Source organism: Sphingomonas sp. NY01, assembly GCF_038809135.1.
Lineage (GTDB): Bacteria > Pseudomonadota > Alphaproteobacteria > Sphingomonadales > Sphingomonadaceae > Sphingomonas > Sphingomonas carotinifaciens.
In genome coordinates this window covers 169703-224365 of record NZ_CP101722.1, presented here as the reverse complement: position 1 = coordinate 224365, position 54663 = coordinate 169703, and the positions used below count along the sequence as shown (strand labels likewise).

At 68.3% G+C, this 54663-nt stretch carries 59 protein-coding genes and 1 tRNA gene (2 of these 60 only partly in view); 24 read left to right on the top strand and 36 right to left on the bottom strand.

Translation table 11 applies throughout. From position 1 onward, the window contains the following. The 4 genes in view from purH to NPJ82_RS01140 are tightly spaced (at most 46 nt apart) and all read right to left on the bottom strand, a layout consistent with a single transcriptional unit that may run on beyond the window. On the bottom strand, positions 1-1108 hold the 5' portion of the coding sequence (gene purH, locus NPJ82_RS01155; protein WP_342658067.1) for a bifunctional phosphoribosylaminoimidazolecarboxamide formyltransferase/IMP cyclohydrolase. The gene continues 482 nt to the left of window position 1, outside the view; 1108 of the gene's 1590 nt are visible here — the first part of the coding sequence; its start codon is at positions 1106-1108; the stop codon falls past the left edge of the window. A 46-nt stretch (positions 1109-1154) separates the two neighbouring features. Beyond that, a complete protein-coding gene (locus NPJ82_RS01150) occupies positions 1155-2882 on the bottom strand; it encodes a heparinase II/III family protein (RefSeq protein WP_342658066.1) in 1728 nt (575 codons plus the stop codon). Further along, the gene (gene rpe / locus NPJ82_RS01145; RefSeq protein ID WP_267347941.1) at positions 2879-3535 is read right to left on the bottom strand and encodes a ribulose-phosphate 3-epimerase; all 657 of its coding nucleotides are present in this window, start codon (positions 3533-3535) and stop codon (positions 2879-2881) included. The genes NPJ82_RS01150 and rpe overlap by 4 nt, the downstream gene beginning before the upstream one ends. A 34-nt stretch (positions 3536-3569) precedes the next feature. Then, positions 3570-4811, bottom strand: a complete 1242-nt coding sequence (locus NPJ82_RS01140) for a transcription antitermination factor NusB (RefSeq protein ID WP_342659052.1) — start codon at positions 4809-4811, stop codon at positions 3570-3572. 112 nt (positions 4812-4923) lie between these two features. On the opposite strand from NPJ82_RS01140, the gene NPJ82_RS01135 reads away from it, so the two are divergent. After that, a complete protein-coding gene (locus NPJ82_RS01135; RefSeq protein ID WP_149682681.1) occupies positions 4924-5085 on the top strand; it encodes a DUF1674 domain-containing protein in 162 nt (53 codons plus the stop codon). A gap of 53 nt (positions 5086-5138) precedes the next feature. Next, positions 5139-6986, top strand: a complete 1848-nt coding sequence (locus NPJ82_RS01130) for an AsmA family protein (RefSeq protein ID WP_342658065.1) — start codon at positions 5139-5141, stop codon at positions 6984-6986. A gap of 93 nt (positions 6987-7079) precedes the next feature. On the opposite strand, the gene NPJ82_RS01125 is transcribed toward NPJ82_RS01130, so the two are convergent. Continuing rightward, entirely contained in the window at positions 7080-7694 is a 615-nt protein-coding gene (locus NPJ82_RS01125) for a methyltransferase (RefSeq protein WP_112383756.1), read from the bottom strand. 166 nt (positions 7695-7860) lie between these two features. Between NPJ82_RS01125 and NPJ82_RS01120 the strand changes: the two genes are divergently transcribed. Further along, positions 7861-8178: an antibiotic biosynthesis monooxygenase gene (locus NPJ82_RS01120; RefSeq protein ID WP_267347946.1), complete on the top strand. Its 318-nt coding sequence runs from the start codon at positions 7861-7863 to the stop codon at positions 8176-8178. Between the two features lie 32 nt (positions 8179-8210). Here NPJ82_RS01120 and NPJ82_RS01115 read toward each other — a convergent pair whose 3' ends face one another. Beyond that, positions 8211-10481 carry a CDC48 family AAA ATPase gene (locus tag NPJ82_RS01115; RefSeq protein ID WP_112383758.1) on the bottom strand — a complete coding sequence of 757 codons (2271 nt, stop codon included), beginning with the start codon at positions 10479-10481 and terminating at the stop codon, positions 8211-8213. A gap of 257 nt (positions 10482-10738) precedes the next feature. On the opposite strand from NPJ82_RS01115, the gene NPJ82_RS01110 reads away from it, so the two are divergent. Further along, a complete protein-coding gene (locus tag NPJ82_RS01110; RefSeq protein ID WP_112383798.1) occupies positions 10739-11629 on the top strand; it encodes a LysR substrate-binding domain-containing protein in 891 nt (296 codons plus the stop codon). 284 nt (positions 11630-11913) lie between these two features. On the opposite strand, the gene NPJ82_RS01105 is transcribed toward NPJ82_RS01110, so the two are convergent. Beyond that, positions 11914-12369: a peptidylprolyl isomerase gene (locus tag NPJ82_RS01105; protein ID WP_112383759.1), complete on the bottom strand. Its 456-nt coding sequence runs from the start codon at positions 12367-12369 to the stop codon at positions 11914-11916. A gap of 111 nt (positions 12370-12480) precedes the next feature. On the opposite strand from NPJ82_RS01105, the gene mgtE reads away from it, so the two are divergent. Both mgtE and NPJ82_RS01095 read left to right on the top strand, forming a co-directional pair. Beyond that, positions 12481-13878, top strand: coding sequence for a magnesium transporter (gene mgtE, locus NPJ82_RS01100; RefSeq protein ID WP_112383760.1), 1398 nt, complete (start codon positions 12481-12483; stop codon positions 13876-13878). A gap of 37 nt (positions 13879-13915) precedes the next feature. Then, on the top strand, positions 13916-14320 hold the full coding sequence (locus tag NPJ82_RS01095) for a DUF1489 domain-containing protein (RefSeq protein ID WP_240313643.1): 405 nt from the start codon (positions 13916-13918) through the stop codon (positions 14318-14320). Positions 14321-14498: 178 nt separating this feature from the next. Here the strand turns inward: NPJ82_RS01095 and NPJ82_RS01090 are convergent, their stop codons facing one another. Continuing rightward, positions 14499-15098 (bottom strand): ankyrin repeat domain-containing protein, encoded by a 600-nt coding sequence (locus NPJ82_RS01090; protein WP_112383799.1) that lies wholly within the window; start codon positions 15096-15098, stop codon positions 14499-14501. 63 nt (positions 15099-15161) lie between these two features. Here NPJ82_RS01090 and NPJ82_RS01085 point away from each other — a divergent pair, with 63 nt between their 5' ends. From NPJ82_RS01085 to NPJ82_RS01075, 3 genes are read left to right on the top strand one after another with little or no spacing between them, the layout of a single operon-like run. Beyond that, positions 15162-15749, top strand: a complete 588-nt coding sequence (locus NPJ82_RS01085; protein WP_342658064.1) for an SCO family protein — start codon at positions 15162-15164, stop codon at positions 15747-15749. Then, positions 15746-16177, top strand: coding sequence for a YcgN family cysteine cluster protein (locus NPJ82_RS01080; RefSeq protein WP_112383763.1), 432 nt, complete (start codon positions 15746-15748; stop codon positions 16175-16177). The genes NPJ82_RS01085 and NPJ82_RS01080 overlap by 4 nt, the downstream gene beginning before the upstream one ends. Positions 16178-16217: 40 nt before the next feature. Then, positions 16218-16886: a YgjP-like metallopeptidase domain-containing protein gene (locus NPJ82_RS01075; RefSeq protein ID WP_342658063.1), complete on the top strand. Its 669-nt coding sequence runs from the start codon at positions 16218-16220 to the stop codon at positions 16884-16886. Here NPJ82_RS01075 and NPJ82_RS01070 read toward each other — a convergent pair. The 5 genes from NPJ82_RS01070 to NPJ82_RS01050 form a co-directional block, all read right to left on the bottom strand. Continuing rightward, positions 16862-19000, bottom strand: coding sequence for a PBP1A family penicillin-binding protein (locus NPJ82_RS01070; protein WP_342658062.1), 2139 nt, complete (start codon positions 18998-19000; stop codon positions 16862-16864). The genes NPJ82_RS01075 and NPJ82_RS01070 overlap by 25 nt on opposite strands. A gap of 90 nt (positions 19001-19090) precedes the next feature. Further along, positions 19091-20155, bottom strand: coding sequence for an FAD-dependent monooxygenase (locus NPJ82_RS01065; protein ID WP_342658061.1), 1065 nt, complete (start codon positions 20153-20155; stop codon positions 19091-19093). Beyond that, the gene (locus NPJ82_RS01060; RefSeq protein ID WP_342658060.1) at positions 20134-20823 is read right to left on the bottom strand and encodes a methyltransferase domain-containing protein; all 690 of its coding nucleotides are present in this window, start codon (positions 20821-20823) and stop codon (positions 20134-20136) included. The genes NPJ82_RS01065 and NPJ82_RS01060 overlap by 22 nt, the downstream gene beginning before the upstream one ends. After that, the gene (locus tag NPJ82_RS01055; RefSeq protein ID WP_342659051.1) at positions 20820-21884 is read right to left on the bottom strand and encodes a type III polyketide synthase; all 1065 of its coding nucleotides are present in this window, start codon (positions 21882-21884) and stop codon (positions 20820-20822) included. The genes NPJ82_RS01060 and NPJ82_RS01055 overlap by 4 nt, the downstream gene beginning before the upstream one ends. Positions 21885-21933: 49 nt before the next feature. Next, a complete protein-coding gene (locus NPJ82_RS01050) occupies positions 21934-22128 on the bottom strand; it encodes a hypothetical protein (RefSeq protein WP_149682672.1) in 195 nt (64 codons plus the stop codon). A 228-nt stretch (positions 22129-22356) separates the two neighbouring features. Here NPJ82_RS01050 and NPJ82_RS01045 point away from each other — a divergent pair, with 228 nt between their 5' ends. Beyond that, entirely contained in the window at positions 22357-22821 is a 465-nt protein-coding gene (locus tag NPJ82_RS01045) for a MarR family winged helix-turn-helix transcriptional regulator (protein WP_112383801.1), read from the top strand. A gap of 57 nt (positions 22822-22878) precedes the next feature. Here the strand turns inward: NPJ82_RS01045 and NPJ82_RS01040 are convergent. Further along, positions 22879-22965 (bottom strand) — tRNA-Leu (locus NPJ82_RS01040). A 92-nt stretch (positions 22966-23057) separates the two neighbouring features. Next, the gene (locus NPJ82_RS01035; protein ID WP_342658059.1) at positions 23058-23804 is read right to left on the bottom strand and encodes a zinc-ribbon domain-containing protein; all 747 of its coding nucleotides are present in this window, start codon (positions 23802-23804) and stop codon (positions 23058-23060) included. Positions 23805-23965: 161 nt separating this feature from the next. Between NPJ82_RS01035 and ftsE the strand changes: the two genes are divergently transcribed. The 4 genes from ftsE to NPJ82_RS01015 are packed head-to-tail and all read left to right on the top strand — an operon-like array spanning position 23966 to position 26779. Continuing rightward, positions 23966-24685, top strand: a complete 720-nt coding sequence (ftsE, locus tag NPJ82_RS01030) for a cell division ATP-binding protein FtsE (protein ID WP_342658058.1) — start codon at positions 23966-23968, stop codon at positions 24683-24685. Continuing rightward, positions 24682-25566, top strand: coding sequence for an FtsX-like permease family protein (locus NPJ82_RS01025; protein WP_112383771.1), 885 nt, complete (start codon positions 24682-24684; stop codon positions 25564-25566). The genes ftsE and NPJ82_RS01025 overlap by 4 nt, the downstream gene beginning before the upstream one ends. Further along, positions 25563-26102 (top strand): YdcF family protein, encoded by a 540-nt coding sequence (locus NPJ82_RS01020; protein ID WP_112383772.1) that lies wholly within the window; start codon positions 25563-25565, stop codon positions 26100-26102. The genes NPJ82_RS01025 and NPJ82_RS01020 overlap by 4 nt, the downstream gene beginning before the upstream one ends. After that, positions 26099-26779 (top strand): lysophospholipid acyltransferase family protein, encoded by a 681-nt coding sequence (locus NPJ82_RS01015; protein ID WP_342658057.1) that lies wholly within the window; start codon positions 26099-26101, stop codon positions 26777-26779. The genes NPJ82_RS01020 and NPJ82_RS01015 overlap by 4 nt, the downstream gene beginning before the upstream one ends. A 603-nt stretch (positions 26780-27382) precedes the next feature. Here NPJ82_RS01015 and NPJ82_RS01010 read toward each other — a convergent pair. Together NPJ82_RS01010 and NPJ82_RS01005 are read right to left on the bottom strand one after the other, a co-directional pair. Then, on the bottom strand, positions 27383-28294 hold the full coding sequence (locus tag NPJ82_RS01010; protein ID WP_112383774.1) for a prephenate/arogenate dehydrogenase family protein: 912 nt from the start codon (positions 28292-28294) through the stop codon (positions 27383-27385). Continuing rightward, positions 28294-29388 carry a histidinol-phosphate transaminase gene (locus tag NPJ82_RS01005; RefSeq protein WP_267348031.1) on the bottom strand — a complete coding sequence of 365 codons (1095 nt, stop codon included), beginning with the start codon at positions 29386-29388 and terminating at the stop codon, positions 28294-28296. Before NPJ82_RS01005 ends, NPJ82_RS01010 begins: the two co-directional genes overlap by 1 nt. Before the next feature lie 61 nt (positions 29389-29449). On the opposite strand from NPJ82_RS01005, the gene NPJ82_RS01000 reads away from it, so the two are divergent. The 3 genes from NPJ82_RS01000 to NPJ82_RS00990 all read left to right on the top strand — a co-directional run bounded on the left by NPJ82_RS01000 (position 29450) and on the right by NPJ82_RS00990 (position 31690). Further along, a complete protein-coding gene (locus NPJ82_RS01000) occupies positions 29450-30568 on the top strand; it encodes a homoserine O-acetyltransferase (RefSeq protein WP_342658056.1) in 1119 nt (372 codons plus the stop codon). Continuing rightward, positions 30565-31155, top strand: coding sequence for a methionine biosynthesis protein MetW (metW, locus tag NPJ82_RS00995; RefSeq protein ID WP_112383776.1), 591 nt, complete (start codon positions 30565-30567; stop codon positions 31153-31155). Before NPJ82_RS01000 ends, metW begins: the two co-directional genes overlap by 4 nt. A 115-nt stretch (positions 31156-31270) precedes the next feature. Beyond that, a complete protein-coding gene (locus tag NPJ82_RS00990; RefSeq protein ID WP_342658055.1) occupies positions 31271-31690 on the top strand; it encodes a response regulator in 420 nt (139 codons plus the stop codon). On the opposite strand, the gene NPJ82_RS00985 is transcribed toward NPJ82_RS00990, so the two are convergent. The 6 genes from NPJ82_RS00985 to NPJ82_RS00960 are packed head-to-tail and all read right to left on the bottom strand — an operon-like array spanning position 31677 to position 37653. Continuing rightward, complete coding sequence (locus NPJ82_RS00985) at positions 31677-33197, bottom strand: PAS domain-containing protein (protein ID WP_342658054.1); 1521 nt, start codon at positions 33195-33197, stop codon at positions 31677-31679. The two genes, NPJ82_RS00990 and NPJ82_RS00985, sit on opposite strands and share 14 nt — an antisense overlap. A 47-nt stretch (positions 33198-33244) precedes the next feature. Beyond that, entirely contained in the window at positions 33245-33829 is a 585-nt protein-coding gene (gene ssb, locus NPJ82_RS00980; protein WP_149682663.1) for a single-stranded DNA-binding protein, read from the bottom strand. 18 nt (positions 33830-33847) lie between these two features. Further along, positions 33848-35698, bottom strand: coding sequence for a ferrous iron transporter B (locus NPJ82_RS00975; RefSeq protein WP_342658053.1), 1851 nt, complete (start codon positions 35696-35698; stop codon positions 33848-33850). A 4-nt stretch (positions 35699-35702) separates the two neighbouring features. Next, positions 35703-36020, bottom strand: coding sequence for a FeoA family protein (locus NPJ82_RS00970; RefSeq protein ID WP_235904064.1), 318 nt, complete (start codon positions 36018-36020; stop codon positions 35703-35705). Positions 36021-36073: 53 nt separating this feature from the next. Further along, positions 36074-36733, bottom strand: coding sequence for a COQ9 family protein (locus NPJ82_RS00965; protein WP_342658052.1), 660 nt, complete (start codon positions 36731-36733; stop codon positions 36074-36076). Then, positions 36730-37653, bottom strand: a complete 924-nt coding sequence (locus NPJ82_RS00960) for a DMT family transporter (RefSeq protein WP_342658051.1) — start codon at positions 37651-37653, stop codon at positions 36730-36732. Before NPJ82_RS00960 ends, NPJ82_RS00965 begins: the two co-directional genes overlap by 4 nt. 53 nt (positions 37654-37706) lie before the next feature. Here NPJ82_RS00960 and NPJ82_RS00955 point away from each other — a divergent pair, with 53 nt between their 5' ends. Further along, the gene (locus NPJ82_RS00955) at positions 37707-38798 is read left to right on the top strand and encodes an alkene reductase (protein WP_342658050.1); all 1092 of its coding nucleotides are present in this window, start codon (positions 37707-37709) and stop codon (positions 38796-38798) included. A 204-nt stretch (positions 38799-39002) separates the two neighbouring features. Here the strand turns inward: NPJ82_RS00955 and NPJ82_RS00950 are convergent, their stop codons facing one another. The 8 genes from NPJ82_RS00950 to NPJ82_RS00915 all read right to left on the bottom strand — a co-directional run bounded on the left by NPJ82_RS00950 (position 39003) and on the right by NPJ82_RS00915 (position 45511). Then, complete coding sequence (locus NPJ82_RS00950) at positions 39003-39542, bottom strand: GNAT family N-acetyltransferase (RefSeq protein WP_342658049.1); 540 nt, start codon at positions 39540-39542, stop codon at positions 39003-39005. Beyond that, on the bottom strand, positions 39539-39952 hold the full coding sequence (gene ribH / locus NPJ82_RS00945; RefSeq protein ID WP_267347996.1) for a 6,7-dimethyl-8-ribityllumazine synthase: 414 nt from the start codon (positions 39950-39952) through the stop codon (positions 39539-39541). Before ribH ends, NPJ82_RS00950 begins: the two co-directional genes overlap by 4 nt. Continuing rightward, positions 39952-41097 (bottom strand): 3,4-dihydroxy-2-butanone-4-phosphate synthase, encoded by a 1146-nt coding sequence (ribB, locus tag NPJ82_RS00940; RefSeq protein WP_235904063.1) that lies wholly within the window; start codon positions 41095-41097, stop codon positions 39952-39954. The genes ribH and ribB overlap by 1 nt, the downstream gene beginning before the upstream one ends. Beyond that, positions 41087-41704 (bottom strand): riboflavin synthase, encoded by a 618-nt coding sequence (locus NPJ82_RS00935; protein WP_112383786.1) that lies wholly within the window; start codon positions 41702-41704, stop codon positions 41087-41089. The genes ribB and NPJ82_RS00935 overlap by 11 nt, the downstream gene beginning before the upstream one ends. Before the next feature lies 1 nt (position 41705). Then, on the bottom strand, positions 41706-42647 hold the full coding sequence (ribD, locus tag NPJ82_RS00930; RefSeq protein WP_342659050.1) for a bifunctional diaminohydroxyphosphoribosylaminopyrimidine deaminase/5-amino-6-(5-phosphoribosylamino)uracil reductase RibD: 942 nt from the start codon (positions 42645-42647) through the stop codon (positions 41706-41708). Positions 42648-42664: 17 nt separating this feature from the next. Next, on the bottom strand, positions 42665-43012 hold the full coding sequence (locus NPJ82_RS00925; RefSeq protein ID WP_112383787.1) for a hypothetical protein: 348 nt from the start codon (positions 43010-43012) through the stop codon (positions 42665-42667). 244 nt (positions 43013-43256) lie between these two features. Further along, positions 43257-43928, bottom strand: a complete 672-nt coding sequence (locus tag NPJ82_RS00920) for a TonB family protein (RefSeq protein WP_342658048.1) — start codon at positions 43926-43928, stop codon at positions 43257-43259. Positions 43929-44179: 251 nt separating this feature from the next. Beyond that, entirely contained in the window at positions 44180-45511 is a 1332-nt protein-coding gene (locus NPJ82_RS00915; protein WP_342658047.1) for a glutamate--tRNA ligase, read from the bottom strand. Positions 45512-45618: 107 nt separating this feature from the next. Here NPJ82_RS00915 and NPJ82_RS00910 point away from each other — a divergent pair, with 107 nt between their 5' ends. Next, positions 45619-46554, top strand: coding sequence for a ribose-phosphate pyrophosphokinase (locus NPJ82_RS00910; protein ID WP_112383789.1), 936 nt, complete (start codon positions 45619-45621; stop codon positions 46552-46554). A 45-nt stretch (positions 46555-46599) separates the two neighbouring features. Here the strand turns inward: NPJ82_RS00910 and NPJ82_RS00905 are convergent, their stop codons facing one another. Together NPJ82_RS00905 and NPJ82_RS00900 are read right to left on the bottom strand one after the other, a co-directional pair. Continuing rightward, on the bottom strand, positions 46600-46953 hold the full coding sequence (locus NPJ82_RS00905) for a pilus assembly protein PilZ (RefSeq protein WP_235904062.1): 354 nt from the start codon (positions 46951-46953) through the stop codon (positions 46600-46602). Positions 46954-46958: 5 nt separating this feature from the next. After that, positions 46959-47480 (bottom strand): sterol desaturase family protein, encoded by a 522-nt coding sequence (locus NPJ82_RS00900; RefSeq protein ID WP_112383791.1) that lies wholly within the window; start codon positions 47478-47480, stop codon positions 46959-46961. Positions 47481-47623: 143 nt separating this feature from the next. Here NPJ82_RS00900 and sucC point away from each other — a divergent pair, with 143 nt between their 5' ends. The 3 genes from sucC to NPJ82_RS00885 all read left to right on the top strand — a co-directional run bounded on the left by sucC (position 47624) and on the right by NPJ82_RS00885 (position 50675). After that, a complete protein-coding gene (gene sucC / locus NPJ82_RS00895; protein WP_112383792.1) occupies positions 47624-48823 on the top strand; it encodes an ADP-forming succinate--CoA ligase subunit beta in 1200 nt (399 codons plus the stop codon). A gap of 176 nt (positions 48824-48999) precedes the next feature. After that, a complete protein-coding gene (locus NPJ82_RS00890) occupies positions 49000-49749 on the top strand; it encodes an electron transfer flavoprotein subunit beta/FixA family protein (protein WP_342658046.1) in 750 nt (249 codons plus the stop codon). Next, positions 49746-50675, top strand: a complete 930-nt coding sequence (locus NPJ82_RS00885; RefSeq protein WP_342658045.1) for an electron transfer flavoprotein subunit alpha/FixB family protein — start codon at positions 49746-49748, stop codon at positions 50673-50675. The genes NPJ82_RS00890 and NPJ82_RS00885 overlap by 4 nt, the downstream gene beginning before the upstream one ends. A gap of 164 nt (positions 50676-50839) precedes the next feature. Here the strand turns inward: NPJ82_RS00885 and NPJ82_RS00880 are convergent, their stop codons facing one another. Beyond that, positions 50840-51313, bottom strand: a complete 474-nt coding sequence (locus NPJ82_RS00880; protein WP_342658044.1) for a GNAT family N-acetyltransferase — start codon at positions 51311-51313, stop codon at positions 50840-50842. Positions 51314-51369: 56 nt separating this feature from the next. On the opposite strand from NPJ82_RS00880, the gene NPJ82_RS00875 reads away from it, so the two are divergent. Together NPJ82_RS00875 and NPJ82_RS00870 are read left to right on the top strand one after the other, a co-directional pair. Further along, positions 51370-51648, top strand: a complete 279-nt coding sequence (locus NPJ82_RS00875) for an acylphosphatase (protein WP_342658043.1) — start codon at positions 51370-51372, stop codon at positions 51646-51648. After that, entirely contained in the window at positions 51645-52859 is a 1215-nt protein-coding gene (locus NPJ82_RS00870; protein ID WP_342658042.1) for a dipeptidase, read from the top strand. The genes NPJ82_RS00875 and NPJ82_RS00870 overlap by 4 nt, the downstream gene beginning before the upstream one ends. Here the strand turns inward: NPJ82_RS00870 and NPJ82_RS00865 are convergent. Next, positions 52856-54088: an MFS transporter gene (locus NPJ82_RS00865; protein WP_342658041.1), complete on the bottom strand. Its 1233-nt coding sequence runs from the start codon at positions 54086-54088 to the stop codon at positions 52856-52858. The two genes, NPJ82_RS00870 and NPJ82_RS00865, sit on opposite strands and share 4 nt — an antisense overlap. A 99-nt stretch (positions 54089-54187) precedes the next feature. Beyond that, positions 54188-54663, bottom strand: partial view of a lysine--tRNA ligase gene (locus NPJ82_RS00860; RefSeq protein WP_342658040.1) — the end only. 1135 nt of this gene lie beyond the right edge of the window; only the last 476 of its 1611 coding nucleotides appear in the window; the start codon falls outside the window, past its right edge; the stop codon is at positions 54188-54190.

Below are 54663 nucleotides of genomic sequence, written 5' to 3'. Positions count from 1 at the left end.
GGCCGGGGCGTGCCGGGTTCGGCAACTCACCCGACAGCAGCAGGCGCAGGTTCTTCTTCCTGGCAAAGATCGCCCGCGCCTCCGGGCTGGCGTCGGGCGCCACCACCACCTCGGTGAAGATCCCCGAGATCGCCTCGGCGGTTTCCGCGTCCAGCGGGCGGTTGCAGGCGATGATGCCGCCGAACGCCGACACGGTGTCGCACGCGAACGCCGCCTTGTACGCATCCAGCAGCGTATCGCTGCTCGCCACGCCGCACGGATTGGCATGCTTGACGATGACGACGGTGGGCGGCCCGTCGATGAACTCGGACACCAGCTCCAGCGCGGCATCGGCATCGTTCAGGTTGTTGTAGCTGAGCGCCTTGCCCTGCAACTGCTCGGCCTGGGCGATGCCCCGCGCGCCCTTTTGCGGCAGGTAGAGCGCTGCCACCTGATGCGGATTCTCGCCATAGCGCAGCGGCTCGTGATGGCGCGTATAGGCCATGGGCAGCGTCGCCGGAAATGCCTCGCCCTGATCGGCAAAGGCGAACCACTGCGCGATCGCCGCATCATAGGCCGCGGTCGCCGCATAGGCCTTGGCGGCGAGGCGGCGGCGCATGTCGATGCCGCTGGCGCCGTCGTTCGCGGCCAGCTCCGCCAAAAACGCGTCATAATCCGAAGGATCGGTCAGGATCGCGACATAAGCGTGGTTCTTCGCGGCCGACCGCACCATCGACGGGCCGCCGATATCGATATTCTCGATGATCTCGTCGCGCCCGGCGCCCTTGGCCACCGTCTGCTGGAAGGGATAGAGGTTGACGACGACCAGGTCGATCGCGCCGATGCCATGCTCTTCCATCGCGCGCGCGTGGCTTGCATCGTCGCGCACCGCGAGCAGGCCGCCATGCACCATCGGGTGCAGCGTCTTGACCCGCCCGTCCATCATCTCGGGAAATCCGGTGACGTCGGAAATGTCGCGCACGGGCAGGCCGGCGTCGCGGATCGCCTTGGCGGTGCCGCCGGTCGAGACGAGGTCGACGCCCCGTTCGGCAAGCGCGCGGGCAAGGTCGATCACCCCCGTCTTGTCGGATACGGACAGAAGGGCGCGCTTTACAGGAATATGGGTCATCGGGGCTCCGGGAGTGGAGGGGAACACCGCCGAAGCCCTGTAACGGTCACAGCGCGCGCTTCAAGGCCCAGCTTACATGCCCGCCGCCCGCCGGCGCCTCACCGGTGACGACCAGTTGCTGCGTCTCGACCGGGCGACCATCGGGATCGATCCACAACGAATCCTCGATCACCAGCGCACCGCCGCGGCAGCGGAACTGCCACAAGGCGCCGCTGGTCATGCGCAGCACCGCCGCCGATCCTTCCGGGCTCAGCACCGCCTCCACCTCCTCGCCCAGGTGGAAGCGCAAGGCGAAGGGCGTCGTGCCGGTGCGGCGCTTGCGCCCTTGCGGCAGCAACGCGTCCTCGCCGCGCAGTTCGCGCCCGTCACCGGTCAACAGCAATTGCCGGCGGTGGACGAAGCCCCAGCGGCGGACATAGCCGTCATGGCTGGCCTCGATCCGGCTCGCCGCCTCCGATTCCTGGCGGCTGAGTTCCACCTGTCCGACGCCCCGGCCCAGCGTGCCGTCGGCATGGATCGCGGTGGAGTTCGAATCGCCCACCACCAGGGTCGAGTGCGCCGCGGTGGTGCGCAGGCCATCGGCCAACCGCATCGGCAACTGCTCGATCGCGGCACGCGCACCGCCGCAATTGACCACGATCCGTTCCGGCCCGTCCGAAAACTCGAACGCCAGGGTCGAGGCGCAGCCGCCATCCACCACCTGCGCGATCGGCGGCGGGGCGGCATCGACGACCAGCACCGCGCCGCCGCCGGCGAGACGCTGATACCCCCAGTTGCGCGGCTGGCGCAGCGGCCGGGTGCGCACGCCCGACGCCTCGATGATCGCGGCGATCTGTTCGGGCTGTTCGGGGCCGGCACCCTGCCAGCTCGACAGCGCCCGGTCGGGATGCATCACGCCCAGCAGCGCGGATACCATCCGTTGCAGCGTCGCCGCGATATCCTCGGGCAGCGTCTTGCCGACTGCGGCATAGGATTCGCGCAGCATGGCGAGCAGCATGATCGAATCGAGCAACTGGCCCGGACTGCGCGACACCGATCCGCCATCGTCGAACAATCCGGTGCCCAGCGCGCGCGCCAGTCCTGCCTCGCCAAAGGCCAGGCGCGGCTCGCCGCCGGGAATCAGCAATCCCGCCGCCACCACGCCGCACCATGCCGCGATGCGCGGCACGCCCGCCGGGGCCTTGTCCGCCCCGCGGTCCAGGTGCCGCGCCCCGCGCGCCATCGCGTTCAGCACCTTTGAGCGGTACACCAGGTCGGTCGACGACAGGATCAGCGGCGCATGGCTGGTCCAGAATAGGATGCGCCTGCCCCACAGATCGGGCCGCCACGCCAGCGCATCCACCGTCTCGGCATGCGCATCCAGCCAGCGGCCCATCAGGAACTCCGCCACCGGCGCGCCCTGTTGCCGCGTCGCCACGGTGGACAGGTCACGCAGCCAGGCGAAGCCGTGCAGATATTCGGCGATGGGCCCGGTCAGCCCTCCTTGCGTGAACCACAGCTTGTCGATCTCGCGCTCCGCCCCGCGATAGCGGACAAAGCCGTCGAGCAGCGCATAGCCACGCGTCGCGTCGCCCAGCACGGGATCGTCGGGCACCGCGATCAGCTTCAACGGATGCCGGCCGTTCAGGCGCATGCCGTGGATCGGCGTCCGCCAGGTCAGCCGGTGGAAGCGCTCGGCAAGCCGCTCCGCCAGCGACAGCCCGCTCGTGCCCCCGACGCGGACAAGGCGCTTGCCCTCCTCGATACCGTCCGGCGCGTCCAGCGGCTGGTTCATCCGCGCAGGGCCGCGATATTGGCGGCGTACATGTCGGGCCCGCCCCGGAACGCCGCGGTGCCCGCGACCAGCGCGTCGGCGCCCGCCTCGATGCATCGCCGGGCATGGGTGGCATCGACGCCGCCATCCACCTCCAGGTCGATTGCCCGGCCGCTCATCTCGATCATCTTCCGGATCGCGGCGATCTTCTTCAACTGGCTGTCGATGAAGCTTTGCCCGCCGAAACCGGGATTGACGCTCATCACCAGCACCAGGTCGACCATATCGATCAGGTAATCCAGCATCTTGGCCGGCGTCGCGGGGTTCAGCACCACGCCGGCGCGCTTGCCCAACCCCTTGATGTGCTGGATGGTGCGATGGATATGCGGCCCCGCCTCCGGGTGCACGGTGATCGTGTCCGCGCCGGCTTCCGCAAAGGCGTCCAGATACTGGTCGATCGGCGAGATCATCAGATGCACGTCGAACGGCTTGGCCGTGTGGGGGCGCAGCGCCTTCACCACCGCCGGGCCGATAGTGATGTTAGGCACGAAATGCCCGTCCATCACGTCGATATGGATCCAGTCCGCGCCGGCGGCGTCGATGGCGCGCACCTCCTCCCCCAGCTTGGCGAAGTCGGCGGACAGGATGGACGGGGCGATACGGACGGGCTGCATGGGCAATGGTCTCTAGGGCTAATGAAAGGTTAAGTCAGCCGTTGCGTTCCAGCAGCGTGATAAAGAAGCCGTCGCACCGCCCCTGTTCGGCCATGTCGCTCGGCAGGGTGCGGATATAAGGTGTTGATTTGCCGACGGGCAGCGGCGCCTGGACGCTGCACAGCGTATAATCCGGATGCGCGGCCAGAAACGCCTCCAGCTGCGCCTCGCCTTCCTCCGGCTCCAGCGAGCAGGTGGCATAGACCATCCGCCCGCCCGGCCGCAGCCATCCGGCGGCGCGCGACAGGATTTTGGCCTGCAGTGCCGCCATCTCGGCGATCACCGAGGGGCGAACGCGGTACAGCACGTCCGGATGCCGGCGGAAGATGCCCGTCGCGCTGCACGGCGCGTCGATCAGGATCGCATCGACGGGCGCGGGCGGCGCCCATTGCAGCACGTCGGCGCACACCACCTCCGCGGCCAGCCCGGTCCGCTCCAGATTGGCGCGCAGCCGCTCCAGCCGGGTGGGCGATGCATCGAGCGCGGTCACCTGCCACCCCGCCGCCGCCAGTTGCAGCGTCTTGCCGCCGGGGGCGGCGCACAGGTCCAGCACGGTGCCCGCCCCCGGCCCCAGCAACCGTGCCGGCATCGACGCGGCCGCATCCTGCACCCACCACGCGCCTTCCTCGAACCCCGGCAGCTCGGGCACCGACGCCGCATCGTGCAGGCGGACATGGCCCGGCATCAGGCTGGTGCCGCCCAGCCGCTCCGCCCAGTCCGCGGTCGCGGCGGGATCGGCCAGCGTCAGGTCCAGCGGCGGCGGCGCGGCGATCGCCTGCTCGGCCGCATCCACCATCGCATCGCCCCACTGCGCCGCCCAGCGTTCCGCCGTCACGCCCGGCAGCTCCGGGACTTCCGGCAGGGACACCCCCTGCCGTATCAGCGTGCCGAACACGCCGTGGACCAGCTTGCGCGGGCCGCCATCGACCAGCGGCAGCACGGTGGAGATGGCGGCATGCGGCGGCGTACCCAGCGACAGCACCTGGACCAGCGCGATGCGCAGCGCCGACCGCGCCTTGGCATCGTCGGGCAACTGGTTCCTGGTCGCCGAATCGATCAGCGCGTCCAGATCGGGCAGGCGGCGCAGCGTTTCCGCCGCGATCGCATGGGCCAGCCCGCGATCGGGCCCGCCATGCAGGTCGCGCGTCGCCGATGCCAGCGCCGCCTCCAGCGGTTCCCCCCGGCGCAGCACCGCGTCCAGCAGGCGCAGGGCCGCGCGCCGGCTTGCCGTGCCCAGCGGCTCGGCTTGACGAACGGGATGATTGGGCCGGCGCGGGGGTCGATTCACTTGGCAAAGCTCCTTGGCACCCCGATGTGGGGGGCACACCCCGCTACCGAAAGGCACGCCCATGGGCCAGCGCCCAGACCATGTGAAACCACCGGCCTATCTCTCTCCCAACCCGCCGGTTCCCGAACCCGAGGCGGAGAAGCGCCCGGAGCATGATCCGCTTGGCAAGGACCCGACCCGTTATGGCGATTGGGAATTGAAGGGTATCGCAATCGATTTTTAATGCGGTTCTGACGCAACCGGAACGAACGTGCGGCTGGCGCGTCGGGCAAAGGGATGCGCACGATCATGAAGGGGCGGACGGCACGGATCGTCCTGGGTACGGTTGCAGCGACCTTGCTGCTCGGCCTGCTGGTCCTGGCGCTGTTCCCCTGGGGCGCGTTGCGCGGCATCGTCACGCGTGAGGCGACCGAGCGCTTTGGTCGCCCCGTCACGATCGGCGCGGTCGAGCGGGTCGACACGATCGGCTTTCACCCCGTCATCGCAATCCGACACCTGCGGATCCCGCAGGCCGCCTGGGCCGGCAGCGGCGATTTCGCGCGGGTCGATACCGCAAAAGTCCGATTTTCCGCCTGGGCGCTGCTGACCGGGGATTTCCGGATCGAGACGGTGGAGGCCCGCGGGCTGCGTCTCGCGCTGGTTCGCGACCGGAATGGCCGGACCAACTGGTCGCGGCCCGGCAGGCGCGAAAGCGGCGGCGGCGCCACCGATCTTCAGGATCTTACCCTCACCGACAGCATCATCACCTACCGCGATGCCAAGCAGGACCGGACCGCCACCGTCCGCTTCGCCGCCGATCCCGATACGGGATTGCGTGCCGAGGGCCGCGGATCGATTCGCGGTGCCGATGTCGCGATCCGCGTCACCGGGGCACCGGTCCGCCCCGGCCCCTGGCCGTTCACCGCGGTCATCGACGGCCCGGCACTGGCGATGCGCGCCGTCGGCCGCATGGACCGCGCGCTCGACACCAATGCGATGACGCTGGACCTGACCGCACGCGCCAGCGACCTGAAACTGATCGATGCGGTGGTGGAGGCCGGGCTGTTCCGCACCCGCCCGGTGCAATTGTCCGCGCATGTCCGCCATCAGCGTCCGGTCTGGACGATCACCGACCTGAAAGGAACGATCGGCCGCTCCGATCTCACCGGCCGGATCACCGTCGACAAAAGCACCGACCGCACGAAGCTCGACGGGGAGATCACCTCCCGCCAGTTCGACTTCGACGATCTTTCCTCGGCTGAGGGTCGCGCGGAGGCCGCTGCACTCGAACGCCGCATCGGCCCGCGCCTCGTACCGAACACCCGTATCGACATCAGCAAGATCGATTCGACCGACGGCACGATCCGTTTTAAGGTCGGTCGCATCGTCAGCGCACAGGGCCCCTCTCCCATCACCGCCATGGCGGGCAGGCTCGTTCTCGACCGCCAATTGCTCCGCATCCCCGAAGTGCGCCTGAACCTGACGGAAGGGGTGGTCCGCGGCTCGGCTCAGGTCGATCAACGGGGTGGCGCGACCCGGCCGACGCTGACGCTCGACCTGCGGCTGTCGGATGCCAGCGTGGTGTCGCTTGCCGGCGGTGGCGGCGACTTCACCGGCCGGGTTTCCGCCCGCGCGCAACTGACCGGCGCGGGGGAGACGATCCGCGACGCCATCGGCCGGTCGCGCGGGTTCATCGGGCTGGTCGTGCGAAACGGCACCCTGCCGGACCGCTATGCCGCGGCGCTCGGCTTCGATGCCGGACGTATGCTGGTGGCAGGCGACGACTCGACGGCCGGCCTGCGCTGCCTCGTGCTGCGGCTGAACATGCGGGACGGCACCGGCCGCGTCGATCCGCTGGTGCTGGATACCACGCGCAGCAAGCTGGAGGGCACGGGCACGGTGCGCTTCCCCGAAGAGCGCATCGCGCTGCGCCTGACCGGCGCGCCCAAGGGCGATGCGATCCTGCGGCTCGACGGTGCCGCCCTGATGAACGGCACGATTCGCCAGCCCGATCTGGTCATCCCGCGCGAGGTGAAGTCGATCGGCAACATCTTCCGCTCGATCGGCCGCGCCATCACCGGTCATGGCGGGCCGACCGCCAGCGACGCCAATTGCGGCGCACTGGCCAACCGGGCGCTACGCTGAGGCCGACATGGAAACGCCGGCCTTTCTAAGGGCCGGCGTCCGGGAAACTCAGGGGCTGTCTGGAAATGCGATGAAGCGCGTTTGAAAACGCCTTCAGTCCTTCCAGGCCCAGTAAAGCTGGGCGGGGGGCACGTTCCACCATTCCATGTCATGGTCGATCCGCTGCCAGTGGGGCAGCAGGAAATCCTTCACTTTCGGGCTGAACTGATAGACCAGGAAGGCACCGTCCGGGCGCAGCACCTCATGCGTGGCGGCGGCGATCGCGGGGCCGACGCCGGCCGGCAGCGTGGAGAAGGGCAGGCCCGACAGCACATAATCGGCGTGCTCGTGGCCGTGATCCTTGATGATCTGGGCAACGTCCGCCGCCGACCCGTTGACCGCGACAAAGCGGGAGTCGGTGATCGTGTGACGCAGATAGCCGCAGAAATCTTCGTTCGTGTCGATCGCGATCAGCGTCGCATCGGGCGCCATCCGCTCCAGAATCGGTCGGCAGAAGGTGCCGACGCCCGGACCATATTCCACGAAGAGCTTGGTATTCGCCCAGTCGACGGGCGCCAGCATCTTGCGGATCAGCTTGTTGGAGGAAGGGATGATAGAGCCGACCATCACCGGATGTTTCAGGAATTCCTGGAAGAACATCTGGCCGGGGGACGGCACGCCGGCGGGTCGGGAACGCGCACGGCGCGCGGCGGTGGTCGAGCTGGGCATCGAGATCCTGTCGTTCGTGGTCCCCACACGGGCGGCGAGGTCTCCCCCTCCGTCGCACAGGTGGCAAACGTGTTTCAAGCTTTTGGGTTGCATCGGTGCGGCGGACGACCCTGGCGCCCCCATTCGCCCACGCCTAAACGGTGCCCGGACGGGGCAGGGCGAACATATGGACAGAACCGGGCAGATCGCCGTCATCTTCGTGTCGCAGCGCACCGACGCCGATGCGGCCGGCTATGCCGCAGCCGCCGAAGCGATGGATCGACTGGCCGCCGCGCAGCCCGGATACCGCGGTGTGGATGCGGCGCGCGACAAGGACGGGCTCGGGATCACGGTCAGCTGGTGGGCGGACGAGGCCGCCGCCATCGCATGGCGCGAACACCCCGCGCATGCGGCGATCCGCGCCGAGGGTCGCGCACGCTGGTACGACCGCTACGACATTGCGGTGGCCGCGGTGACGCGGTCCTACGAATGGGAACGGCCATAACCCCTCTCCCCGCCGGGGAGAGGGGAAAGGCGTCACTCCTTCGACCGGTTCGGAAAGGCAAAGCCGATCGGCTGGATCGCGGCCGCATCCTGCTTCAGCTTGGCGGCGATCTGCTCGTAATCCTGCTCCATTTCCGGCGTGACGCTGGCGCGTGCCTCGTCCAGCGCTTCCTCGAAATCGGCCATGGTCACTTCCTGCGACCGGATCGAGCGCCTGAGCGCGACCAGGCCGGCGCGGCGGACCACATCCTCCAGATCGGCGCCGGTAAACCGCTCGGTCCGCCGCGCGACGATGTCCAGGTCGACGTCGCCGGCCAGCGGCATCTTCTGCGTCTGGATGCCCAGGATGCGGCGGCGCCCTTCTTCATTGGGCACGCCGACATAGATCAGCTCGTCGAAACGGCCGGGGCGCAGCAACGCGGGATCGACCAGATTGGGCCGGTTGGTGGCGCCGATCACGACCACCGACTGCAACTCCTCCAGCCCGTCCATTTCAGCCAGGATGGTGTTCACCACGCGCTCGGTCACCTGCGGCTCGCCCAGCCCGCCACCGCGTGCGGGCACCAGCGAGTCGAGTTCGTCGATAAAGATCACCGTGGGCGCGACCTGTCGCGCACGGGCGAACAACCGGCTGATCTGCTGCTCGCTCTCGCCATACCATTTCGACAGCAGGTCGCTCGATTTGGTGGCGATGAAGTTCGCCTCCGCCTCGCGCGCCACCGCCTTTGCGAGCAACGTCTTGCCGGTGCCCGGCGGCCCGTAAAGCAGGAAGCCCTTGGCGGGGCGGATGCCCAGCCGCCGGAACGCATCCGGGTCCTTCAGCGGCAGCTCGACGCCTTCCTTCAGCCGCATCTGCGCGGCATCCAGCCCGCCGACATCATCCCAGCGCACGCTTGGCGCCTGCACCATCACCTCGCGCATCGCCGAGGGCTGAACCCGCTTCAAGGCTTCAAGAAAATCCTCGCGCGTGACGGACAGGGTGTCCAGCACCTCGGGCGGGATCGTACGTTCCTCCAGATTGAGCTTCGGCATGATCCGCCGCACCGCCTCGATCGCCGCCTCGCGCGTCAGCGCCGCCAGGTCGGCCCCCACGAACCCGAACGTGGTCCGCGCCAGTTCGTCCAGGTCGACCCTGTCCCCCAGCGGCATCCCGCGCGTGTGAATGCCCAGGATCTCCCGCCTGCCCCGCTCGTCCGGCACCCCGACCACGATCTCCCGATCGAACCGCCCCGGCCGTCGCAGCGCCTCGTCGATCGCTTCCGGCCGGTTCGTCGCCGCGATCACCACGAGGTTCGCACGCGATTCCAGTCCGTCCATCAGCGTCAGCAACTGCGCGACGAGGCGCTTCTCCGCCTCGCCCTGCACCCGGTCGCGCTTGGGGGCGATCGAATCGATCTCATCGATGAACACGATCGAGGGCGCGGCCTTGGTCGCCTCCTCGAACACCTCGCGCAGCCGCGACTCGGACTCCCCGTAAGCGGAGCCCATGATTTCCGGCCCGTTGATCAGAAAGAACTGCGCATCCGATTCGTTGGCGACCGCGCGTGCCAGCCGCGTCTTGCCCGTTCCCGGCGGGCCATAGAGCAGCAGCCCCTTGGGCGGATCGACCCCCAGCCGCTGGAACAGCTCGGGATAGCGCAGCGGCAATTCGACCATTTCGCGCAACTGATCGATCGTCGTCGCCATGCCGCCGATATCGTCATAGGTGACGTCGGCACGCCGCTGCGCCGGCTCCTCATATTCGGGGCGCAGCTCGATTTCGGTATTCTCGTCGATATGCACCACGCCCTTGGGGCTGGCCTGCACCACGGCGAGCCGGATCTCCTGCAAGGCATAGGCGGGCGCGTTCATGTAGCGCTGCACGCCCGGCGGCATGTTCGTCACCCGCTGCTGCCCCGCGGTCGCGACCACATCGCCCTGGCACAGCGGTCGACCGAAAAAGGTGCGCTTCAGCGCGTTGGTGGAGCCTTGCAGGCGCAGATTCTGCTGCGCCGGCGCAAAGACGACGCGCGATGCCGGCTTCGATTCCACCCGCCGCACTTCCACGAAATCGCCCGAGCCGACGCCGGCATTGGCGCGCTGCAACCCGTCGATCCGGAGGATATCCAGCCCTTCATCCTCGGGATAGGGGCCGACCGCACGTGCAGGCGTCGCCTGCTTGCCGACGATCTCGATCACGTCACCCTCGGCGATCTGCAATGCCGCCATCAGCGAGCGCGGCAGGTGCGCGAGACCGCGTCCCGAGTCCTCGGGGCGGCTGTTCGCCACCTGTATCTTGCGCGTCGGCGCGTCGCTTTCGGCCATGCTGTTCCTCGTGCTTTTCGTATCGCCAAGAGCGCGCCACGTGGGGGCGGGTTCCGGATCGCGAAAGGGCGAGGCGGCGTGCAGTGCCAAAAAAAAGGGCCGATCCGCAGACCAGCCCATGAAAGTTTTTAGGAGAGGATGCCTGAAAGGCCCGTGCTTTTTGCGTCGCGGCGGATTATGTTGCAAGTGCGAAAAGCGTGTTGACGCTTGCAAGATGTGCAACCGTTTGATCCAAGGATCCCAGGAGGAGGATGTCGATGCGCAGGCTGCCGCCCTTGGGGGCTATCGAGGCATTCGTGCAGGTGGCGCGGCTCGGTTCGATCAAGGCCGCCGCAGAGGAACTGGCCCTGTCCGCGCCCGCGCTCAGCCGCCGGGTGCAGACGCTGGAGCGATTCGTCGGCAAGCCGCTGTTCGCGCGCCGGCATCAGGCGATGGTGCCCAATGACGACGGCGAAACGCTGATGACGCAGATCGCGCCGCTGCTCGACCAATTGTCGGATGCGGTGGAGGCGATGTCGAGCGGTCAGGAAGTGCTGCGCCTGCGTCTCGGCGTGCTGCCGCTCTATGCCTCGCAAAAATTGTTCCCGCGGCTCGGCGAACTGCGCACCGCGCATCCCGAACTGCATCTGGACATCGACACCGCGGGCCATGGCATCGCACGGCTGGGCGAAGGGCTGGATGCGGTGATCGCGCTGGGTCGCGAGATCGATCCGGCGCTTTATGCCAAGCGGCTGGATACCAACCGTGTCTATGTGATCGGCGCCAAGACGTTGCTCGACGGGCCGAACCCGATCGTCCGCCCGGAACAGATGAACGGCATGACCGCGCTGCTCCACCGCGAAATGCCCGACGCCTTCACCGCCTGGACCAGCGCGGTCGGCCTGCCGAACGTGAAGCCCAAGGCGATCGACTTTTTCGATTCGGGCGGGCTGATGCTGGAGGCGGTCGCCCAAGGACTCGGCATCGCCTTCATGCACGCCAGCCATTTCGAGAATGCGCACGACCCGCGACTCGTGCGGCTGTTCGATATCGAGGTGGAAAGCCCCTACAGCCACTGGTTCGTCTGCCGCCCGCGCGCGCTCCAGCAAAAGCCGGTGAAGCTGTTCCACGACTGGCTGATCCGCACGCTTTACCCGCAAGCGGCGTAAGGTTCACGCAAAGACGCCAAGATGGCTCGTCCGCGGCAGCGGACCCTTACCCCTTCTCTTCGCGCCTTCGCGGCTTCGCGTGAACATCGTTTCGCGCCGAGGCGCGGAGAACGCAGAAGGGTTGCGCGCCCGAACACCCGTCGCCGCTTATCCGCAAGGACTAGTATTTGGCGACGCTCGCAACAGCCGGAGCGCAGGCCCAGCAGCGCAATCTCCGCGCCTCCGCGTCTCCGCGTCTCCGCGTGAAAAAAGCCCTCGCTCCAACGAAGCGAGGGCCTTGATGATTACGCCGCGCGGGCCTTCACGATCTTGCCCGGCTCACGCGGAGGCTCGCCCTTGGGCAGCGCGTCGATCAGCTCCATGCCGCTCGAAACCTGGCCCCACACCGTATACTGGCGGTCGAGGAAGCGCGCATCGTCGAAACAGATGAAGAATTGCGAGTTGGCCGAGTTCGGGTCGCTGGTCCGCGCCATCGAACAGGTGCCACGCACATGCGGCTCGGCATTGAATTCCTGCTTCAAATTGGGCTTGTCGGACCCGTGCATGCCCGTGCCGGTCGGGTCGCCGCCCTGTGCCATGAAGCCGGGGATCACGCGGTGGAACACGACGCCGTCGTAGAAACCCTCGTTCGCCAGCTCGCCGATGCGGCGGACATGCTCGGGCGCCAGGTCGGGGCGCAGCGTGATGACGACGTCGCCGTCGTCCAGCGTCAGGGTCAGCGTCTCAAAGGTATCGGCCATCAGTCTTCCTTCCTCTAGTGCCCGCGCAGGTAGGGATTCGTTCGCCCGCTGGCAAATCGCGTTGCACCGCGATAGAGCGCGAACGGCACGCGAAACATCAGGGAGGCAGCGATGAGCGACACCGAGCTTCCCGAGGTGGAGGGCGAAACCCAGCTGGACGAGGACGATCGGTTGAAGCCCGAATTCGTCCGCGCCGTGCTGGACGCGGTGGAGGACGGCAACGACGAGGGCGCCCGCGCGCTGGTCGAGCCGCTGCACCCCGCCGACATCGCCGACCTGTTCGAGCTGACGCCCGAGGAGGATCGCGGCACGCTGGCCCGCGCGGTCGCCGACCTCTTGAACGGCGACGTGTTCGCCGAGATGAACGATTATGTTCGCGAACAACTGATCCAGGCGCTGGAGCCGCATCAGGTCGCGGACATCGCCTCCGAACTCGATACCGACGACGCGGTCGCGATCATCGAGGACATGGATGCCGACGAGCAGCGCGCGGTGCTGCGCGCGCTCGATCCGGACGACCGTGCCGCGATCGAGGAGGCACTGTCCTACCCGGAGGAATCCGCCGGCCGCCTGATGCAGCGCGAGCTGATCGCGGTGCCCGAGCATTGGACGGTGGGCGACGCGATCGACTTCCTGCGCGGCCATGACGAGCTGACCACCGACTTCTGGGAAATCTTCGTGGTGGACGAACGGCACAAGCCGGTCGGCACCTGCCAGCTGTCCTGGATCCTGCGCACCCCCCGCGACATCGCGCTGGCCGACGTCATGAAGCGCGAACAGACGCTGATCCCGGTCGACATGGACCAGGAAGAGGTGGCGCTGCGCTTCCAGAAATATGCGCTGATCTCGGCCGCGGTGGTCGATGCCAGCGGCCGGCTGGTCGGCATGGTGACGGTGGACGACATCGTCCACATCATCCAGGAAGAGGCGGGCGAGGACACGCTGCTGCTGTCCGGTGCCGGCGAAGGCGACATCAACGAACCGATCCGCTTCACCGTTCGCACCCGGCTGACCTGGCTGCTGATCAACCTGCCGACCGCGATGCTGGCCGCCACCGTGGTCGGGCTGTTCGACGACCGGATCGCGCGCTTTGCGGTGCTGGCGCAGTTGATGGGGATCGTCAGCGGCATGGGCGGCAATGCCGGCACGCAGACGCTGGCGGTGGTCGTCCGCGCGCTCGCCACCAACCAGCTGACCGGATCGAACACGCTCAGGATGATCGTGCGCGAACTGCGCATCGCCGCCAGCAACGGCACCGGGCTCGGCCTGCTGGTCGGCGCGGGCGCCTATCTGTGGTTCGGCAATCCCGGCCTTGCGATCGTCTTCGCGCTGGCCCTGTTCATCAACAACATCGTCGCCGGCCTGGTCGGCGTGCTGGTGCCGGTGACGCTGGACCGGTTCAACGTCGACCCGGCGGTGGCGTCGTCGGTGTTCGTCACCACCTGCACCGACTCGATGGGCTTCTTCACCTTTCTGGGGCTGGCGGCGCTGTGGGGTCTGGGCGGCTGACTTGTCGCGGGCGGGTTTCGCCCCCAAATCCAGCGGCGTGGCACTGCATCTGACCAAAGTCGCGTTTGGCGCGACCAGTATCGATCACCTTGCCGAACGACTGGCCCTGCGCGCCGCCGACGGCCCCGTCTTTCTCACCACCCGCTATCTGCCCAAGCGGCATGAGGAGGTGGCGGGACAGGGATCGCTGTTCTGGATCCTGAAACACCAGCTGATCGCCCGCTCGCCGATCCTGTCCTTCGGCGAGGCCGAGGGTGGTCGCTGCGCGATCCATATCGATCCCGCGCTGGTGCTGGTCCAGGCGCGCCCCAAGCGCGCACACCAGGGCTGGCGCTATCTGGAAGCCACCGACGCCCCCGGCGATCTCGGCGGCGACGCCAGCGGCGCGGACGTGCTGCCGCCCGCACTCCTCGGCAAGCTCGCCGAATTGGCGTTAATTTAGGGTATCAACTCACATCCGTTCGCCTCGAGTAGGGATCGAGCTTGTCGAGAGCCCGTATCGAGAGGTGCTTGCCCGAGGTGAAGGCCTCTCGATACGTCGTCTCGACACGCTCGACGACTACTCGAGACGAACGGGTAAAGATGATCGCCTGTCAGGTGCATTGAAGGTTCTGGAAACCCTACAGCTTCGGCCCGGACACTGCCTTGCGCGTCTTCTTGGGCGTATCGGCCAGCACCTTGGCGATGGCGGCATTGCGCGGGTCCTGCGTGGCGTAATCGCGCGCCGACATGCCGGCAAGCAGATCACCCTGATCCGGATCGGCGCCCGCCGCCAGCAACTCGCGCACCATGGTGATGTCGCGGCGCTGCACCGCACGGATCAGCGGCGTCTCGCCCGCCGAATTGGCGATGTTGGCGTTGGCCTTGGCCGCCGCCAGGATGCCGATCATGTCGGTCTGCCCGGTGGTGACGACCAGCAGCAGCGGCGTGTTGCCGCGTCCGTCGCGCAGGTTCGGGTCCGCCCCCTTTTGCAGCAGGAAGCGCAGATAGGTCTCGTCGCCCCGCTTGATGACGGTGTGCAGCGCCCCCTCGCCCGTGCTGGGATCGCGCGTGTTGATGATGTTGCTGCCGGGGCGGCCGAGCATCTCGGTCACCTCGTTGCCCTTGGCGTCCTTGACCGCCTGAAGGAACTTGTAGCTTTCGGACTGTTGTTGCGCACCGGCCGGTGCTGCAACGAGAACGCCCAGCAGCATGGCTGCCAGGAGGGAGCGGACGGACATGCGGAGATCCTCGGAATCCATGGCTTGCGATCCGGTGCCTAACACAGCAAGGCTGCGCGCGTCATGACCCTGTTGCGCCTCATGCCGCTGCTTCTCGCGCTGGGCGCGTGCAGCCCGTCCGGCCCCGATGCCGCCGCCGCGCCGCCGCTGGCGGGTGCGAAGATCGGCGGCCCCTTTCGCCTGACCGGCGGCGACGGCGCGCCCGTGACCGACCGTTCGCTGGGCAAACGCTGGCGCGTCATGTATTTCGGCTACACCTTCTGCCCCGATGTCTGCCCCACCGACATGCAGGCGATCGGGGCCGGCCTGCGCCTGCTGGAGGCACGCGATCCGGCCAAGGCACGCGCGATCGTCCCCGTCTTCGTCACCGTCGACCCCGCACGCGACACCGCCCCCGTGGTGAAGCGCTTCGCGGCGGCCTTCCACCCCCGCGCCATCGGCCTGACCGGCAGCGAGGCGGCGATCGCCGCAATGGCCAAATCCTACGGCGTCTATGCGGAGAAGGGCGAGGCGTCGCCCGGCGGCGGCTATCTCGTCAATCACGCGCGCACCACCTATCTGATGGATCCGAACAACCTGCCCATCGCGCTGATCCCTGCCGACGAGGGACCGGAGGCCGTGGCAAACGCGCTGGAGCGCTGGGTCCGATGACCGTGAAATTCTGGGAGCTGCCGATCGAGCAGCTCGACCGTGCCCAGTGGGAGGCACTGTGCGACGGCTGCGGCAAATGCTGCCTGCACAAGCTGGAGGACGAGGATACCGGCGAGCTGCTGCCGACCAACGTCGCCTGCCGCATGCTCGACCGGCGTACCGGCTTCTGTTCCGACTATCGCAACAGGCGCGCCTTTGTGCCCGAATGCGTGCGGCTGACCATGCGCAACGTGCGCGATATCGACTGGTTGCCGCGCACCTGCGCCTATCGCCTGCGCGCCGCGAACGAGCCGCTGCCCGACTGGCATTACCTCGTCTCGGGCGACCGCGACGCGGTGCACCGCGCCGGCGAATCGGTACGCGGCTGGACGGTCAGCGAAGACGATGCCGGCGAGTTCGAGAATCACATCGTCGAACGCGACCTGTGAGGTCCCTCGCCCCATCGGGGAGAGGGATATCAATCCCGATATGATCGACCAGGTCATCCGCCACCCCACCGCGCGGCGGGTCCGGCTGGTGATCGATCCCGCCACCGGCACCACCCGCCTCGTCATCCCCAGGCGCGCCGCGCTCAAACCCGCGCTCGCCTGGGCACAGGGCAAGGGGGAATGGATCGCCGCGCAGCGCGCCGCCCTGCCCGCCCCGCGCCCCTTCGCGCCCGATGCGACCATCCCCTTCGGCGACACCGAACTCACCATCCGCTGGACCGAGGGGCGCAGCCGCCTGCTCCGGCGTGAGGGCGACGTGCTGCACGCCTCCGGCCCGGTCGAAACGCTGCCCCGCCGCGTCGCCTTGTGGCTGCACCGCCAGGCGCTCGACCTGTTGACGCAGGAAACCGCCGAGTTCGCGGCAAAGGCCGGCGTCACCGTCACCCGTGTCGCGATCGGCGATGCCAAGGCCCGCTGGGGAAGCTGCGCGTCGCACGGCGCGATCCGCTATAGCTGGCGGCTGATCCTCGCCCCCGGCTTCGTCCGCCGCGCGACGGTGGCGCACGAGGTGGCGCACCGCGTCCACATGAACCACGCGCCCGCCTTCCACGCCCTTGTCGCGGCGTTGCTGGGCGAGGACCCCGCGCCCGCCACCGCCTGGTTGCGGCGGCATGGCGCGGCGCTTCACTGGGTCGGCCGGTCGTCCTGATCGAAGCGCGGTGGTGCCAGCCCCTCGCGCGGCGCCGGGCGCGGGCGTGACGGTTCGCGCGGGGCATCGCGCCCGGTGACGCGGTCCAGCCAGTCCTGATCCAGGCGCTGCGGCGGTGCGGCCTGCACCGGCGGCCCGTCCTCGTCGCTGCCGCGGCGCACGTCCACCGGCGCCTGATCGTCGTCATAGCCGTCACCCGGCACCGCCGGGGCGATCGGATTGCCATCGGCATCCACCGCCGCAGTGCCATTGTCGGGGGCGCCGAAATAGCTCTCCTCGTCCGGCTCCAGCTGCCATTCGGGGAGCGTCACCTGCGTCTCGAACTGCTCGATCGGCCGGCTGGCGGTCGCCACCTTCATATATTGCGCAAAGGCACGCGCCGGCGCGGTGCCGCCGTGCAGGCCGGCCACCGGTCGCGCATTGTCGCGCCCCATCCACACGCCCGTGGTCAGCCCGCTGGCAAACCCGACGAACCAGCCATCCTTCATGCTGCTCGTCGTGCCCGTCTTGCCCGCCACCGGCCGCCCGATCTGTGCCGCACGTCCCGTGCCTGTGTTCACCGCGGTCTGCAGCAGGTCGGTCATCTCGGCCGCCACATAAGGGGCGACCAGCACATGGCTGCGATCCACCTCGTGGCGATAGATTTCCTGCCCGTTGGTCGTCACGCGGGTGATGCCATAGGGGGCCACCGCGACGCCCTTGTTCGCCACCGAGGCAAAAGCGCGCGTCATGTCGATCAGGCGCACGTCCGACGTGCCCAGCACCATCGACGGATGCGTGTTGACCGGTGTGGTGATGCCGAAGCGGCGCGCCATGTCGGCCACCGTGGTGAAGCCGACCTCCTGCCCCAGCTTGGCCGCCACCGTGTTCAGCGAATAGGCAAAGGCGGTGCGAAGCGACACCTGCCCCGAATTGCGCCGCGAATCGTTGCGCGGGCTCCACCCGTCGATCGTCACCGGTTCGTCCACCACGGTATCCTCGGGCTTGTGGCCCGCCTCCAGCGCGGCAAGATAGACGAACAGCTTGAACGCGGAGCCCGGCTGGCGGACCGCCTGCGTCGCACGGTTGTAGTTGGTGGATACGTAATCCTTGCCGCCGACCATCGCGCGCACCGCGCCGTCACGGTCCAGGCTGACCAGCGCCCCTTGCGTACCGGCCGGCGCCTGCTGCCGGATCGCGGCATCGGCGGCGCGCTGCATCCCCAGGTCCAGCGTCGTCCACACCTCCAGCGGGGCCTGCGTCTCGTCGATCAGCGTATCGAGTTGCGGCAGGGCCCAGTCGGTGAAGTAGCGGACGCTGTTCTGCTTGGGCTCGGGCGCCAGGTGTAGCGATTTCGGCTCGGCCTCCGCCGCTTCGGCCGCGGTGATGAAGCCGTTGCGCACCATCTGGTCGATCACCACGCCCGCGCGGCCCACCGCCGCCTCGGCATCGGCGGTCGGCGAATAGTTGGAAGGCGCCTTGACCAGCCCGGCGATCACCGCCGCTTCCGACAGGCTCAGCGTGTCCGCGCCGTGGCCGAAGAATTTGCGGGAGGCCGCGTCGATGCCATACGCACCGCCGCCATAATAGACCTTGTTCAGATAGAGTTCGAGGACCTGGTCCTTGCTGAACTTGCGCTCCAGAGCCAGCGCCAGGATCCATTCGCGAAACTTGCGGCCGAACTTCTTCTGGTTGTTCAGGAAGATGTTGCGCGCAAGCTGTTGCGTGATCGTGGAGCCGCCCTGCACCCACCGGCCGCGTTCATACCGGACCATCACCGACCGCACGATGCCGATCGGATCGACGCCGGGATGCTGGCGGAAACGGCGATCCTCCACCGCCACGGTGGCATCGCGCATCACCGCGGGGATGCGGCCATAGGACAGCCATTCGCCGTAACTCGGCCCGAGCGATACGATCACCGTGCCGTCGGACGCATGGACGCGGATCATCTGGCCGTTGGGCGAGGATTTCAGCTCCTCGAAACTCGGCAGTTGCGACCGCGCGACATACACCGCGATCAGCAGCGCGCCGAGCGCCAGCACGGCCAGGCCGATCAGGATCTGGAGGGAAACGACGATCCGGCGCCGCCAGGGCGAACGGGGACGTGAGCGGGAAGAACGCGCGCGAGCCATGAAGGATGCGCGAAATACCCGGCTTCGCGCGCCATCACAAGCAAGCTTTGCGTGCGGCCTGCCGCTGCCTCCATGCGGTCCGGCGCACGATCACGCCACCCGCGTCGCCCGCGCGATCAGCCGCACCAGCGCCGGATGCGCCAGCCGGGGGAGCGCGCCGCGTGCCCACCCCTCCGCCAGCGCCCGGACGCCACCGGCGACTGCGATCGGCATCCCGATCCGTCGGGTGAACGCGCGCTGCCAGTCGGGCGCCGCGGCCGCCCCCCCGGCGATATAGCTTTGCGCCGCCGACACGCCGCTGGCCAGCGCGATCCCCATGCCTTCCCCGGCCAGCGACGGGATCACGCCGGCCTGATCCCCCAGCCGGAACAGCGCAGCCGGAGCCGCCCGCCAGCCATAGGGCACGTTGGCCACCGCATCGACGTGCGACTCGCCCGCCATGAACGCCAGCCGCTCGGCCAACCGCGGTACCTCCCGCCCCAGTTCGGCGAGCAGTGCCGCCGCGGTCCCCGCCGCGCGCAGTCGCGACCGGCGGACCGCCATGCACAGATTGGCGCTGCCGTCCTCCTGCAACACCAGGCCGGCATAGCCACGGTCGAACAGATGCAATTCGATCGCGTCGTCCACCAGGGCGGACAGTCCCGGCGCCGCCGCCAGCCGCACGCGCAAACCCAGCGCCGGGTCCTCGCCCGCATCGCCCCGCTCTGGCGTTCCGCGCAGGTCGTGCTTGCCGGTCGCCAGGAACAGCGCATCCGGTGACAGCACATCGCCCCCAGCCAGCCGCACGCCGCCCTGCTCCACCGCGCGCACGCTCACGCCGCGCTCGATCTGCGCGCCCACCGCCTCGGCCTGCGTCAACAGGATGGTGTCCAGCCGGTGGCGCGACAGGCCGATGGCGGGTTCCGGCAACGCCGCCTCGCTGACCGCGCGCGGCGTTATCATGCGCAACCGCGTGACCCGGTGGCCGCCCGGCTCCACGCCCAGCGCCCGCACCTGCGCCACCGTCCGCCAGCTCAGAAAGCCGCCGCACAGCGCATCGCCGATCACGCGCTGCCGCTCGACCAGCAGATGCGGCGTGCCGGCGCGTGCCAGCGTGATCGCCGCCGCCGCACCCGCCGGCCCGCCGCCGACGATCAGCGCCGGCGCGCGACGCATAACCGAAAGGGGAAGCGACGCTCGATCTTCGCCGCGCTGATGTTCGCGGCTGCCAGCAAGTCGCGCCATTCCGCCGGGCGGAAGCTGCGCGCGATCGACAGGCGGCCGTCATGCCGCACGATCGGATGCCACCGTGCCGCCCGGGCGAGCAGCGGATAGCCGACATGGGCGAAGCGGTGCCGGTGCAGGTCGTTGACGAACCAGCCGACCCGCGCCTCCTGTTCCATGAAGCGCAGAAAGGCGATCAACTCCGCCTCGCTCATATGATGCGTGACCAGGCTGGAGGCGATCACGTCCCACTCCTGCCCCGCCAGCGCGGCATAGTCGCCGGTGCGGTAATCGATCGGCATGTCGCGCCCGGTCTGCGCCGCGGCGATGCCCGCACTGTTGGGATTGAGGTCGATCCCGACCAGTTGCGCGACGATGCCCCGCGCCTTTGCCCAGCGGGCGATGCTGCGCAGCATATCGCCGTCGCCGAACCCGACATCGAGCAGCCGGAGCGTCGACCGCCCTTGCATCACCGAGTCGAGAAACCGCAGCGTCGGCCGCCGCGCCATCGTCACCGTGTTCACCCGCGCCAGATCGTGCAGCACCGCGCGGTATGTGCCGGGGTCCAGGTCCTCGGCATCCATCAGCTCCGGGCCGGGGGCGCGGGTGGCAAGGCTCACGCCGCGCTCCGGAAGCGCAGGCCCTCCGCCGCCAGGCCGGGTCCGAAGGCCAGCGCCAGCCCACGCTCGATCGGCGCCTCGCGCATCATCCGCGCCAGCACGAACATCAGCGTCGCCGACGACATGTTCCCCTTCTCGCGCAGCACCGCCCGCGACGACACCAGCGCCCCCGCATCCAGCGCCATCGCCCGCTCCACCGCATCCAGGATCGATCGCCCGCCGGCATGGACCGCCCATCCCTCGATCGGACCGCCATCACCCGACAGCGCGGCCCGCGTCTCCGCCGCGCCCAGCGCCTCCGCCAGCCGCCCCGGCACCTCGCCCGACAGGTGCATGGCAAAACCGCGGTCGGTGATGTCCCAGCGGATCAGCTCGGCGCTTTCCGGCAGGGCGAGCGACACCCCCGCCTCCAGTTCCAGCCCGCCCGGCTCGCCCGTCACCAGCGCCGCCGCCGCACCGTCGCCGAACTGCAACTGGCCCATCAGCGCGCCCACCTCCGGCGTCGCCTGCAGATGCAGCGTGCACAGCTCCACGGTGATGACCAGCACCCGCGCCTCCGGCTCGGACCGCACGATATGCCTTGCGGTGCGCAGCGCCGTCACCGCGGCGTAACAGCCCATGAACCCGATCAGCAGCCGCTCGACCAAGGGCGACAGGCCAAGCCGCCGCGCCAGGATCTGGTCGATCCCCGGCGCCACGAAGCCGGTGCAGCTTGCGACCACCAGATGGGTGATGCCGCCCAGATCGGCCTGCGCGGCGCACGCCGCCACGGCGGCGGCGGCAAGCTGCGGTGCGGCCTCGGCATAGATGGCCATGCGCGCGGCCGTACCGGGGAGTGGCGCCTTGTCGTAGAAGCCGCCATCGCCGATCTGCGGCCGGCCATCGGGGCGCGGCGGCAGCACGGAAAAGCGATGCTCGATCCCGGCACGCGCCGCCATGCGCGCAAAGATGCGGGCCTCGCGCGCGTCCAGCAGGTCGGTCGCCCAGTCACAATACATGGCATGGACATCATGGCCCGGCACCGCGGTGCCGATGGCGTGGCAATAGGCAGTCACGGAAATCCTTGCGCCAGAGATACTTCTCCAACGCACGACCGCTTGCCGAGTGCCTTCAGTTCAGATGTTCCACAGGGTCGGGCCGGCCGCACGTTCCGTCACGTTCCGCCAGATGGTCGCCCCCCACCGCATAGCGCCCCTCGACCAGCGCCATCGCCTGTCCGACATGTGCGGCGATGTGGAAATCCCCGGCATCCTCCAACAGCATGCAGGCCTGTTGCAGGAGCGCATATACGCGCTGAGCATCCATGACGTCGCCCTTCCCCAAGTTAACCTCGATCAAACATAATGCAGCGCCAATGTCCATGCGCTCATATATGTTACGCAGGCCCCGTCCCGGCCGGCGCGATCACCCATGTGGGCGAGGGAACCAAAAGATTGTTTGGGACATCATGCCATTGTAGATAACGTAATGAGATCAATAACAAAACTACCGCCATTTCGGCGGGCATGTGGGAGCATGCTGGAGGTGTCAGGGGTGAGCAACGAAGCGGCTATCGGGCTGGTCAACGAACTGGCGACGCGCTTGTCCGGCATTGTCGAGGAATTCGGGCGTCGCACCGACTCGCTGGTGGCGGCCTCGCGCGAGACGGACGGGCCGGATGAGGAAACGCTGATTCGCATTGCCGGCCGGTTGATCGACCAGCGCAAGCGGCGACGCAATTTCCTGCCGGACGAACTGTTCCACGAACCGGCCTGGGACATGCTGCTGTCGCTCTTCGTCGCCTATCGCCGGCGCCAGACCCTGAACATCAAATCGCTGGTATCCACTGCCGACGCCCCCGTCACCACCTCGCAGCGCTGGATCGAGCATCTCGACAAGCTGGGGCTCATCACCCGCGTGATCGATCCCGCCGACCGCCGCCGTATCGAGGTGTCGTTGAACGAAACCGGCCACGCCGCGATGACGCGCTATCTGGAGGATGTCGCGCGGCGGCAATGATGCCGCCGACACTGGCCTGCATTCCCTGCAGGCCGGTTCATCATCTGGATGGGAAGATGGTGCGGTCGAGAAGACTCGAACTTCCACGGCCTTTCGGCCACAACGACCTCAACGTTGCGCGTCTACCAATTCCGCCACGACCGCACACTTGATCCACCGGGCTGGCCGGTGGCTGGTAGGCCGGTGCCCCTAGCAGAGGCTTTTGCGTCCTGCAACACGCTTCGCGTGCAAACTGTTCATTCCCCGGCGAAGCTGAGTTCCAGCCGCTTGGAATTGGGCGGCACGTCCAGCTTGGCCGAGTTGAAGTCGATCGCCGCGCCCGGCCCCAGCGTGCGCTGCTGCGGGGTGATCGTCCAGTTGAATACCACCCGCCCCTGCGCATCCTTCAGCTCGGCGCGGATGTCGGGCACGCGCTGCCGGTCGCTCGACGGATTGGTGATCTGCCCGCTGACCGCGAACAGCTCCGATCCATTGGCCAGTTCGCGCCGCTCGATCGGGTTGTCGCGCAGCCGCAGCGGCGATTCGGTCGTGCCCAGCCCCAGGCTGGCGCCGATCCCCGGCGCACCCAGCCACAGGATCGCGATCACCCCCACCAGCATCAACAGCCCGGCCGCCACCGCACCGATCGTCCAGCGGCGCGCATTGTTGCGGCGCTGGCGGAACGGCGGCTGGTGCGCAAAGGCGTCGAAGGTCTCGGTGGCGGACGCTTCCACCACCGGCGGCGGCGGCGGGGGGGCTGCGGACACGAAGCTGGGCAAGGGCGGCATCGCCGCGGCACCCGCGCCATCCGATTCGCTCAGGTCCCGGTCCGCCGGCTTGTCCAGCGACACCACCGGCTCCGGCAGCGGTTCGAGCGGCAATTCCGGCGGCGACTGGAACCAGCTGTGCCGGCAATTGGCGCAGCGCACCGTGCGCCCGTCATGCCCAATCGCGCTGTCGGGCACCAGATAGCGGGTGCGGCACTCGGGGCATTCCAGGATCATGCGGGTTGGCGCTTCACGAAGGGGCCCGGATAACCTCGGGCCTTTGAACCGATCCTCAGTAAGCACGCCGCTCGGTCATGTGGCAAGCTTGAAGCGTCGGCCCGCTCATGCCAAGGCCGGATCGACGGCATGACACGAGCGATCGCGACCCTTTGAGCGCCATGACGAACATCGTCCAGTTCGAGAATGTCGGACTGCGCTACGGCGCGGGCGAGGAAACGCTGGCCGATCTCAGCTTCACGCTGCGCGCCGGCAGCTTCTATTTCCTGACCGGGGCCAGCGGCGCCGGCAAGACCTCGCTGCTGCGCCTCCTCTACCTCGCCCAGCGCCCCAGCCGCGGCATCATCCGCCTGTTCGGCGAGGACGCGGTCATCATGCCGCGTGAGCGCCTGCCCGGTTTCCGCCGCCGCATCGGCGTGGTGTTCCAGGACTTCCGGCTGGTCCCGCACCTCAGCGCCGCCGACAACATCGCGCTTCCTTTACGCGTCGCGGGCATGTCGGAGGCGAGCATCGCCCAGCCGGTGCGCGAGATGCTGGCGTGGATCGGCCTGTCCGAACGCGCCCAGTCCCGCCCCGCCACGCTGTCGGGCGGTGAGCAGCAGCGCGTCGCCATCGCCCGCGCGGTGATCGCCCGTCCCGAGATACTGGTGGCCGACGAGCCGACCGGCAACGTCGACCCGGCCATGGCGGAACGCCTGCTCCACCTGTTCGATTCGCTGCACAAGCTGGGCACCACCGTCGTCGTCGCCACCCACGACCTGCACCTGATGAACCGCCTGCCCTCGGCCCAGATGATGCGGCTGGAGGGCGGCCGGCTGCTCGATCCCACCGGCGCGCTGCGCCATCCCCCCGTGCGCATCGACGGGGAGGACGGCGCATGAGCGGGGCGGGCACCGAACGGCGGGTGCTGGACGAGGCACCCGGCATCCGGGCGATGACCTGGGTGATGGCGATCATGCTGTTCCTGACGCTGCTCGCCGCCGCCGGTGGCCTGGGCACCGCCCGCGCCGCGCGTGCGCTCGACCGCCAGCTGGCCGGCCGGCTGACCGTGCAAGTGGTGGAGGGCGAGCCGACCCGGCGCGAGGCGACCACCCGCCGCGTGCTTGCCGCGCTCGGCGACCGCGAGGAGGTGGTGCGCACCGTGCGCGTGCCGCAGGCGGAACTCGCCGCCATGCTGAAGCCGTGGCTGGGTGCCGACGCCGCCGATGCCGGCCTGCCCGTACCCGCCCTGATCGATGTCGATCTGGTCGATACCGATCCCGCCACGGTCGCCCGCGTCGCGACTGTCGTGCGCGCCGTGTCCCCCGCCACCGTTCAGGTCGAGGAACACGCCACCTGGATGACGCCGGTCAGCGGTTTCCTGTCGTCGATGACATGGCTGGCCGGGCTGGTCGTCCTGCTGATGATGGCGGCGACGGGCGCGGTGGTGATGCTGGCCGCCCGCGCCGGGCTGGAGGCGCATCGCACCACCATCGGCGTCATGCACATATTGGGATCGACCGACGTGCAGATCGCCCGGCTGTTCCAGCGCCGGATCGCGATCGATGCCGGGATCGGCAGCGCCGCGGGCGGGCTGGGCGCGCTTGCCGTCATCCTGCTGATCGGCGGGCAGATGGCGGCGCTCGGCTCCGAACTGCTCGGCTCGGTGACGCTTGGTCCCGCCCAATGGCTGGTGCTGGCGCTGCTGCCCTTCGGCTTCGTGGCGCTCGCCACGTTCGCCGCGCGGGTCGCGGTGCTCGCCCAGTTGCGGCGCACGCTGTGATCGCCCGGTTCCTCGGGCTGATCGGCATCGGCTGGTGCCTGGGGTTCGCCGCGTTCATGCTGATGCTGCCCCCCCCGCTGGAGGGCAACACCACCGACGCGATCGTCGTGCCGACCGGCGGCCCCGGCCGCATCGACCGCGGCATCGCGCTGCTGCGCGAGGGTCAGGCGCGGCGGATGCTGGTGACGGGCGTCGCCCCCGGCGTCCGCCCGATCGATCTGGCCCGCACCTACAAGACGCCGCGCGCACTGTTCACCTGCTGCATCGATCTCGGCACCGATGCCGTCGATACCCGCTCGAATGCGGAGGAAACCGTGCGCTGGGTGCGCTCGCATCATTATGCCAGCATCCGGCTCGTTACCGCCGACTGGCACCTGCCGCGCGCGAAGATGGAGCTGATCGCGGCGCTTGGCCCCGGTGTCGTGGTGCTGGGCGACGGCGTGCCGACCAGCGACCCACGACTGGCGACCTTGGTCAACGAATACAACAAGCTGATCCTGCGCCGGATCGCATTATGGGTGGGGTTCGGGTCGTGATCGCGTTGCGCAATCTGGTGTTCGCCTGCATCTTCTATCCGGTGTCGCTGTTCTTTGCGGCCTCCGCCCCTATTGCCGCCTTTATCGGGCAATCCGCGATGATCGACCACGCGACGCGCTGGACCCGGTTCCACAACTGGGCGACGCGCGTGCTGCTCGGCATCACCATCCGGGTGGAGGGCACGCGCCCCGCCGGCCCCGCCCTCTATCCCGCCAAGCACCAGGCGATGTTCGAGACGCTGGCGCTGCAGGCCCTGCTCGATGGCCCCGCGATCGTGCTGAAACAGGAACTGGCCGACCTGCCCATCTGGGGCTGGGCGGCACGGCGCTACGGCGCGATCGTGGTCGATCGCGACGCGTCGGCCCGTGCCCTTCGCGGCATGATGCGCGATGCCGCCGCCGCCGTGGCGGTGGGCCGCGCCATCCTGATCTTTCCGGAGGGTACGCGCGTCCCCCCCGGCGCGCAGCCGCCGCTGAAACCCGGCTTTGCCGGCCTGTACCGCATGCTGAAGCTGCCCGTCGTCCCCGTCGCCACCGACAGCGGCGTGGTCTGGCCGCGAAAGGGTCTGAAGCGCCCCGGCGTCATCACGCTACGCTTCGGCGAGGTCATCCCCCCCGGCCTCGACCGCGCCGAGATCGAAGCGCGCGTCCACGCCGCGATCAACGTGCTGGACTAAGCGTTCCCTTGGAAATGCGCTTCAGCCAACCACGCGCTACTGCACCGTCGCAAATCGCCCATTTCTTACCGCTCTCGAACCGGAACGGGTTGCTCAATAGCAACGGATCATTCAATTTCCGGCATGTTGATAAGCCCAATGGCGAGGAAGGATTTTGCGTAAGCCTTGGTACGGAATTGCTTTCGCGTCAGTCGTTGCATTGACTGGCTGTGCAAGTGATCGGGCTGGAAAGCCGCTTCTCACGGCTGTGGCGAGCGAACGCATTGCCAAACAATGCGGAGCAATGAGAAGTGAATACCTTCGAAACAAACGCCATCTTCCTAGTGCGACGTTTATACTGAGAGCTGATGAATTGGTGCAAGAAGACGGACTCTCTGCCACGGTTCGTTGCATCGGCAAGGAGCTGGAGAGCTATCGACATACAGGGTTCGGGTTCCGCCCGAGCGGTTCCTCGCCAAATTGAACGTCACAGCAAGCAAAGCGGCCGATCCACTTTCCACTCATGACGGACATCGGCGGCAGGCTAAGAGTGGCCTTGCTGCGGTGAATTCATCGCCCAGAGGGCTGATCGCCCCCTCAACGCATTTCAACCAGCCTCGACCGCTACTCCCCGTGCGCCCGACCGAAATCGGGGCGGGCATCGTCCTGCCCCTGATCGATCACCCCGCGGCGGATCGCGCGGGTGCGTGTGAACAGGTCGAACAACGTATCCCCGTCCCCCCAGCGGATCGCGCGTTGCAGCATCGTCACATCCTCGGTCAGCCGCTGCAGGATCTCCAGCACCGCCTCCCGGTTGTTCAGGAACACGTCGCGCCACATCGTCGGATCGGACGCGGCGATGCGGGTGAAATCGCGGAAGCCACCCGCCGAATATTTGATCACCTCGCTGCGCGTCACCTCTTCCAGGTCGGAGGCGGTGCCGACGATCGAATAGGCGATCAGGTGCGGCACATGGCTGGTTACCGCCAGCACCAGGTCGTGATGCTTGGGGCTCATCAGCTCGACCTGCGCGCCCAGTGCCTCCCAAAAAGCGCGCAGGCGGATGACGGGCGCGCTTTCCGCCCCGTCCTCGGGCGTCAGGATGCACCAGCGCCCTTGGAACAGCGTCGCGAAACCCGATTCCGGCCCGCTATGCTCGGTGCCCGCCACCGGATGCCCCGGCACGATCGTCGCACCCGGCAGCGCACCGCGCAGCGCGGCGAAGACGCTCGCCTTGGAACTGCCGACGTCGCTCACCACCGCGTCGGCGGGCAAATCCTCGGCGATCTCCGCCGCCACCGCCGCCATCGCCCCGACCGGCACGCACAGGATGACCAGATCGGCATCGACCACCGCCGCACCCGCCGAATCGGCGACATCGTCCGCGATGCCCAGCGCGTGCACCGTATCGCGCACGCTCGGGTCGGCATCATAGGCGGTGACGACCGCGCCCGGCATCGCCTTCTTCACCCCGCGCGCGATCGACGAGCCGATCAGGCCCAGCCCGATGATCGTCACGCGCGCGAAAGGCAGCATCAGGCGCCGGCCAGTTCGCGCAGGGCCGCGACGACGCCGCGCGTCTCGTCCTCGGTCCCGATGGTGATGCGCAGGCCATGCCCCAGCCCCTGTCCGGGCAGCCAGCGGACGATATAGCCCGCATCCATCAGCCCGTGATAGGCGCGCTCGGCGGTCAATGCACCCTCGAACAGCACCATCGAGAAATTGCCCTTGGACGGCACCGCGCGCAGGCCGGCATTGCCTAAGCCTGCGATCTGCTCCTCGAACCAGCGCAGCCAGCGCGTGTTGTGCGCGCGCGTGTCCTTCACGAAACCGGTGTCGCGGATCGCGGCAACGGCGGCCGCCTGCCCGGCGATCGTCACGTTGAACGGGCCCCGGATGCGGTGCAGCGCATCGATGATCGCCGGCGCGCCATAGCCCCAGCCGATCCGCTCGGCCGCCAGCCCGTGGATCTTGGAAAAGGTGCGCGTCACCAGCACGTTGGACGCGGTACGCGCCAGCGCCAGACCGCCATCGTCCTCGCCCTCCTCCAGATATTCGGCATAGGCCTGGTCGAGGACGAGCAGGACATGGGACGGCAAACCTGCATGCAGCCGCGCGATCTCGTCGGCGCCGACAAAGGTGCCGGTGGGATTGTTCGGGTTGGCGACGAACACCACCGTCGTCCGCTCGGTCACCGCCGCCAGGATCGCATCGACATCGGTCGCATAGTCGCGGTCGGGGACCACCACCGGCGTCGCGCCGACGCGCCGTGTCGCGATCTCGTACACGGCAAAGCCGTAGCGGACATGGATGATCTCGTCGCCCACGCCCGCATAGGCGCCGGCCGCCAGATGCAGGATCTCGTCCGATCCGGTGCCATAGATGATCTGTGCCGGCTCCAGCCCGTGCACCTCGCCGATCGCCTCGCGCAGCGCGGTTGCGGTCGCGTCGGGATAGCGCTCCAGCGTATCGGCCGCGGTCGCGAAGGCCGCCCTGGCATCGGGGCTGGTGCCCAGCGGGTTCTCGTTGGAGGACAGCTTGTGGACGCGGCGGCCGTCATCGGTCGTGGAGCGGCCGGGGATATAGGGGGCGATGGCCTTTACCCAGGCCTTGGGATCGGGTGCGGTCATGGCGGCGGCATAGCCGCGCGGGCCTTGCGTCGCCAGCCCCGGCGGCCTAGCGAGCCGTCCCATGTCCGATGACGCGCGCTTCGGCCTTCTCCGCCATGTCCGTCTGCCCGGCCCGCTGCGGCTGGACGGCGGCGCGCTGCTGTCGCCGGTCGAGATCGCCTATGAAACCTATGGCACGCTCGATCCCCAGGGCAGCAACGCGATCCTGATCTGCCATGCGCTGACCGGTGACCAGCATGTCGCCAGCGTCCATCCGCGCACCGGCAAGCCCGGCTGGTGGACGCGCCTCGTCGGCCCCGGCAGGCCGATCGATCCGACCCGGCATTTCATCATCTGCTCGAACGTCATCGGCAGTTGCATGGGCTCGTCGGGCCCCGCCACGATCAACCCCGCGACGAACGCGCCCTGGGGGATGGGTTTTCCCGTCATCACCATTCGCGACATGGTGCGCGCGCAGGCCCTGCTGCTCGATCATCTGGGGGTGGGACAGTTGCAGGCGGTGGTCGGCGGATCGATGGGCGGCATGCAGGCGCTCAGCTGGGCCGCCACCTTCCCCGAGCGGGTTCGCGCCGTCGTCGCCATCGCCACCACCGCGCGCCACACCGCGCAGAACATCGCCTTTCACGAGGTCGGGCGCCAGGCGGTGATGGCCGATCCCCGCTGGCGCGGCGGCGACTATTACGGGCATGACGATCCCCCCGCCGCCGGTCTGGCGGTGGCGCGCATGGCCGCGCACATCACCTATCTGTCGGAGGCGGGCCTGACCGAGAAGTTCGGCCGCAAGCTTCAGGCGCGCGAGGCGAAAAGCTTCGGCTTCGACGCCGATTTCCAGGTGGAAAGCTATCTGCGCCACCAGGGGATCAGCTTCGTCGACCGGTTCGACGCCAATTCCTATCTTTATATCACCCGCGCGGTCGATTATTTCGATCTGGCCGAGGAACATGGTGGCCTGCTCGCCGGTGCCTTCCGCCAGACGCGCGCGCGCTTCTGCGTGGTCAGCTTCGACACCGACTGGCTGTATCCCACCGCCGCCTCGCGCGGCATCGTCCAGGCGCTGAACGCCGCCGGCTCGGCGGTCAGCTTCGTGGAACTGTCCAGCCCTTACGGCCATGACGCGTTTCTGCTGGAGGCCCCCGAGATGAACCGGGTGATCGATGGTTTCCTGAGGGCCGAGCCATGAACGACCTGCGCCCCGACCTGTCGATCATCGCCCGCCATGTCGCGCGCGGCAGCCGCATCCTCGATATCGGCTGCGGCGACGGCGCGCTGATGGCGGCGCTGCGCGACGAGGCGGGATGCGACGCGCGCGGGCTGGAGATCGATCCCGCCAACGTCGCCGCCGCGGTCGCCCGCGGGCTGGCGGTGGTGCAGGGTGATGCCGACACCGACCTCGCCAGCTACCCCGACGCCAGCTTCGACTATGCGATCCTCAGCCAGACGCTGCAGACCGCGCGCGCTCCGGACGTCGTGCTCGACCATCTGCTACGCATCGGCCGCCGCGCCTTTGTCAGCTTCCCCAACTTCGCCCACTGGCGCGTCCGCCTGTCGCTCATGTGGGGCGGACGCATGCCCGTCACCGACCTCCTCCCCGAACGCTGGTACGACACCCCCAACATCCACCACGTCACCATCGACGACTTTCGCGCCTTTCTGCGCGATCGCGGCCTGACCGTGGAGGGGAGCTGGTTCCTGTCGCGCAGCCGCCAGACCAGCGCGGCGGCGGCGAACCTGCGCGCGGAACATGCGGTATTTTTGCTACAGCGCTGATCTCAACTTGATTTCGATCAATATGAGTACGGAACTGAACATAGGTCAGCGCATTGGCTTGTCCGAGTATCGGGCATGGTCCTGCGACCCTGCCCGTCCCGATATTGGAACCCGCATGTCGAAAACCGCACTGATCGTAGAGGACGAGATTTTCGTTGCCCTCGATCTCGAACGCATCCTCACCGACGCCGGATACCACGTCGCCGCGATCGCCGCGGACAGCGCCACCGCGATGGAGGCCGCGCCGCAGTGCAGCTTCGCCTTTGTCGACGTCAACCTGCGCGACGGCGCCACCGGCCCCACCATCGCCCGCCGCATTTCGTCCGAATATGGCGTCAAGGTGGTGTTCGTCACCGCCAACCCCGCGCAGATCGGCGAGTCGGGCGGCGCGCTAGGCTATATTCGCAAGCCCTTCAGCGAGCAGGCGATTATCGCGGCCGCGGCCCTATGCAGCCAGGCGTGCAGCGAAACGGGCGGCAAGGCGGATGCGACCGAGACCCCCGACCTGATGCCCTTGACGCTCAACCACGGCTGAACGCCGCCTCCGGCACCGCCACCGTCACCACCAGCCCCTCCGGCCGCCAGTCGCGCGCTACCGTGCCGCCGAGCTGGCGCACCGCACTCAACTCCACCAGTTGCGATCCGAACCCGGCATAGGCGGGTGCGGCATCGACGCGCGGGCCGCTCGTCTCGGTCCAGCACAGCACCACCCCGCCATCCCGGCGATCGATCCGCACCGTCACGCTGCCATGATCGGTCGACAGCGCGCCATATTTGCTCGCGTTCGTCGCCAGCTCGTGAAACAGCAGCGCCAGCGGCGTGGCCGAGCGGTCGTCGATCCGCACATCGTCGCCCGTCACGCGCAGCCGCTCCATGCTTTCCTGCGCATAGGGCAGGAACAGGTCGTTGAGCAGGCCGTGCAGGCTGTCCTGCCGCGCCAGCGGGCGCGACGCGTTGCTGTGCGGCCGGACGAAGTCGTGCGCGCGGCCCAGCGCGGTGATCCGGTCGCGCAGGTCGGCCGCCAGCGGCGCGAACGGCGGATTGCCCCGCGCCGCGAAACCGATCAGGCCCGAGATCACCGCAAAGATGTTCTTGATGCGGTGACTCAGCTCCTGGCTGATGATCTCGCGCTCTTCCTGCACCAGCTTCTGTTCGTGGATGTCGGTGCAGGTGCCGAACCAGCGGGTGATCGCGCCATCCGCATCGCGCAGCGGCAGCGCCCGCCCCAGCACCCAGCGATAGGTGCCGTCGAAATGGCGCAGGCGATATTCGATCTGGTACGGGTCGCCGGTCGCCAGGCTTTGCCGCCATACCGCCCATGCGCGATCCTGATCGTCGGGATGGAACATGTCGTTCCACCCCTCACCGTCGGTGGAACCCCGGGGGGTGCCGGTAAAATCGTACCAGCGCGCATTGTAATAGTCGTGATAGCCATCGGGCAGCGTCGCCCACACCATCTGCGGCATCGCATCGGCAAGCGTGCGGAACCGCCGCTCGCTATCGGCCAGCGCCTCCGCCTCGCGCTCGCGGATCGCCTCCTGCTCGGCGGTGGTGCGCCGATCCTCCAGCCGCGCCATGGTCAGGCTGGCCAGCACCGTCAGCCCCTGCCGTTGCAGCGCGGTCAGCCCCTCGGGCCGCGGCTCCCGGTCGACCACGCACAACGCGCCCAGCGCCACCCCGTCCCGCGACCGGAGCGGCATGCCCGCATAGAAGCGCAGATGCATGTCCCCGGTGACGAAGGGATGATCGGCAAAGCACGGGTCCAGCGTCGCGTCGCGGATCTCGGTCAAACCGTCCTGCACCATCGCATGGGTGCAAAAGGACAGGCTGCGCGACGGTGCCGCCATTCCGTCCGCCCCGCTTTGCGCCAGGAAGCGGGTGTCTTCCTCCTCGACCAGCGAGACGAGCGCCATCGGTGCCGCGCACAGCATGGCGGCGAAATCGGTCACATCGTCCAGCAGGCCGGACGCTCGGACGCCGCCGGGGGCATAGGCATCGACGATCCGGGCACGGGCCGGTGTCGGATCGTCGCTATTCGTCATGCGATAAAGCTACCTTGCCGGCCGAAAAACAGAGATGCCGACCGGAATCAGAACGGCACGTCGTCATCCAGATCGTCGGCGAAACCGCCGCCCTGGCTGAACCCGCCGCGACCACCGGCGTTCCCGGCCGGCGCCCCGCCGCCGCGCTGACCGCCCGATCCGCCGCCAAAGCCGCCGCCCGACGAGGATCCGCCGCCGCCATAGCCACCGCCGAAATCGTCACCGCCGCCGGCCCAGTCGTCGCCGCCGCCGCTGCGGCCACCGCCGCCCTGCCCGCCGCCGGGTCCGTCGAGCATGGTCAGGACCGAGTTGAAGCCCTGCAGCACGACCTCGGTCGAATAGCGCTCGTTGCCCGACTGGTCCTGCCATTTGCGCGTCTGCAACTGGCCCTCGATATAGACCTTCGATCCCTTGCGCAGGAACCGCTCGGCGACGTTGGCCAGCCCTTCGTTGAAGATCGCGACCGAATGCCATTCGGTCTTTTCCTTGCGCTCGCCCGAATTGCGGTCCTTCCACGATTCCGACGTGGCGATGCGCAGGTTCACGACCTTGCCGCCGTTCTGGAAGCTGCGGCTTTCGGGGTCGCGCCCCAGATTGCCGACGAGAATGACCTTGTTGACGCTGCCTGCCATGATGCCCCGAAACTTCTCTTACAGGCCGGCGAGCGTCGCCAGCCAATAGGTGATACCGGCCATGATGTAGGCCGTGGCGAACAAATAGCCAACCATGAACGCCGGCCACTTCCACCCGTTCGTCTCCCGCCGGGTGACGGCGATGGTGGAGATGCACTGGGGGGCAAAGACGAACCACATCAGAAAGGCGAGCGCGGTCGGCAGGGTCCACCGGTTCTTCAGATTCTCGGTGATCGCCTTCTGCCCGCCCTCGGCTTCGGGGTCGTCGATGGCATAGACGGTACCGATCGCCGCCACCGCCACTTCGCGTGCCGCCATCGCCGGGATCAGCGCCAGCGCGATGTCGCGGTTGAAGCCGATCGGCGCGACCACCGTCTCCAGCCCGTTCGCGATCCGCCCGGCCACCGAATAATCGACCGGGGAGATGCCGCTATTCTCCGGCGGCTTGGGAAAGGACAGTAGCGCCCACAGGATCACCGTGGTCAGCGCGATGGTGGTGCCTGCCCGCTTGAGGAAGATCAGCGACCGGCTCCACAGCCCGATGGCGACGTCGCGAAGCTGCGGCCACTGGTATTTCGGCATCTCCATCATGAAGCCGGAGGATTCGCCCTTGGTCACCGTCCGGCGCAGCACCAGCGCCGCGACGAATGCGCCCAATATGCCCATGACGTAGAGGCCGAGCAGCACCAGCCCCTGCAGACCGACCAAAGGCGCCACCTGCCGGTCCGGAATGAATGCCCCGATGATGATCGTATAGACCGGCAGCCGCGCCGAACAGGTCATCAGCGGCGCGATCAGCATCGTGGTCAGCCGGTCCTTTTCATCCTCGATCGACCGCGTCGCCATGATCCCCGGCACCGCGCACGCAAAGGAGGACAGAAGCGGGATGAACGCCCGCCCCGACAGACCGACATGCGCCATCAGCCGGTCCATCAGGAACGCCGCGCGCACCATATAGCCCGACGCTTCCAAAATCAGGATGAACAGGAACAGGATCAGGATCTGCGGCAGGAACACCACCACCGCGCCCACACCCGCGATCAGGCCATCGGTCAGCAGCGATCGCAGGAAACTGTCGGGCAATACCGCATCGATCCACCCGTCCAGCGCGGCGAACGCGCCCTCGATCCACCCGATCGGCGCCTCCGACCAGGCGAACACCGCCTGGAACATGATGAACAGCAATCCGATCAGCAGGATCGGGCCCGATACCGGGTGCAGCGCCACCGCATCCAGCGCATGGGTCCAGCGTCGCCCGGCGGTTTCCGACACCGTGGTCCGGCCGGCAATCTCGCGCGCGCGGCGCTGCAGCGCCTTGATGTCCTCGGCGGGCGCGGCATCGCGGGACTGCCGCGTCGCCACCATCTCGCCGATATGGGTGCGCAACGCATCGATCCCGCGCCGCCGCACCGCCACCGTCGGCACCACCGGCACGCCCAGTTCGCGCGACAGGATGTCGGGGTCCAGCGTCAGCCCGTCGCGCTCGGCCAGGTCGACCATGTTCAGCGCGACCACCACCGGCAGGCCCAGCGCGATCAGTTGCAGCGCGAAGCGCAGGTGATTGTCCAGATTGGCGGCGTCGACGACGATGATCAGCGCGTCGGGACGCCGCTCCCCCGCCTGCCGCCCGGTGACCACATCGCGCGTCACCCGCTCGTCGGGGGAGGACGGGTCCAGGCTATAGGCGCCGGGCAGGTCGACCAGTTCGACCGGACGGCCGTCGTCCAGCGCCAGCCGGCCCGAATGCCGCTCCACCGTCACGCCCGGATAATTGCCGACCTTCTGCCGGGCACCGGTCAGCGCGTTGAACAGCGCGCTCTTGCCGGCATTGGGATTGCCGACCAGCGCGACCAGCGGTTGTGCATGCATCCTGTCAGCGACGATCCGAGTCGCCCGGTGCGGACTCGCCTGCCGTGGCCTGCGCGACCGGCGCCACCTGGATCGCGGCGGCGACGCGGCGGCGCAGCGCCACCGTCATCCGTCCGATGCGACAGGCGATCGGACCACCACCCAGGAAACTGCGATGAAGCACCTCGACATCGACGCCCTCGTCGAACCCGAACTCGCGCAAACGCCGCGCCTCGGGCTGCGCCAGCCGCTCCCAGGCGATTGCGGCCACCGTTGCCGGGCGGTGGCGCGGCAGCGAGATCAGGCTGAACCCGGCGGAGTCGAACATCGGTGCGGTGGCCATGGCCCCTACATAGACCGCCTGCGAGTGATTATCAATTAGCTGTGGTGATGAAGTTACACGGCCGGATAGCGCAGCCGGCCGATAAAGCGCGAAAGACTCGGCCGATATTCCGCGCGGCGCAGCACGCCCGCCTTCAGCTTCTCGAACTGCATGATGCCATCGATCCGCCGCGCCAGGAACGCGCGCGTGTCCGCATGGCCCTCGCTGTCATCGTCCACGAACACGGTGATCGTCGCGCCGTACACGCCCAGCAGGATCGTGCGCTTGGTGTAATGATTGTAATCGGTCGCGGTGTCGCCGGCATGGCGCCAGATCGTGTCCACCGATCGCCAGCCCAGCCGCGCGGCCGCCGCCACGTTCTGCGGCATCGCCAGCACCGCCAATGCCCGGCGCAGCGCCTCGCGCTCGGGCGCCAGCACCGTCAACCGCGCCTCGACAAGTTGCTGGATACGCTGGCGGATCTTCATCGTGGCGACCGTCGCGGCGGGCAGCGCCTCGACCATCGCCCGGTCCACGCTGTCGAACCACGCATCGATCATCGCCACCGCCCCGCCCGCAAACGCCAACCGCGCCACATCCCGGTCGATATCCGCCGCATCCGCCGCCATCTCGAGCGCCGCGGCGGTCCAGCCGTCGAATGCCGCATTGCTGGCGATGCCGGGGGCAAGGGCGGCGCGAACCTCGTCCAGCGTCATATCCACGACATCGCTCATGCCTCACTCCTTCCCTTGCGGCGAACCAGCACCAGTGCCGCCGCCACCAACGCCACGCCGAGCAGATCGGGCCCGCCCAGCCGCTCGCCATAGATGATCCAGCCGATCGCGCCCGCCACGATCGGCTGGACGAGCAGCGCGATGCCGATCACCAGCGGGCTCAGCTTGCCCAGCGCATAGATCATCAGCCCCTGTCCCACCACCTGGCTGACCAGCGCCATTGCGATCAGCGCGCCCCAGTGATCGGGCCAGATCCGCTCGCCCAGCATCAGCGCATAGAGCAGCAGCGGCACGATGCTCGCCAGCGTCGACATCGCCAGCGCCGGCACCGGCGCCACCCGCGTCCGCACCCGCGCCATCAGGATGAAATAGACCGCATACAGCACGCCCGCCGCCAGACACAGCAGATCGCCGATCAGATGCCGTGGGTCCGCCTGATAGGACCGCCCCATCAGCAGCCCGCCGCCCAGTGCCGCCAGCAGCAGCGCGAACGCCTGCATGCGCGTCGGCCACGCCCGCGCCACCAGAAAGCCGTAGATCGGAAAGATCAGCGTCGCCGAATTGCCGAACAGCGTGGCATTGGCCAGCGTCGTCTGCCGGATGCCCAGGTGCCACGTTCCCAGGTCGCCGGCAAAGGCGATGCCGGACAGCAGCAGCACGCCCAGCAGGCCCCAGGGGGGTTGCCGCCCCCGCACGCCGCCGCCGCCGGCCACGAACGCTGCCGCCACCAGCACGGGCGCGGCCAGCGTGATCCGCCAGAACGCCGCCGCCACCGGCCCGGTATCCGCCAGCCGCACGAACCACGGCCCGAAGGCAAGCGCGACGTTCGCCAGAATCACCGCGGCGAACGCCGCCGGGGACGCATCCGGTAACGGGGTTTGGGCCGGCGCAGTTTTTCTTGGGGGCGCGCTTGCGTGCATGGCTCCCCTTAGCTCCCTATCTCGCCGTCGTCAGGCAAGAAAAAGGAAGCCTAATGCCCAGTCTGTTCGACGCCATCGATCTCGGCGCCATCCACGCGCCCAACCGCATCCTCATGGCGCCGCTCACCCGTGGTCGCGCCGACAAGGCGGCGGTGCCGACCCCGATCATGGCCGAATATTATGCGCAGCGTGCCGGTGCCGGCCTCATCATCTCGGAAGCGACCGGGATCAGCCGCCAGGGGCTGGGCTGGCCCTTCGCCCCCGGTCTTTGGTCCGACGAGCAGGTCGAGGCGTGGCGCCCGGTGACGAAGGCGGTGCACGACGCCGGCGGCCGCATCGTCGCGCAGCTCTGGCACATGGGCCGGCAGGTCCATTCCTCGGTGATCGGAGAGCAGCCCGTCTCTTCCTCGGCGACCGCCACCGCGGGTCAGGCGCATACCTATGACGGCAAGCAGGATTTCGAGACCGCGCGCCCGCTGACGCTCGACGAGATCCCCGCCCTCCTCGACACCTATGCGCGCGCCACCGCCAACGCGCTCGCCGCCGGGTTCGACGGCGTGCAGGTCCACGCCGCCAATGGCTATCTGATCGACCAGTTCCTGCGCGACAACGCCAATCTCCGCGACGACCGCTACGGCGGTGCCCCGGAAAACCGCATCCGCCTCCTGCGCGAAGTCGTGGAGCGTGTCGCCGGCGTTGCCGGTGCCGACCGCACCAGCGTCCGCCTCTCCCCCAACGGCGACAGCCAGGGCGTGGACGACTCGAACCCCGCCGCGGTCTTCATCCCCGCCGCACAGGCGCTGGCGGAGATCGGCATCGGCTTTCTGGAACTGCGCGAACCCGGCCCCGACGGCACCTTCGGCAAGACCGACGTACCCAAGCTCTCGCCACAGATCCGTGACGTGTTCACAGGGCCGCTGGTGCTGAACTCGGACTATGAAACCGCCGCACAGGCGCAGGCCGCCATCGACGCCGGCACGGCGGATGCGATCAGCTTCGGCCGCACCTTCCTGGCCAACCCCGACCTGCCCGAGCGCCTCGCCAAGGACGCTCCGCTGAACCAGAGCAACATCAAGACATGGTACAGCCAGGGGCCGGAGGGTTATATCGACTACCCGACGCTGGACGAAGCCAAGGCTGCATAAGTCAGTATCAACACCCCTCTCCCCTCCGGGGAGCATCAGGTGAACAGCGCCCCACGCTGTTCAACCCATGCCGGGGGCATGGGCGACCTGATGCTGGAGGGGCCCATCGCAAATACGATGGGAGGGTGAGGGGCCGCCACAGGCGAAACGCTGCTTGGCAACCCATCACCCCAACCCTCTCCCCGAGGGGGAGAGGGAGCAGCGCTACGACTGCTTCCGCGCACGCCAATCACCGGCGCTCTGCCCCCAAGCATCGACGCGAAACGTCTCAAGTGGCGCAGGCAGCGACGCCGGGCCCTCGTTGCGAGATCCAAGCCGCCTGGCCAGTTGGATCGATGCTTCGTTCTCCGGATCGATCGTGTGGATCACGTGATCCCAGCCCAGCACATCGACCGCATAGTCCATCGCTGCGCAGGCCGCTTCATGAGCATAGCCGCGCCCGGCAAAAGCCCGCGCCACGCCCCAACCGACCTCACGCCCCGGCCAGCCATCGGGTTGCCACGGTCCGACACGCCCGATCCATTGCCCGGTATGCCTCTCTATCAGCGAAAACATCGCAAAGCCGCGGATGCTCCACGCCCCTGCCATCGCACAAAGTCCGCGCCACGCTACGCTTCGCGTCTGCACGCCACCCAGGAAACGCATCGTCTCGGGTTCGGCATGGAACGCCGCCCATGCCTCGAAGTCCTCCGCCACGGGCGGCCGCAGGATCAGCCGCTCGGTGAAGAGGATCGGGCCGTTCACCCGAAGCGGCTCTTCAGGTCCAGCATCGCCAGCGCCGCCTTTGCCGCCTCGCCGCCCTTGTCCTTCTGGTCGGGTCGGGCGCGGACCAGCGCCTGCTCCTCGTTCTCGACGGTCAGGATGCCGTTGCCGATCGCCAGCCCGTCCATGGTCAGCGCCATGATCCCGCGTGCGCTTTCGCCCGCGACGATCTCGAAATGATAGGTCTCGCCGCGGATCACGACGCCCAAGCCCACGAACGCGTCATAACGCTCCGCCGCCAGCGCGATCGTGCCCGGCACCTCCAGCGCGCCCGGCACGGTCACCGTCTCGTGGGTGTGCCCCGCCGCCTCGATCGCGGCGCGCGCACCCTCCAGCAGCAGGTCGTTCAGATGGGTATAGAACCGCGCCTCGACGATCAGCACATGCGCCATCAGGCGTCTCCTTCTTCGATGCGACGCTCGCCGACGATCGACAGCCCATAGCCGTCGAGGCCGACCAGCGTGTGATGGGTATTGGTCAGCAGCACCATGTCCTGCACGCCCAGTTCGGCCAGGATCATCGCGCCGACGCCGTAGTCGCGCAGTTCCTCCATGTCGATCGACACCTCCTCGCCCGCCTTCAGGCGCACCGCGGTGGTGAACGCGTCCGATCGCGGCCGGTTGATGACGACGACGACGCCGGCGCCCTCCTCGGCGATGATCTCCATCGAACGCGCCAGCAGATGCCCGCGCGACCCCGACTCGCCGAACACGTCGGCAAAGGGCGACAGCGCGTGCATGCGCACCAGCACCGGCTTCGTGATGTCCAGCCGCCCCTTGACCAGCGCGACCTGCTCGGTCCCCGTCGCCTTGTTGCGATAGGCGCGCGCGACCCAGTCGCCGCCCCATTCGCTGACGAACTTGGCCTCCGACTGCAACTCGACCAGATGGTCGTAGCGCCGGCGATAGGCGATCAGGTCGCGGATCGTGCCGATCTTGAGCCCGTGGAGCTGCGCAAAGCCGACCAGGTCGTCCATGCGCGACATGGTGCCGTCCTCGTTCATGATCTCGCAGATCACGCCCGAGGGGTTGAGGCCCGCCAGCCGCGCGACGTCCACCGCCGCCTCGGTATGGCCGGCGCGCACCAGCACGCCGCCGTCGCGCGCGACCAGCGGGAAGACATGGCCCGGCGTCACGATCTCGCCCGCGCCCTTGGCCGCATCGATCGCGACCGAGATGGTCCGCGCACGGTCGGCCGCCGAAATCCCCGTCGTCACCCCCTCGCGCGCCTCGATCGAGACGGTGAAGGCGGTCTCGTGCCGGGTGCCGTTGTTGCGGCTCATCAGCGGCAGGCCGAGCGCATCGACGCGCTCCTTGGTCATGGCGAGGCAGATCAGCCCGCGACCGTGCCGCGCCATGAAGTTCACCTTTTCGGGCGTCGCCATCTGCGCGGGGATGACCAGATCGCCCTCATTCTCCCGATCCTCGTCGTCGACCAGGATGAACATCCGCCCGTTGCGGGCCTCGTCGATGATCTCTTCGGGGCTGGACAGAAAGGCGTGGCGCAACCGCGCCAGTTCTGCGGACTTAGCGGCCACGATAATGCTCCATGCGTTGCAGATAGCGGGCAAGCACGTCAATCTCGACATTCACCGCCTGCCCCTCGGCCACCGTGCCCAGCGTGGTCACCGCGGCGGTATGCGGAATGATGTTCAGGCCGACGACCGTGCCGTCGGCTCCATCCTCGACGCTGTTCACGGTCAGCGAAACGCCGTCGATCGTCACCGACCCCTTGGTCGCGACAAAGGGAGCCAGCTCGGCCGGCACGCGCACGAACACGCGGTGCGATCCGCCTTCCTCCGCCACCGACACCACGGTGCCGACCCCGTCGACATGGCCGGTGACGATATGCCCGCCCAGCTCGTCGCCCAGCTTCATCGCACGTTCCAGGTTCAGGTGGCGGCCGTTCGTCCACTGCTCCGCCGCGGTCCGGCTGATCGTCTCGCCCGAGACGTCGACCGCGAACCAGCCCGGCGCGCCGGGCGCGGACTTGTCGACCACGGTCAGGCACACGCCCGAACAGGCGATCGAGGCGCCCAGATCGACGCTGCCCATGTCATAGGCGGTGGAGATGCGGACGCGCGTGTCGCCGCGCGACTCGACCGCGTCGATGATACCGATATCGGTGACGATGCCTGTAAACATATCAGCCGCGCTCGTAGACCTCGAGCCGGTCGCTGCCAAGCGCGCGTGCATCGGCCAGCCGCCATCGGCCATGCGCATCCGCCAGCCTCGCCAGCCCGATATCGCCCAGTGCCGCGCGGCCCCGCCCGATCAGCACGGGTGCCCGGTACAGCAGCAGCCGATCGACCAGATCGGCGCCGAGGAACGCCGCCGCCGCCCCGGCACCCCCCTCCACCATCAGATGATCGACCCCCGCCAGTCCGGCAATCGCCTGCGGAGCCGCGACATGCTCCCATCCCGGCTCTGGCCGGCGCGACAGCAGCACGCGGCGCGGGCTTCGCGCCGCCAGCCCGGCCAGCCGCACGTCCAGCCGCGGCGCATCCGCCACCAGCGTGCCGCGGCCGACCAGGATCGCCTCGTGCCGGCTCCGCTCCAGATGGGTATGCGCCCTAGCCTGCGCACCGGTGATCCAGCGGCTCTTCCCGTCCGCCATCGCGATGCAGCCATCCAGCGAGGTGGCGAGCTTCAGCGTGACATAGGGCCGCCCCGATGCCTGCCGCATAAGGAAGCCGGCAATCATGCCCCGCGCCTCGGCCTCCCGAACCCCTTCGACCACCGCGATCCCGGCATCCCGCGCCCGCGCGAAACCGCTGCCGTTGGTGCGGGGATCGGGATCGCCCATCGCCGCCACGATCCGCGCCACGCCCGCGGCGATCAACAGGTCGGTACAGGCCGGCCCCCGCGCGGAGAGATGCGCGCACGGCTCCAGCGTGACATAGGCGGTGGCCCCGGTTGCCGCACCGCCCGCTTGCCGCAGCGCCATCGCCTCGGCATGCGGCCGCCCGCCATCCTGCGTCCAGCCGCGCCCGACTACGCGGCCGTTCGCAACGATGACGCAACCGACGCTGGGATTGGGGGCCGTGCGTCCGCGCCCGCGCGAGGCGAGCGCCAGTGCAGCGCCCATCCAGCGATGATCGTCGCTCAGATACCCCACCGGCTCAACGCGTCGTCCACCTTCTTGAACTCGGCACGCTTGGCCTCTTCGGCGGCCTTTTGCTCGGCCAGCATCTTCTTTTTCTTGAAATAGTCGATCTTCTGCTGCGCGACGATCTCGGCGTCGGTGCGATCGGCCGACCATTGCTCGACATAGACGATGTCGGGCTTGTACGGCACCGGCACATAATCGTCGCGCGCAAAGGCATAGACGAAGAAGCCGGTGATCCCCACCGCCAGCGCCAGGAACCCCAGTTCATAGGGCTGGCGATGCGACAGAAACAGCCGCAGATCCTGATAGGCGCGGCGGGGCGAAAAGCGGCCGAAGAACGACATGGGCCCGAAGATAGGGATTTGGGGGCCGCGGATAAAGGGCCAAACACCTGCTCCCTCTCCCCTCCGGGGAAAGGGTTGGGGTGAGGGGCCGCCAAGCAGTGCAGCACTGCTGGTCTGCCCCTCACCCTCCCACCGCTTCGCGGCGGGCCCCACCAGCATCAGGTAGCCAATGCCCCCGGCAGGGCTGAACAGCGCGGGGCGCTGTTCACCTGATGCTCTCCGGAAGGGAGAGGGAAAAAGAGCATCAATCCTCCAGCACGAACGTCACCGACATCGTCCGCCACGCCTCTTCCGCCATGCCGTCGCGCGTCGCCGGCTTGAACCGCCACTTGGCCAGCGCCCGCTCGCGCGTCGCGCGGCAGAAGCCGTCCGAACTCGCGGTCACGCATTCCACCTGTCGTACCCGCCCGTCGGTTCCGACCAGCACCCGCACCACCACGCGCCCGGCCTCGCCCATCCGCTGCTCGGCGGATGGATAGGGAGGCTGGAACTGCCCGGCATAACGCGGATCGACCTGCGGCCCGGTGAACACTGATGGCGGCTTGGGTGGATCGACCACCCGCGCGGTGCCCGTGCCGCCGATCACGCCGCCCTCGATCGGCGGCAAAGGCGGCGGCGGTGAAAACACCGGTCCGGCCGGCGCTACATCCACGGGCAGCGTGGTCAGATCGGGTACCGGCCGGGGTGCCGGTTGCGGCGTGACGCTCTCGCGCGGTTGTATCTCGGGCAGCACCGGTTCTGGCGGCGGCGGGGGCTGCAGCGGGATGTTCGTCGTGGTCAGCGTCGTATCCGGCGGCTTCTTGAACACCGATGGCGGATTGGCGAACAACAGAGCCCCGATCAGGACGACGTTGACGCCGACAGCCACCGACAGGCTGGCCGGATGGAATTCACGTGCGTGACGATCCGCATACATGACGCTTGCCTCCTTCGCTGACGATCACTCCTTGAGACGCCCCACGGCCACACCTTGCCGCAGGATGCGATGGTACATCATAACGGGGCCCGCACAAGTGGCCGTTTTCCTACAGCGTGTCGATCCGCTATGACGTCACCATGATCCGGCACACGCCCGCCAGTCCGCTGCTTCCGACAAGGCAGCGTAACGGGATCGGAAGTGGACACGCAGTGGGGGGTGTAGTGTCCACTTCCACGGCACGCGCCGGGTCAGCCCGCCGCCGCCCCGAGTCGCGCCACCGCCCGCGCCTGCCCGATCAACGGCAGCAACTGGCCCATGTCCGGTCCATGCGCCCGGCCGGTCAGCGCCAGGCGCAGCGGCAGGAACAGCGCCTTGCCCTTGCGCCCGCTCGTCCCCTTCAACCGGTCGGTCAGCGCGTGCCAGGGGTCGCCCGCCCAGTCGATCGCCGCCGCCGCTGCCGCCGCCTCGGCCAGATAGGCACGATCCTCCCCGGCGATCTCCGCGTCGACCGGTCCCTCGATCACGCCCCACCAGTCCGCCGCTTCGGCCACCGTCGACAGGTTCGGCCGCACCGCATCCCATTCCGCCGCGCCCATGCCGGCGGGCAGGCGATCCGCGACCGCCTCGAACGGCAACTGGTGCACGATGCGCGCGTTCAACTGTGCCAGTTCGCCCTCATCGAACCGCGCCGGTGCGCGGCCGAAGCGGGCGAAATCGAACGTCGCGATCAGCGGCGCCATGTCCGCCACCGCCTCCACCGGATCGCTGGTCCCGATCCGCGCCAGCAGCGCGCGGACGCTCTGCGCCTCCAGCCCGACCTCGCGGAAGTGATCGACGCCCAGCGATCCCAGCCGCTTGGACAGCTTGCCCTCCGCCCCGGTCAGCAGCGCGGCATGCGCAAAGCCCGGCGGGGCCGCGCCCATCGCGTCGAACATCTGCAATTGCAGCGCGGTGTTGGACACATGGTCCTCGCCGCGCACCACCTGCGTCACCCCCATGTCGATGTCGTCGATCGCCGATGGCAGCATATACAGCCACGATCCGTCCGCGCGCCGGATGACGGGATCGCTCATCGTCGCAGGGTCGAAGCTTTGGGGCCCACGCACCGCATCGTCCCAGCGTATCGGCGCGTCATGATCCAGCTTGAACCGCCAGTGCGGGCGTATCCCCTGCGCCTCCAGCGCGGCGCGCTCCGCCTCCGACAGGCGAAGCGCCGCCCGGTCATAGACGGGCGGCAATCCCCGCCCCAGCAGCACCTTGCGCTTCAGGTCCAGTTCCTGCGCGGTTTCATAGGCCGGATAGATGCGCCCGGCCGCGACCAGCGCGGCGAACCGCGATTCGTACAGCGCGAACCGCGCCGATTGCCGCACCTCCCCGTCCGGCTCCATGCCCAGCCACGCCAGATCGGCCCGGATCGCGTCCACGAAGCGTTCCTCGCTGCGCTCGGCATCGGTGTCGTCGATGCGCAGCAGGAAACGGCCGCCATTCCCCTTCGCATACATCCAGTTATGCAGGGCGGTGCGGATATTGCCGACATGAAGCCGCCCGGTGGGCGACGGCGCGAAGCGGGTCACGGTCATGCGCGTGGCCATAACCGGGCCCCGGCGATGCGGCAAAGCACTTTGCGCTTATGTGACACCACGGTTAAGGGGCGCGCATCACGACCGGGCTGCGGGGACCGACGACCATGAAGTTGATGACGGGCAATTCGAACCTGCCACTGGCGCAGGCGATCTCGAACTATCTCGAGGTGCCGCTGACCGAGGCGCTGGTACGCCGCTTCGCCGACGAGGAGATCTTTGTCGAGATCCAGGAGAATGTCCGCGGCGAGGACGTGTTCGTGATCCAGTCGACGGGCTTTCCTGCCAACGACAACCTCATGGAACTGCTCATCATGATCGACGCGCTGAAGCGCGCGTCGGCCAAGCGGATCACCGCGGTCGTTCCCTATTTCGGCTATGCCCGCCAGGACCGGAAGCCCGGCCCGCGCACGCCGATTTCGGCCAAGCTGGTCGCCAATCTGATCACCGTCGCGGGCGCCGACCGCGTGCTCTCGGTCGATCTCCACGCCGGCCAGATCCAGGGCTTCTTCGATATCCCCACCGACAATCTCTACGCCGCGCCGGTGATGAGCGCGGACATCCAGGCCCGCTTCCGGGGCAAGAACCTGATGGTCGTCTCGCCCGACGTCGGCGGCGTGGTGCGCGCCCGCCAGCTGGCCAAGCGACTCGACAACGCGCCGCTCGCCATCGTCGACAAGCGTCGCGAGCGTGCCGGCGAGTCGGAGGTGATGAACATCATCGGCGATGTCGAGGGGCGTTTCTGCATCCTGATCGACGATATCGTCGACTCGGCCGGCACGCTGTGCAACGCCGCCGCGGCGCTGCGCGAGGCGGGGGCGGAGGATGTCGTCGCCTATGTCACCCACGGCGTGCTGTCGGGCGGCGCGGTCGCGCGGGTCGACGGCTCGGCTTTGCGCGAGCTGGTCATCACCGACTCGATCGGCAATCACGAGACGATCGGCACCACCCCCAAGATCCGCCACCTCGCCATCGCCCCCCTGCTGGGCGAGGCGATCAAGCGCATCGCGGACGAAACCAGCGTGTCCTCGCTGTTCGACTGATACGCCCGAACCCTCTTCCTCGGTCGGGGGGAGAGGGTCGCCGCCTCAGCGGTTGCCGAGGCCGACGATATGCTCGAACACCGCCGGGTGCAGCGGCTTGGCGAAGGCGCAACCATATTTGAACTTGTCCCGCCATGCGACCACCGCCTCCAGCGGCGCGAGGCCGGGCAGCGTCAGCCACACCACCGTGCCCGGCCACAGCGTGAAGCTGGTTTCGGCGCGAAAGCCCTGTTGCGACAGGTCGACCACGTCGATCTCGAACCGGGTCTGTCCCTTGTCGCGCAGATGCGCGCGCATCTTGACCTTGCGGCGCAGCGACTGGCGGAGTTCCTGGCCGGCGACCGGCTCGAACGGCGGGGTGAAGACCGGATGTTCCATCGCGACTCGCTCTACGGCCATGGTGGTTACTTTTCCGGAAACGCACCGGCCTCCGCTTTGGGTGCGCGCACCCCGGCATGGCGCCGCCGCTTCAACTCGGCCTTCAGGTCCTCGGGCCGGGGCGCGACCAGGAAGCCGAAGCTGACATTGCCCTCCTTCGTCTCCACCACGTGATGCAACCGGTGCGCCTGAACGATCCGCTTCATATAGGTCGATTTGGGCAGGTACCGCGTCGGCAGCCGCCGGTGCACGATCACGTCGTGGAAACCGAAATAGATCGCGCCATATGCCGCGATCCCCGCCCCGATCCAGGTAAAGCCCGGCCACCAGCCAAGCTGCACGCCGCCCAGGATCATCACGAACGACGGCACCGCGAAGATCGCCGCATACAGGTCGTTCAACTCCCAGTTGCCGGTCCGCGGGCGATGGTGGCTTTCGTGCAGGAACCAGCCCGGACCATGCATGATCCAGCGGTGTGCCGCATAGGCGAAGCCTTCCATGCCGATCACGGTGGCGACGAGGAGCAGGATGCCGATGGACCAGGACATGAAATTCTTCGACTTTCCTATATATATTGCGATGCGTTTGCAATAGTGCGCTGAATTCGGCAAAATCCGGGGTGGATTCGCTTCGCTCCCTGTGCGAAAGGGCTGTCAACCGTCCTAGATAATAGCACAAGGCGAGGTCGCCCATGAACATTCACGAATATCAGGCGAAAGAACTGCTGGCGAAGTTCGGCGTACCGGTCCCCGCGGGCTTTGCCGCCCTGTCGGTCGACGAGGCTGTCGAGGCGTCCAAGAAGCTCCCCGGACCGCTCTACGTCGTCAAGGCGCAGATCCACGCCGGCGGCCGCGGCAAGGGCAAGTTCAAGGAACTGGGCCCGGATGCCAAGGGCGGCGTCCGCCTCGCCAAGACCGCCGACGAGGTTCGTGCGGCCGCTGCCGACATGCTCGGCAACACGCTGGTGACGATCCAGACCGGTGACGCCGGCAAGCAGGTCAACCGCCTGTACGTGACCGACGGCGTCGACATCGCCAAGGAATTCTACCTCGCGCTGCTCGTCAACCGCGCGACCGGCCGTGTCTCGATGGTCGCCTCGACCGAGGGCGGCATGGATATCGAGACCGTGGCGCACGACACGCCGGAGAAGATCCACTCGATCGACATCGACACCGCGACCGGCTTCATGCCGCATCACGGCCGCTCGGTCGCCGCTGCGCTGGAGCTGACCGGTGACCTCGCCAAGCAGGCTGCCAGCGTCGCGTCCAAGCTGTATGACGCGTTCCTGGGCACCGATGCCGAGCAGATCGAGATTAACCCGCTCGCCGTCACCGACGATGGCAAGCTGGTCGTGCTCGACGCCAAGGTTGGTTTCGACGGCAACGCCATGTTCCGTCACAAGGACCTGATGGAACTGCGCGACACCACCGAAGAGGACGCGATGGAGCTGGAGGCGTCGAAGTACGACCTCGCCTACATCAAGCTCGACGGCGACATCGGCTGCATGGTCAACGGCGCCGGCCTTGCCATGGCGACGATGGACATCATCAAGCTGAACGGCATGTTCCCGGCCAACTTCCTCGATGTCGGCGGCGGCGCCAACAAGGAGAAGGTGACGGCGGCGTTCAAGATCATCCTGAGCGATCCGGCGGTGAAGGGCATCCTGGTCAACATCTTCGGCGGCATCATGCGCTGCGACATCATCGCGGACGGCATCGTCGCCGCGGCGAAGGAAGTGAACCTGCAGGTGCCGCTCGTCGTCCGCCTCGAGGGCACGAATGTCGAGAAGGGCAAGGAGATCCTGGCGAACTCCGGCCTCGCCATCGTCCCCGCCAACGATCTGGGCGACGCGGCCAAGAAGATCGTCGCCGAGGTGCAGAAGGTCGCCTGACGCGCCACGGTCATCACCGATGCGATAAGGGGCCCGGACGGAAACGTCCGGGCCCTTCTTCGTTCTGGAAGAGACGGATGGCGAACGGCCATCCACCATAGTGAACTTGCGAAACCCTCGCAAAACTCCCAAGTGGACCGGTGAAAACGATCCGCCATGGACAGGAAGGAGCCCCGATGAAGGTGCTGGTGCCGGTCAAGCGCGTGCTTGACTATAATGTGAAGCCGCGGGTGAAGGCGGACGGGTCGGGCGTCGACCTGGCGAACGTCAAGATGAGCATGAACCCGTTCGACGAGATCGCGGTCGAGGAGGCGATCCGGCTGAAGGAGAAGGCCGGCGTCACCGAGGTGGTGGTGGTCTCGATCGGCGAGCCCAAGGCGGCGGACACGCTGCGCACCGCGCTGGCGATGGGCGCCGACCGGGCGATCCTGGTCACCGCCGAGGGCCGGGTGGAGCCGCTGGGCGTCGCCAAGCTGCTCACCAAAATCGTCGAGGAGGAAAGCCCCGACCTCGTGATTCTGGGCAAGCAGGCGATCGACGACGACAACAACCAGACCGGTCAGATGCTCGCCGGGCTGCTCGGCTGGGCGCAAGGGACGTTCGCGTCGAAGGTCGTGCTGGCCGAGGGGCAGGCGGTGGTCACCCGCGAGGTCGATGGCGGGCTGGAGACCGACACGCTGACGCTGCCCGCGATCGTCACCACCGACCTGCGGCTGAACGAGCCGCGCTATGCCTCGCTGCCCAACATCATGAAGGCCAAGTCCAAGCCGATGGCGACGCGTGCCGCGGCCGATTTCGGCGTCGACATCGCAGCCCGTCACACGATCACCCATGTCGCCGAACCGGGCAAGCGTCAGGCCGGCGTCAAGGTCGCCGATGTCGACGAACTGGTGATGAAGCTGCAAGCGATGGGGATTGCCAAGTGAAGACGCTGGTCTGGGTCGAACATGACGGCGGGGCCGTCAAGGATGCCACGCTGTCCGCGGTGACCGCGGCGGCAAAGCTGGGCGAGGTCCACCTGCTGGTCGCGGGGCAGGGCGTGGATGCGGTCGCCCAGGCGGCGGCCGCGATCGCCGGGGTCGGCAAGGTGCATGTCGCCGACGACGCGGCCTATGCGCATGCGCTGGCCGAGAATGTCGCGCCGCTGGTGGTGGAACTGATGGGGCACCACGACGCCTTTGTCGCGCCGGCCACCACCACGGGCAAGAACATCGCGCCGCGGGTCGCGGCGCTTCTCGACGTGATGCAGGTCTCCGACATCCTCTCGGTCGAGGGGCCGGACAGCTTTACCCGGCCGATCTACGCGGGCAACGCCATCGCCACCGTCAGGACCAGCGACAAGAAACTGGTCGTCACCGTGCGCGGCACCGCCTTCGACAAGGCGGAGGCACAGGGCGGCACGGGCACGATCGAGGCGGTCGCCGCCACCGGTGACAAGGGCCTGTCCAGCTTCACCGGCGCGGAGATCGCGGAGAATGCACGTCCCGAGCTGACCTCGGCCAAGATCATCGTGTCGGGCGGCCGGGCGCTGGGTTCCGAGGAGCAGTTCCACGCGCTGATCGATCCGCTCGCCGACAAGCTGGGCGCCGCCGTCGGCGCATCCCGCGCCGCGGTCGATGCCGGTTATGCCCCCAACGACTATCAGGTCGGCCAGACCGGCAAGATCGTCGCCCCGCAGGTCTATGTCGCGGTCGGCATCTCGGGCGCCATCCAGCATCTGGCCGGCATGAAGGACTCCAAGGTGATCGTCGCGATCAACAAGGACGAGGATGCCCCCATCTTCCAGGTCGCCGACATCGGCCTGGTCGGCGACCTCTTCAAGCTGGTCCCCGAACTTACCGAAAAGCTGTGATCTGACGGTCGCTTCCCCTTGAGGGAGCGACCGTGATCCCGCCCGTTCGGCCTGAGCCCTTCGATGGTGTTCAGGCCGGACGGGTCAGCTTTGCAGCCAGATGATCCAGGATGGGATTTGCCCCAGCCGGCTCCAAAGCGAGACGGACATGAAGGCATCTCACCCTAGCGAAGGGGTGCCAGTTCCAGATGGCGGAACTGATTGAACGCGCTGGCCACATACCCGCCGAACGCTTCGCCGCTGGCAAAGCCGCGGCTCGCATAAAGCGCAAGCGCCGGCTCGAACGCTTCTCCGCTCCCCGTCTCCAGGCTCAACCGCGTCAAACCCTCCGACCGGGCGACGCCGATGATATGATCGAGCAGCGCCGCCGCCACCCCGCGGCGCAAGGCCTCAGGATGCGTGCGCATCGACTTCAGCTCGGCCGCGCCCGCCCCCAGCCGCTTCATCGCGGCGATGCCCGCCACCCGTCCGTCGCGCCACGCGGTCCACACCGTCACTCCCGGCGCACGCAACCCCGACAGGTCTAGGGCAAAGACATGTCCCGCCGGCGATCCCGCCCGCATCCCCGCCAGATGCAGCGCGAGCAATGCCTGCACCGCGGCATCAGTGAGATCGTCTTCCCTGATCCGGATCGTCATCCCCCGATCCTGGCGCATCTGGACAGCCGGTCGCAAGCAGGTGAGACTATGATCCCATGATCTCCCGCCGTCTCCGCATCACCGGCCGTGTCCAGAACGTCTTCTATCGCAACTGGTTCGTGGAGCAGGCTAGGACGCTGGGGCTCGATGGCTGGGTGCGCAACCGCGCCGATGGATCGGTCGAGGCGCTCGTGCGGGGATCGCCCGTTATGATCGACGCCATGATCGCGACAGCGCGTGAAGGATCGCCCGCCTCCCGCGTCGAGCAGGTTTTCGTGTCGGACGATGCGCCCGCCGAGGTGCCGAACGGCTTTGCCCGGCTGCCGACGCTGTGATCGCCCTGCTGCTGCTCGCCCAGGCCGCGGGTCCGACCGCCGAGACCCGCGTCGAGCGCCTGCTCGCTCAGGCGCCCATCATCGACGGTCATAACGACCTCGCCTGGGAACTGCGCGAAACGGGCACCGCCGTCGATCTGTCCCGCGACACCAGCCGCCTGCCCCGCCCCTTGCAGACCGACATTCCCCGCCTGCGTAAAGGCGGCGTCGGCGGCCAGTTCTGGTCGGTCTGGATACCCGCCACCGTCACCGGGCCGCGTGCGGTGGAAATGACGCTGGAGCAGATCGACGTCGTCCGCCGCTTCGTCGCCGCCTATCCGCAGGACTTCGCCCTTGCGACCACGGCGGCCGAGATCGCGGCGGCGCAGGCGAACGGCCGCATCGCCTCGCTGATCGGGGTCGAGGGCGGGCACCAGATCGACGGCCGCCTGTCGGTCCTGCGCCAGTACAAGGCGCTGGGCGTCGGCTACATGACGCTGACGCATGGCCACAGCCTCGCCTGGGCGGATTCGGCCACCGACGATCCGGTCGCGAACGGCCTGTCGCCCTTTGGCCGGCAGGTGGTGGCGGAGATGAACCGCATCGGCATGATCGTCGATGTCGCGCATGTCTCGGATGCGACGATGGCTGCGGTGCTGGACGTGACCCGCGCGCCGGTCATCGCCAGCCATTCCGGGGCCCGCGCGGTCGGAGTTGCGCCGCGCAACATTCCCGATGCGCTGCTCCGCCGCATCGGTGCGGGGGGCGGCGTGGTGATGGTCAACGTCTATCCCGCCTTTGTCTCCACCGCATGGCGCGCATGGGACCGCGCCCGCACCGATCATGCCGCATCGCTGGGCGTGCCGGCCGATGTGTACGGCCCCCGCTCCCCTGCCCCGCTCCTCGCCTGGGACGCCACCCACCCCGAACCCCGCGTCACCCCCGCCATGGTCGCCGATCACATCGACCACGTCGCCCGCATCGCCGGACGCGGCGCCGTCGGCTTCGGCGGCGACTATGACGGCATTGCCGGCACCGGCCCGGCCGGCATGAAGGGCGTCGACGGCTACCCGCGCGTCCTGATCGAGCTTGCCCGCCGCGGCTGGAGCGACGCCGACCTCGCCGCCCTTACCCGCGGCAACATCCTGCGCGTGATGGCGCGGGTGGAGGCGGTCGCCCGCGACCTCGCCGCCACGCCACCGAGCGACGCGATCGACCCGCTCGCGCGCTAGGCTTCGGGCACCGTGGCCGGCGTAGCCGCCTGCTCCAGCGGTGCGACCCGCGCGAGCAGCAGCGCGACGATCAGCGCCATCGCCGCCAGCGCGAGGCAGAACAGCGTCACCCCCGGCCAGCCGCCATGGGTCCAGGCAAAGCCGCCGGCCGATCCCAGCACGCTCGACCCGGCATAATAGAAGAACAGGTACAGCGCCGCACCCAGCCCCCGTGCCGCGCCCGCCCGCCGCCCGACCCAGGCGCTCGCGATCGAATGCGCCCCGAAAAAGCCCACCGTCACCACCGCGATGCCGATCACCACCAGCGCCAGCGGCCGTGCTGCGGCGATCCCCAGCCCCGCGATCAGCAGCATCACCGGCACCCAGAACACGCGCCGCCGCCCGATCCGCCCGGCAAGTCCGCCGAACCATGCCGAACTGGCCGATCCCAGCACGTAGAGCAGGAACACCGCGCCCACCGCGCTCTGGCTGAGGTGATAGGGGGCGCCCAGCAACCGGTAGCCGGCATAGTTGTAGACCGTGACGAATGCGCCCATCAGCAGAAAGCTTTCGGCGAACAGCAGCGGCAGCGCACGGTCCCGGAACAGCGCGCCCGCCTGCACCATCAACGCACCGACACGCCCCTGCGCCGGCACGAACCGCTGCGAGCGCGGCGCCAGCCGCCGGAACGTCTCGCCCATCACCACACCCGCCAGCCCGACCGCGCCGATGGCCCAGCGCCATCCGCCGATATCGGCGACAAGGCTTGCGATCAGCCGCCCGCCCATGCCGCCCAGCGCGCTGCCCGCGATATACAGCCCCATCGCCGACCCGACCGAGGCGGCGTCCACCTCCTCCGCGACATAGGCCATCGCCACCGCCGGCACCCCCGCCAGCGCCAGCCCGGTCAGGAAACGCAGTACCAGCAGCGCCACCCATCCCGGCGCGAACGCCGCCGCGAGCGTCAGCACCCCGGCCGACAGCATCGCCGCCACCATCAACGGCCGCCGCCCCACCCGGTCCGACACCAGGCCGGCCACCAGGATGCCGATCGCCAGCGGCCCCGTCGCCATCGACACCGCAAGGCTTGCCCCCTCCGCACTCACCCCATATTCCGCGGAAAACAGCGGCAGCAGCGGCTGCGCGGCATATAGCAGTGAAAAGGTGGAGAAACCGGCGAACAGCATCGCCAGCGTCAACCGGCGAAATTCGGGCGTTCCATGGGCGATCGGACCAACAGGCCCGGTCACCTCCCGACCCGCCGATGCGCGGCCCGCAACATGGCGAAACCGCCAAGCGGGGACAGCAAGGATCCCGCCAGCCCGCCGGGCTTCACCGCATCCACCCGCTCACGCGGCCCGCGCCAGGGCCTCTGCGATCAACCGCCGCGAATTTTCCACGCCGTACAGCGCAAAGAAGCTGCCCATGCGCGGCCCCTGCTCGGAACCCAGCAAGGTCTCGTACAGCACCTTGAACCAGTCGCGTAAGCCCTCCTTGCCGTAATGGGCCTTGCCGATCTCATAGACATGGTTCTGCAGCACCGCGGCCGGGTCCTCGTCATCGCGGCCCGTGCCGTCGTCCTTGGCGAGAACGTCGTCCAGCTCGCGCAGCGCCTGTGCCTCCGCCGCCGTCGGCGCACGCCGGTTGAGCGTCGGCGCCACGAAGTCGCAGCCATAGGCCACCGCATAGCCGATCAGGCGGTCGAGCGCCGGATGCGTTTCCGCCGACAAGGTCGGGTCGTAGCGGTGCAGGAACGCCCACATCGTGTCGCGATCGCCGACGCCGGGCAGGCTGGCGAGGTTCAGCAGCAGCCCGAACGTCACCG

Excerpts from the sequence above, each read along its gene's own strand:
- NPJ82_RS01150 (WP_342658066.1), bottom strand. The coding sequence starts at position 2,882 with ATGAACCAGCCGCTGGACGCGCCGGACGGTATCGAGGAGGGCAAGCGC.
- rpe (WP_267347941.1), bottom strand. The coding sequence starts at position 3,535 with ATGCAGCCCGTCCGTATCGCCCCGTCCATCCTGTCCGCCGACTTCGCC.
- NPJ82_RS01135 (WP_149682681.1), top strand. The coding sequence starts at position 4,924 with ATGGGCCAGCGCCCAGACCATGTGAAACCACCGGCCTATCTCTCTCCC.
- NPJ82_RS01130 (WP_342658065.1), top strand. The coding sequence starts at position 5,139 with ATGCGCACGATCATGAAGGGGCGGACGGCACGGATCGTCCTGGGTACG.
- NPJ82_RS01125 (WP_112383756.1), bottom strand. The coding sequence starts at position 7,694 with ATGCCCAGCTCGACCACCGCCGCGCGCCGTGCGCGTTCCCGACCCGCC.
- NPJ82_RS01120 (WP_267347946.1), top strand. The coding sequence starts at position 7,861 with ATGGACAGAACCGGGCAGATCGCCGTCATCTTCGTGTCGCAGCGCACC.
- NPJ82_RS01115 (WP_112383758.1), bottom strand. The coding sequence starts at position 10,481 with ATGGCCGAAAGCGACGCGCCGACGCGCAAGATACAGGTGGCGAACAGC.
- NPJ82_RS01110 (WP_112383798.1), top strand. The coding sequence starts at position 10,739 with ATGCGCAGGCTGCCGCCCTTGGGGGCTATCGAGGCATTCGTGCAGGTG.
- NPJ82_RS01105 (WP_112383759.1), bottom strand. The coding sequence starts at position 12,369 with ATGGCCGATACCTTTGAGACGCTGACCCTGACGCTGGACGACGGCGAC.
- mgtE (WP_112383760.1), top strand. The coding sequence starts at position 12,481 with ATGAGCGACACCGAGCTTCCCGAGGTGGAGGGCGAAACCCAGCTGGAC.
- NPJ82_RS01090 (WP_112383799.1), bottom strand. The coding sequence starts at position 15,098 with ATGTCCGTCCGCTCCCTCCTGGCAGCCATGCTGCTGGGCGTTCTCGTT.
- NPJ82_RS01085 (WP_342658064.1), top strand. The coding sequence starts at position 15,162 with ATGACCCTGTTGCGCCTCATGCCGCTGCTTCTCGCGCTGGGCGCGTGC.
- NPJ82_RS01080 (WP_112383763.1), top strand. The coding sequence starts at position 15,746 with ATGACCGTGAAATTCTGGGAGCTGCCGATCGAGCAGCTCGACCGTGCC.
- NPJ82_RS01075 (WP_342658063.1), top strand. The coding sequence starts at position 16,218 with ATGATCGACCAGGTCATCCGCCACCCCACCGCGCGGCGGGTCCGGCTG.
- NPJ82_RS01070 (WP_342658062.1), bottom strand. The coding sequence starts at position 19,000 with ATGGCTCGCGCGCGTTCTTCCCGCTCACGTCCCCGTTCGCCCTGGCGG.
- NPJ82_RS01065 (WP_342658061.1), bottom strand. The coding sequence starts at position 20,155 with ATGCGTCGCGCGCCGGCGCTGATCGTCGGCGGCGGGCCGGCGGGTGCG.
- NPJ82_RS01050 (WP_149682672.1), bottom strand. The coding sequence starts at position 22,128 with ATGGATGCTCAGCGCGTATATGCGCTCCTGCAACAGGCCTGCATGCTG.
- NPJ82_RS01035 (WP_342658059.1), bottom strand. The coding sequence starts at position 23,804 with ATGATCCTGGAATGCCCCGAGTGCCGCACCCGCTATCTGGTGCCCGAC.
- ftsE (WP_342658058.1), top strand. The coding sequence starts at position 23,966 with ATGACGAACATCGTCCAGTTCGAGAATGTCGGACTGCGCTACGGCGCG.
- NPJ82_RS01025 (WP_112383771.1), top strand. The coding sequence starts at position 24,682 with ATGAGCGGGGCGGGCACCGAACGGCGGGTGCTGGACGAGGCACCCGGC.
- NPJ82_RS01010 (WP_112383774.1), bottom strand. The coding sequence starts at position 28,294 with ATGCTGCCTTTCGCGCGCGTGACGATCATCGGGCTGGGCCTGATCGGC.
- NPJ82_RS01005 (WP_267348031.1), bottom strand. The coding sequence starts at position 29,388 with ATGACCGCACCCGATCCCAAGGCCTGGGTAAAGGCCATCGCCCCCTAT.
- NPJ82_RS01000 (WP_342658056.1), top strand. The coding sequence starts at position 29,450 with ATGTCCGATGACGCGCGCTTCGGCCTTCTCCGCCATGTCCGTCTGCCC.
- metW (WP_112383776.1), top strand. The coding sequence starts at position 30,565 with ATGAACGACCTGCGCCCCGACCTGTCGATCATCGCCCGCCATGTCGCG.
- NPJ82_RS00990 (WP_342658055.1), top strand. The coding sequence starts at position 31,271 with ATGTCGAAAACCGCACTGATCGTAGAGGACGAGATTTTCGTTGCCCTC.
- NPJ82_RS00985 (WP_342658054.1), bottom strand. The coding sequence starts at position 33,197 with ATGACGAATAGCGACGATCCGACACCGGCCCGTGCCCGGATCGTCGAT.
- ssb (WP_149682663.1), bottom strand. The coding sequence starts at position 33,829 with ATGGCAGGCAGCGTCAACAAGGTCATTCTCGTCGGCAATCTGGGGCGC.
- NPJ82_RS00975 (WP_342658053.1), bottom strand. The coding sequence starts at position 35,698 with ATGCATGCACAACCGCTGGTCGCGCTGGTCGGCAATCCCAATGCCGGC.
- NPJ82_RS00970 (WP_235904064.1), bottom strand. The coding sequence starts at position 36,020 with ATGGCCACCGCACCGATGTTCGACTCCGCCGGGTTCAGCCTGATCTCG.
- NPJ82_RS00965 (WP_342658052.1), bottom strand. The coding sequence starts at position 36,733 with ATGAGCGATGTCGTGGATATGACGCTGGACGAGGTTCGCGCCGCCCTT.
- NPJ82_RS00960 (WP_342658051.1), bottom strand. The coding sequence starts at position 37,653 with ATGCACGCAAGCGCGCCCCCAAGAAAAACTGCGCCGGCCCAAACCCCG.
- NPJ82_RS00955 (WP_342658050.1), top strand. The coding sequence starts at position 37,707 with ATGCCCAGTCTGTTCGACGCCATCGATCTCGGCGCCATCCACGCGCCC.
- ribH (WP_267347996.1), bottom strand. The coding sequence starts at position 39,952 with ATGGCGCATGTGCTGATCGTCGAGGCGCGGTTCTATACCCATCTGAAC.
- NPJ82_RS00935 (WP_112383786.1), bottom strand. The coding sequence starts at position 41,704 with ATGTTTACAGGCATCGTCACCGATATCGGTATCATCGACGCGGTCGAG.
- ribD (WP_342659050.1), bottom strand. The coding sequence starts at position 42,647 with ATGGGCGCTGCACTGGCGCTCGCCTCGCGCGGGCGCGGACGCACGGCC.
- NPJ82_RS00925 (WP_112383787.1), bottom strand. The coding sequence starts at position 43,012 with ATGTCGTTCTTCGGCCGCTTTTCGCCCCGCCGCGCCTATCAGGATCTG.
- NPJ82_RS00920 (WP_342658048.1), bottom strand. The coding sequence starts at position 43,928 with ATGTATGCGGATCGTCACGCACGTGAATTCCATCCGGCCAGCCTGTCG.
- NPJ82_RS00915 (WP_342658047.1), bottom strand. The coding sequence starts at position 45,511 with ATGACCGTGACCCGCTTCGCGCCGTCGCCCACCGGGCGGCTTCATGTC.
- NPJ82_RS00910 (WP_112383789.1), top strand. The coding sequence starts at position 45,619 with ATGAAGTTGATGACGGGCAATTCGAACCTGCCACTGGCGCAGGCGATC.
- NPJ82_RS00905 (WP_235904062.1), bottom strand. The coding sequence starts at position 46,953 with ATGGCCGTAGAGCGAGTCGCGATGGAACATCCGGTCTTCACCCCGCCG.
- NPJ82_RS00900 (WP_112383791.1), bottom strand. The coding sequence starts at position 47,480 with ATGTCCTGGTCCATCGGCATCCTGCTCCTCGTCGCCACCGTGATCGGC.
- sucC (WP_112383792.1), top strand. The coding sequence starts at position 47,624 with ATGAACATTCACGAATATCAGGCGAAAGAACTGCTGGCGAAGTTCGGC.
- NPJ82_RS00890 (WP_342658046.1), top strand. The coding sequence starts at position 49,000 with ATGAAGGTGCTGGTGCCGGTCAAGCGCGTGCTTGACTATAATGTGAAG.
- NPJ82_RS00880 (WP_342658044.1), bottom strand. The coding sequence starts at position 51,313 with ATGACGATCCGGATCAGGGAAGACGATCTCACTGATGCCGCGGTGCAG.
- NPJ82_RS00875 (WP_342658043.1), top strand. The coding sequence starts at position 51,370 with ATGATCTCCCGCCGTCTCCGCATCACCGGCCGTGTCCAGAACGTCTTC.